The 43,378-nt window shown below is 25.5% G+C and carries 32 protein-coding genes and 1 pseudogene; 20 read left to right on the top strand and 13 right to left on the bottom strand.

What is annotated here, in order from left to right; all coding sequences use genetic code 11:
* The 10 genes and pseudogenes from MBCUR_RS08315 to MBCUR_RS08275 form a co-directional block, all read left to right on the top strand.
* Positions 1-2,599 (top strand): transglutaminase domain-containing protein (locus tag MBCUR_RS08315; protein WP_281190575.1); only part of this gene is annotated, 2,599 nt, incomplete at its 5' end.
* A gap of 16 nt (positions 2,600-2,615) precedes the next feature.
* Complete coding sequence (locus MBCUR_RS08310; RefSeq protein ID WP_067092452.1) at positions 2,616-3,065, top strand: hypothetical protein; 450 nt, start codon at positions 2,616-2,618, stop codon at positions 3,063-3,065.
* A gap of 637 nt (positions 3,066-3,702) precedes the next feature.
* The gene (locus tag MBCUR_RS08305) at positions 3,703-4,554 is read left to right on the top strand and encodes a transposase (RefSeq protein ID WP_067092451.1); all 852 of its coding nucleotides are present in this window, start codon (positions 3,703-3,705) and stop codon (positions 4,552-4,554) included.
* Positions 4,554-4,724 (top strand): annotated as a pseudogene (locus MBCUR_RS11085) (transposase); the annotation flags it as partial. The gene MBCUR_RS08305 and the pseudogene MBCUR_RS11085, both read left to right, overlap by 1 nt.
* A complete protein-coding gene (locus tag MBCUR_RS10825) occupies positions 4,725-5,024 on the top strand; it encodes a hypothetical protein (protein ID WP_245637302.1) in 300 nt (99 codons plus the stop codon).
* 140 nt (positions 5,025-5,164) lie between these two features.
* Positions 5,165-5,503, top strand: coding sequence for a heavy metal-binding domain-containing protein (locus MBCUR_RS08295; RefSeq protein WP_067092449.1), 339 nt, complete (start codon positions 5,165-5,167; stop codon positions 5,501-5,503).
* Between the two features lie 213 nt (positions 5,504-5,716).
* On the top strand, positions 5,717-7,108 hold the full coding sequence (locus MBCUR_RS08290) for a glutamate decarboxylase (protein ID WP_067092448.1): 1,392 nt from the start codon (positions 5,717-5,719) through the stop codon (positions 7,106-7,108).
* 446 nt (positions 7,109-7,554) lie between these two features.
* Complete coding sequence (locus MBCUR_RS08285) at positions 7,555-7,920, top strand: hypothetical protein (RefSeq protein WP_067092447.1); 366 nt, start codon at positions 7,555-7,557, stop codon at positions 7,918-7,920.
* A 63-nt stretch (positions 7,921-7,983) separates the two neighbouring features.
* On the top strand, positions 7,984-9,300 hold the full coding sequence (locus tag MBCUR_RS08280; protein ID WP_067092446.1) for a prephenate dehydrogenase: 1,317 nt from the start codon (positions 7,984-7,986) through the stop codon (positions 9,298-9,300).
* 649 nt (positions 9,301-9,949) lie between these two features.
* A complete protein-coding gene (locus MBCUR_RS08275; protein ID WP_067092445.1) occupies positions 9,950-12,178 on the top strand; it encodes a CDC48 family AAA ATPase in 2,229 nt (742 codons plus the stop codon).
* Positions 12,179-12,739: 561 nt separating this feature from the next.
* On the opposite strand, the gene MBCUR_RS08270 is transcribed toward MBCUR_RS08275, so the two are convergent.
* The gene (locus MBCUR_RS08270) at positions 12,740-14,302 is read right to left on the bottom strand and encodes an ATP-binding protein (RefSeq protein WP_067092444.1); all 1,563 of its coding nucleotides are present in this window, start codon (positions 14,300-14,302) and stop codon (positions 12,740-12,742) included.
* A 372-nt stretch (positions 14,303-14,674) separates the two neighbouring features.
* Between MBCUR_RS08270 and MBCUR_RS08260 the strand changes: the two genes are divergently transcribed.
* On the top strand, positions 14,675-15,505 hold the full coding sequence (locus tag MBCUR_RS08260; protein WP_067092442.1) for a methanogenesis marker 8 protein: 831 nt from the start codon (positions 14,675-14,677) through the stop codon (positions 15,503-15,505).
* Here MBCUR_RS08260 and MBCUR_RS10435 read toward each other — a convergent pair.
* The 5 genes from MBCUR_RS10435 to MBCUR_RS08240 form a co-directional block, all read right to left on the bottom strand.
* Positions 15,489-15,644, bottom strand: a complete 156-nt coding sequence (locus MBCUR_RS10435) for a hypothetical protein (protein WP_157077717.1) — start codon at positions 15,642-15,644, stop codon at positions 15,489-15,491. The two genes, MBCUR_RS08260 and MBCUR_RS10435, sit on opposite strands and share 17 nt — an antisense overlap.
* Positions 15,645-15,733: 89 nt before the next feature.
* Positions 15,734-16,645 carry a hypothetical protein gene (locus MBCUR_RS08255; protein WP_067092441.1) on the bottom strand — a complete coding sequence of 304 codons (912 nt, stop codon included), beginning with the start codon at positions 16,643-16,645 and terminating at the stop codon, positions 15,734-15,736.
* A 21-nt stretch (positions 16,646-16,666) separates the two neighbouring features.
* Entirely contained in the window at positions 16,667-17,419 is a 753-nt protein-coding gene (locus MBCUR_RS08250; protein ID WP_067092440.1) for a hypothetical protein, read from the bottom strand.
* A 29-nt stretch (positions 17,420-17,448) separates the two neighbouring features.
* Positions 17,449-22,677, bottom strand: a complete 5,229-nt coding sequence (locus MBCUR_RS08245; RefSeq protein ID WP_067092439.1) for a beta strand repeat-containing protein — start codon at positions 22,675-22,677, stop codon at positions 17,449-17,451.
* A gap of 259 nt (positions 22,678-22,936) precedes the next feature.
* Positions 22,937-24,718 carry a ribosome biogenesis/translation initiation ATPase RLI gene (locus tag MBCUR_RS08240; protein ID WP_067092438.1) on the bottom strand — a complete coding sequence of 594 codons (1,782 nt, stop codon included), beginning with the start codon at positions 24,716-24,718 and terminating at the stop codon, positions 22,937-22,939.
* A gap of 694 nt (positions 24,719-25,412) precedes the next feature.
* Here MBCUR_RS08240 and pth2 point away from each other — a divergent pair.
* The 5 genes from pth2 (at position 25,413) to MBCUR_RS08215 (ending at position 28,603) form a co-directional block, all read left to right on the top strand.
* Positions 25,413-25,754 (top strand): peptidyl-tRNA hydrolase Pth2, encoded by a 342-nt coding sequence (gene pth2, locus MBCUR_RS08235; RefSeq protein ID WP_067092437.1) that lies wholly within the window; start codon positions 25,413-25,415, stop codon positions 25,752-25,754.
* Positions 25,755-25,803: 49 nt separating this feature from the next.
* Complete coding sequence (locus MBCUR_RS08230; RefSeq protein ID WP_067092436.1) at positions 25,804-26,460, top strand: amino acid kinase family protein; 657 nt, start codon at positions 25,804-25,806, stop codon at positions 26,458-26,460.
* The gene (locus MBCUR_RS08225) at positions 26,461-26,622 is read left to right on the top strand and encodes a zinc finger domain-containing protein (RefSeq protein ID WP_067092435.1); all 162 of its coding nucleotides are present in this window, start codon (positions 26,461-26,463) and stop codon (positions 26,620-26,622) included.
* Between the two features lie 371 nt (positions 26,623-26,993).
* Complete coding sequence (locus MBCUR_RS08220; protein WP_067092434.1) at positions 26,994-27,254, top strand: elongation factor 1-beta; 261 nt, start codon at positions 26,994-26,996, stop codon at positions 27,252-27,254.
* A 134-nt stretch (positions 27,255-27,388) separates the two neighbouring features.
* Complete coding sequence (locus tag MBCUR_RS08215) at positions 27,389-28,603, top strand: tripartite tricarboxylate transporter permease (protein WP_245637304.1); 1,215 nt, start codon at positions 27,389-27,391, stop codon at positions 28,601-28,603.
* Between the two features lie 169 nt (positions 28,604-28,772).
* Here the strand turns inward: MBCUR_RS08215 and MBCUR_RS08210 are convergent, their stop codons facing one another.
* The gene (locus tag MBCUR_RS08210; RefSeq protein ID WP_157077716.1) at positions 28,773-29,786 is read right to left on the bottom strand and encodes a hypothetical protein; all 1,014 of its coding nucleotides are present in this window, start codon (positions 29,784-29,786) and stop codon (positions 28,773-28,775) included.
* Positions 29,787-30,080: 294 nt separating this feature from the next.
* Between MBCUR_RS08210 and MBCUR_RS08205 the strand changes: the two genes are divergently transcribed.
* Together MBCUR_RS08205 and MBCUR_RS10430 are read left to right on the top strand one after the other, a co-directional pair.
* Complete coding sequence (locus MBCUR_RS08205) at positions 30,081-31,631, top strand: CpaF family protein (protein ID WP_067092454.1); 1,551 nt, start codon at positions 30,081-30,083, stop codon at positions 31,629-31,631.
* An 81-nt stretch (positions 31,632-31,712) separates the two neighbouring features.
* Positions 31,713-32,858 (top strand): type II secretion system F family protein, encoded by a 1,146-nt coding sequence (locus MBCUR_RS10430; RefSeq protein WP_067092431.1) that lies wholly within the window; start codon positions 31,713-31,715, stop codon positions 32,856-32,858.
* 725 nt (positions 32,859-33,583) lie between these two features.
* On the opposite strand, the gene MBCUR_RS08195 is transcribed toward MBCUR_RS10430, so the two are convergent.
* The 4 genes from MBCUR_RS08195 to MBCUR_RS08180 all read right to left on the bottom strand — a co-directional run bounded on the left by MBCUR_RS08195 (position 33,584) and on the right by MBCUR_RS08180 (position 37,692).
* A complete protein-coding gene (locus MBCUR_RS08195; RefSeq protein ID WP_245637303.1) occupies positions 33,584-34,408 on the bottom strand; it encodes an ATP-binding cassette domain-containing protein in 825 nt (274 codons plus the stop codon).
* Between the two features lie 322 nt (positions 34,409-34,730).
* Positions 34,731-35,222: a methylated-DNA--[protein]-cysteine S-methyltransferase gene (locus MBCUR_RS10105; RefSeq protein WP_084269647.1), complete on the bottom strand. Its 492-nt coding sequence runs from the start codon at positions 35,220-35,222 to the stop codon at positions 34,731-34,733.
* A gap of 183 nt (positions 35,223-35,405) precedes the next feature.
* Positions 35,406-36,725: an oligosaccharide repeat unit polymerase family protein gene (locus tag MBCUR_RS08185; RefSeq protein ID WP_067092429.1), complete on the bottom strand. Its 1,320-nt coding sequence runs from the start codon at positions 36,723-36,725 to the stop codon at positions 35,406-35,408.
* Between the two features lie 175 nt (positions 36,726-36,900).
* Positions 36,901-37,692, bottom strand: a complete 792-nt coding sequence (locus MBCUR_RS08180; protein WP_067092428.1) for a hypothetical protein — start codon at positions 37,690-37,692, stop codon at positions 36,901-36,903.
* A 673-nt stretch (positions 37,693-38,365) separates the two neighbouring features.
* Here MBCUR_RS08180 and oadA point away from each other — a divergent pair.
* Positions 38,366-40,081, top strand: coding sequence for a sodium-extruding oxaloacetate decarboxylase subunit alpha (gene oadA, locus MBCUR_RS08175; RefSeq protein ID WP_067092427.1), 1,716 nt, complete (start codon positions 38,366-38,368; stop codon positions 40,079-40,081).
* 113 nt (positions 40,082-40,194) lie between these two features.
* Here the strand turns inward: oadA and queC are convergent, their stop codons facing one another.
* Together queC and larC are read right to left on the bottom strand one after the other, a co-directional pair.
* Positions 40,195-40,881, bottom strand: a complete 687-nt coding sequence (queC, locus tag MBCUR_RS08170) for a 7-cyano-7-deazaguanine synthase QueC (RefSeq protein WP_084269645.1) — start codon at positions 40,879-40,881, stop codon at positions 40,195-40,197.
* A gap of 198 nt (positions 40,882-41,079) precedes the next feature.
* Positions 41,080-42,330: a nickel pincer cofactor biosynthesis protein LarC gene (gene larC, locus MBCUR_RS08165; protein WP_067092425.1), complete on the bottom strand. Its 1,251-nt coding sequence runs from the start codon at positions 42,328-42,330 to the stop codon at positions 41,080-41,082.
* Between the two features lie 315 nt (positions 42,331-42,645).
* On the opposite strand from larC, the gene MBCUR_RS10425 reads away from it, so the two are divergent.
* Positions 42,646-43,378: hypothetical protein (locus MBCUR_RS10425; protein ID WP_067092424.1), on the top strand; the 733-nt coding region annotated here is incomplete at its 3' end.

The following is a 43,378-nucleotide window of genomic DNA, read 5'->3' as shown; positions in this document are numbered from 1 at the left end:
TGGAGGAATCTATTCTTTAAATGATTTACAAATTAATACAGCTAATTTTTCACAAAATACTGCTACTGCATCTGGCGGAGCAATTTATGCAAATGGTCAAATAAGCATTTCTTCTAAATCTAATTTTACCTCAAATAATGCAAACAACGGTGGAGCCATATATGCTCTTAAGGATTTAAATATTTCCAACTCCATATTTAGCAAAAATAATGCCATATCCAATGGTGGAGCATTATATATCAATGGAGGAACAACTAGAATATTAAGCAACTCAAATTTTTCATCCAATAATGGAATTAACGGTGGTGCGATTTACTCTAACACTGTATTAAGTATTATTTCAGCTAATTTTAATGATAATCATGCAACTGGCAATGGTGGAGCTATTTACTCTCTTAAAAACTTACAAATTTCTTCATCTAAGTTTAATGGAAACAATGCATCCACTAATGGCGGAGGACTATATTTAAATGGCGGAATTGCAACCATTACAAGCAAATCTACATTTAATAACAATAAAGCCATTAATGGTGGTGGAATTTACACTAATTCTAATTTAACCATTAATTCTGTTGAATTTTCAAGTAATATTGTTAGTTCTAGTGGTGCTGGGATATATATTAACAGTGGCACTGTAAGTATTTTAAATAATTCTAATTTTACCAATAATAAAGCGATTAATGGTAGTGGGGTCTACAGTAATGGTAAATTAGTTGTTAGTAATGTTTTATTTTTAAATAATAATGCATCTGCTAATGGTGGAGCTATTTACAGTTTAAATGATTTAAATATTATTGCTACTAGCTTTAATAAGAATAATGCTAATTTAAACGGTGGAGCATTATATTTAAATGGTGGAGTTACAACCATTACAAGTAAATCTAATTTTAATGACAATAAAGCCACTAATGGTGGTGGAATTTACACTAATTCTAATTTAACCATTAATTTTATTGAATTTTCAAGTAATATTGCTAATTCTAATGGTGGAGCAATAGCTACTGGTTCAAATTCAACTAATTTGAAAATAAGTGGATCAACATTCAAAAACAACAAAGCTACTCAAAATGGAGGAGCAGTAGATATTTCATCAAAATTGGCTAGTATTAGTGACAATACAGTTTTTGAATCTAATAAAGCTACAAATGGAGGATCAATTTATTCATCAAAACCTTTAACTCTTAGTTCCACTACATTTAAAAATAACACAGCAACAATCAATGGAGGAGCAATATACTCAACTAACACAATAACTATCAACATTAGTATTTTTACAAATAATTCTGCTAACAATGGCAGTGCAATATACAATACAGGTAAATTAACTATAACTACTGTTAATTTTAGTAACAATTGTGCTAAAACTTATAATATTAATCTTCCTTTAATTAAAGTCCAGTACACCGATTATATTAGCATTGATTCTTATTTAATTGTTGGTGATAATGTAATTAACTCAATTTACAATAAAGGTAATGTCACTATTAATGGTGTTAAGCCTTATCAGTCTGATCGTCCATATGGGCAAAATATATCTTTAAAACTCAATGGAATGACTTATAAAGCAACAACTAATAGCAGTGGAATAGCAACATTTAAAATACCCACAATAAATAATTTTTTATTGAAAAATTATGATTCTGTCATTAACTATGTTAACACAGGTCTTTTTTCAAGTATCAATAAATCTTCTTCTATAAATATTACTAAAAAAGAAACAATTTCTACATCATCTAATAATAAAATATTATCAAAAACATTGCAACACTATAAAAATTCTTGGATAAAAATTTCAAAAATAGGCTCAAAACCAGAAGGAAAGTATAGAACTGCTATAAAACATAAATTGACTAAAATTAAAACTAATACTACATTTATAGCAACTAATTCTAATGTTAAAAATTCAACTTCAACAAAAAATAAAAAAGAAAAAAATAAACTAACAATTACTAAAACTATTATTACTGCAAGTAAATTAGGAAATATCACTACTAAAAAAACAACAATTAAAACCACTATAATAGAGAACATAACTAAATATGAAAAAATAAATATATATTTGCATTTAACAAAAGATTGTAAATATAAAGACCCCAAAATAATAGCATTAGCTAAAAAACTTACAAAAAACAAAAAATCAAACCTGGAAAAAGCAAATGCTATTCTTTATTGGGTCAATACTAATATAATTTATAAAGGAAACCAACCAAAATCTGCTTCCAAAACTCTTGCTACTAAAAAAAGTAACTGTGTGGGTATTGCCCATATAACAGTAGCTTTATTCCGTGCATCAGGCTTATCTACAAGATATCAAGCTAAATTTTACTATGATCCAAAAATGTATAAAACCCATTCTACAAATGATGGTGCCCATGTAGGTCATGTATGGGCACAAGTATATCTTAATGGTAAATGGAGAAGTGCTGATCTCTGGCCAATTGAAACTAAATCTAATTGGGATTACATAAAATTGTCGAAAAATTATGCTATAGGTTATATTTCCGCTTGGGAAAGTAATACTTTCTGGGAATGGCGTTGTAATGGAAAAACAGGAAAAAATCATAAATTCAGCTATTTGCATTTGAAAACTAGAGGATGAATTGTAGGTGATTACAATGAATAATAAAAAAATTATACTATTTATAATATTCATATTATTATTAATTAGTGGAATTGCAGTATTCAATTTTATTGAAGATGGCAATAGTAATGGAACAGTCTCAAATGATAATACAAATACAAAAAATTCTTCAACAAATAATACAAACTTGACTGAAACTGCTAATAATACTAAAATTAGTTCTAGTATTAATAATACTAATGATTATGCCAAAAATAATAAAAAATATGACAATAAAAAATATACTCATTTAACACAAAAAGAAGCTATTGAAAAAGCTAAAAATGGAGTCGATCCTTTATCCCAATTAGGCAAAAAAGCATACTATAAAAAGGGGTTTTGGAAAATTCCAATTTATGATGAAAAAACTGGAGAAAAAATGGGTTATGTTACAGTTTCTGATAAAACAGGAGATGTTGTAGGATCAGTATCACATAGCTACTAACTAAATTCATTGTGATAATCCATTATTCTTATGTCCAGAATAATAATCTAAAAGGTCAGAGAGTTAAAAATTTTTTAAAAAAAAATAAAATTTTTAAATATAGTACATCTCTTAATTTTGAGACAAAGTATTCATGAATCAGATATATAACCAGTTTTTATATAAACTAGGATTTTTTACTTCTTTGTAAAATTTGGATATGTAAAGATTTACCATGTCTTTTCTATTTTTTATAAATTTATTAAAGACATGCCTCTTAATTAAATACATTCATTCTTTATCTTATAGTTTATTGGTATTTGGGAAAAATGTAACTGTATTTATAAATTTCTCTTTTATCACATTTCTGTCAAGTTAAGAAATATTTTCTATTTTTCCTTTATTTTTCTATTTTTGCTATAATATTCTTTTTTTTATTGTTTTTTAAATTAAAATAGTTTTATATTAGTTTTTATTACTTATTTATTCTTTTTTATTAATTTAAGTGAATTATAATAGTTAAATTTAAATATAATGTATTATATATTTATTAAATATGGTGTTAATACTATTTTAATCTATATTTATATTTTTTATGTAGTTTTATTTTGTTTTTTCCTAAACTATTCAAATTTAGTTGGATGTGTGAGGTTTAAAGATGTTAAAATCATATTTAACGATATTAAAAAATTTAATAAAAAATGAAAGAGAAACTTTTGTTTTAGAAAAAAATAAATTTACTCGTAATCACAAAATGTCTTTTGAAGATGTTGTTTATTATATTCTTGGAAATAAAGGCAAAACAATAGTTTTAGAGATTGAAGACTATTTTAATGAAAAATTTGGAGATGATGAAATACCTATAAGCAAACAAGCATTGTCTGAGCGAAGATCATTTTTAGATTGGAAAATTTTTAAAAGAACCGATACAGATGCTTTAACTGATTTTTATTCCACTAAATCTGATTATTTAGAAGATTTCAAGGAATATTATGTTTTAACTATTGATGGATCACCAGTAGATTTGCCTAATGCAAAAATAACAAGAGAAGAATTTGGTGTTCAATTGAGAGCCTTAAAAGAAGCAGAAAGTCCCAAAGCAAGAATATCTACTCTTTGTGATGTTAAAAACGACTTTATAATCGACTCAACAATTTCTCCAATGTCCATTGGAGAACACACACTAGCACAGGAAAACATTGAAAAATCCAGCAAAACAATAGACTTAAAAAAAGCAATAATAATTTTCGACAGACTCTACCCATCAACCGAACTATACTTAAAACTAATAGAAAAAGAAAGCAAATTTATATTCAGATTAAAAAAAACAGACTACATACACGAAAAAAAATACATGAAAACCGATGACGAATACACAGACATCAAATTAAATGCAACAAGAACACAATCAATAAAAAACAACCAATTAAAAGAAAAAACAAAAGAAATAAAATCACTAAACCTAAGAATCGTCAATGTTAAACAGAAACAGGAGAAACTGAAACACTAATAACAAATTTACCACAAAAAATAGCATCACCAGAGGAATTAAAAGAATTATACGGCGAAAGATGGGGAATAGAAAAAAACTACAACGTTTTAAAAAACAAAATACATATAGAAAACTTCTCAGGCAAAAGACGATTAATCATAGAACAAGACTTCTACTCCCAAGTAATAATGTACAACATGCTAATATCTTCTAAAATAGAACTAAACAAAAAAATACAAAATTTAGACAAATATAAAAACTGCGAACACGAATACAAAATCAACATAAACATACTAGCAGGAAAACTAAAAATAAACCTATTCAAAATAATTTTTGCCGAAAATGAAAACGAAAGAACGAAAATCATGAACAAAATAGAATACACCATCCAAAGATGTATGCAAAAAGTTAAAAAGAAACCAAAAACAGAACGAAAACCAAAAAAACCAAAAAAAAGATACCCATACAACAATAGAAAAAATTTTTAACTAAAAAAAACAAAAAAATAAGAAATTTAAAATCAAAAAATTCTTAACTTGACAGAATTGCTTTTATCAAAACTATAAATATATAAATCATGCATAATATAAGATAATATATAAAATAATAATTTTAAAGAGGTTAAAAAATGGTTTTAGTCAATGAATTTATTTTATCAACTGCAAATGATGTCCCTGGATTTAAAATACTGGAAACTAAAGGATTTGCTTACGGATTAACTGTTAGAAGTAGAGGTATAGGTGGAAACCTTAGTGCTGGATTAAAAAGTGTTGTTGGTGGAAAAATCGGTGCTTATGTTACAATGATGGAAGAAACACGTGATGAGGCTCTTGGAAACTTAATTGCTCATGCAAAAGAAATGGGTGCAAATGCAATTATCGCTGTCCGATTTGATTCAAATGACATAGCTCAAAGTATGCAAGAAGTTTTAGCATATGGAACTGCTGTTGTTGCTGAAAAAGAATAAATTAAAAGAAATAATTAACTCTAAATTTTATTTAAAAGATTTCTTTTTATTTTTTTAAAAAATACTTGATATATTAATTATTAATAAGTTAACTATTTATATTTTAAGAAAAATTTATAAAAGTTAAATTAAATAGAAAAATAAATAAAACAATATAATCTTAAAAAAATAAGAAAAAAATAAGAAAATAAATCAAACAACAGGAGAAATAAAATGTTATCACCAAATCATAAAAAATCAGACAAATCTGAAAATACCAATATTTATGGAACCAGATATTTTTCTCAACCCATTCCTAAGTTTGAAATTCCTAAAGAAGGAATGTCTCCAAAAACAGCTTACAGATTAATCCATGATGAGCTAAATTTAGATGGAAACACCAACTTAAACCTTGCAAGCTTTGTAACCACTTGGATGGAAGAAGAGGCAGACAAATTAATAGCTGAAAACAATGGCAAAAATTTTGTAGACAATGACGAATACCCTCAAACTGGTAAAATACATGACAGAGTAATTAACATGTTAGCAAAGCTATTTAATGCCAGTAAAGAAGATAATTTTGTAGGAACAAGTACAATCGGATCATCTGAAGCTATTATGCTAGGTTTACTTGCCCATAAATGGCATTGGAGAGAAAGTAGAGAAAAAAAAGGAATTAAAAACAATCAAAATCCCAATATAGTCATTGGAGCTGATGTTCATGTTGTTTGGAAGAAATTTGCAAAATACTTCGATGTTGAGCTAAGAATGGTTCCTATGGAAAAAGATAAATACATTTTAACTGCCAAAAGTGTAAAAGAATATGTAGATGAAAACACAATAGCTGTAGGTGTTGTTTTAGGAACAACTTTTACAGGTCAAATTGATGAAATATATGAAATAAATAGTTTACTAGAAGAGGTAAAAGAAAAAAAAGGTTGGGATATTTCAATTCATGTTGATGCTGCAAGTGGAGGTTTTGTTATTCCCTTTATCGATCCTGAATTTAAATGGGACTTTAGGCTTTCACATGTAAGGTCTATAAATGTTTCAGGTCATAAATACGGTCTTGTATATCCAGGTGTTGGATGGTTGATTTTTAAAGATAAAAAATATCTAAGTGAAGACTTAATTTTTAATGTAAATTATTTAGGTGGAGAATTACCAACATTCAACTTAAACTTTTCTAAGGGAAGTAGTATGGTTTTAGCACAATATTACAACTTATTGCGCCTTGGTATTAAAGGTTACACAGACATTATGGAAAATCTAATGTTAACAGCTAAATACCTTAAAAATATGTTAAAAGAACTAGATATTTTTGATTTTTTAGATGAAGAGTTAGAACTTCCAATTATAACCATGAAATTAAAGGAAAATTATGAAAAAACCGCCAATGTATTTGAAATTTCCAACAAGCTAAGAGAGCATGGCTGGATTATCCCAGCATACACCATGCCTCCAAATATAGAAGAAATAGCTGTTTTAAGAATAGTAATAAAGGAAAATTTCTCAAGGGACATGGCTGAAATGCTAGTTAAAGACTTAAAAGAAATAGAAAAATTGTATAAAGAACATGAAACTGGCAACAAAACTAAAAAGAAAAATTTAATCAATATTTACTAATTATTCTAATTCAATTAATTAAAAGAAAAAAACCTTTAAAAATAAATTTAAATAACATCTAAGCACATTTAAATTGTATTTAACTTAATATTTAACTAATTTATTATATTTAATTAAATGAAGGTGAAAAATATTATTTAAACTAATATTCAAAACAAATAATCTTAGAATTATAAAAATATAGTTTAAAAATTTTAAAGAAATAAAAAAAAAGAATAAAAAGATAATGAATAAAAAATAAAGGAATAAAAAAAAATACAAATAACTTTATAATAAAAAATATATAAAATTATAAAATAAAAATATAAAAATTATAAAATAAAAAAATGTTTTTTAAAAAAAAAAAGTAAAAAAGTAAAAAGCCAATATTGAAAAAAATTCATTAATAACTGGAAAAACAAAATAATTGTTTATAAAAGCATTAAATAAATAATAAAGGAAAAATCATGGCAGAGTATAGTGAAACAAGTGCAATTATAATCAGTTTGATTATAGGATTTATTTTATCATTTTTGTTTGATAATGTATTTGTATTAGCATTTATTGGTTTTTTATCAACTTATATGGTTTCTAAGGAAGAAAAGAGCTATTTAGTTGGAATAATGACAGCAATGATTTTTTCAACGTTAAATTTTGCCTACGGAATGGTCATCACTCCAGATATTCCTGAAAGAATGTTAGCACAAGTACGTATGGACCAAATCAATTTAATATTAGGATTTTTAGCCACTATGGTTATTAGTGGATTTTTAGGATTCATAGGTGGATTTTTAGCCGAAAAAGCTTACATTGTTATTAATAGAAATAAATAATTTAGTAAAAATAAATAATTTAATAGAAATAAATGGCTTAATAGAAATATAATAAATGATAATATGAAAATCGCAGTACTGGGAGGAACAGATGGTTTAGGAAAAACTATTGCTAAATTCTTAAAAAAAGAAGGATTTGAATTACTCATAACTGGACAAAATACTAGCAAAGGAGAAAAAGCAGCAAAAGAATTAGGTCTCCAATTCTCTAATGATAACAAACTAACAGCTTCAAAATCAGACATAATAATAATTGCTGTTCCTATAGATAAAATAGAAAATGTTATACAAGAAATAGCTAATTTTTTAAAGCCTAATTCATTAGTAATTGATGTAGGGTCAATTAAAGAAAAGCCAGCAAAGGCAATGGTTAAATACCTGCCAAAAAATCATGAATTCATTCCAATACACCCTATATTTGGTCCACGAACTACTAGTCTTAAAGGACAAGTTATGGTTTTAACTCCTCTTAAAAAGGGAAAATGGTATTTTAAAATAATAAATTATCTTAAAAATCATCAAGTTAAAGTTATTGAAACAAGTCCAGAAGAACATGACAAAATGATGGGAATTGTGCAGGTTTTAACTCATTTTTCATACATTTCAACAGCTTATGCTTTAAAAAAACTAAAAGTAGACATTAAAAAAACAAGAGAATTTGCAAGCCCAATTTACAATTTAATGGTGGATATTATTGGGCGTATTGTTTCACAAAACCCTGAATTAACCTATTCTATTCAAAAAGACAATTTAAAAGGAAAAATAATTAGAGAATGTTTTTTAAATGCTAGTAAAGAAATTAATGAATCTTTAAACTCAGACAACAAAGAAAAATTCAAAGAAATAGCTATTTCTGCTACAAAAAATATAAATGATATTGAATCAAGTCTTGGAAGAAGTGATAAAGCTATTGATTCAATTACCAATGAATTAATAAAGTTAACAGAATCCTTAAAAAAAGAAATAGCTGTTAAGCATATTTACTCTAAAGAAATCCATTATGGTTTTTTAGAAAAAATAGATTCTGATTTCATTTTTATAAAAAACCCAAATTCAAAAGCAAAAAAATGCCAAAGATTAAAAATTTCTAATATCGAGCTTTTATCTAGCGAAGACTTTTTAAAATGGAAAAAAAACAATATTCCAACAAAAAATTATCAAATAACTGTAGTTTTCAATAAGAATTCAGACCCAGAAGTAATTAAAAACACTTTAGAAATTGTGCCTAATGTAATAAATGTTAAAATAGTAGAAATTTATAAAGGAAATCAAATAAACGAAAATCAAATAAGTATCAATTTTTCCATAACAACATTTAAAAAAAAAGATTTATACAAAGTAACAAAAATATTAAAAGGATTTGGAGGAATTATAAGATAAAAAACACAAAATTAAGTGTTAAAGTTATATTCAAAAATAAAAAAATGTAAAATTTTTTAAAAATATAAGAATAGTAAATGAATAAATGAGTAAATGAATAAAAAAGCTAAAAAAAAACTAAAAACCTAAACATTTATATAGTATAAACAACAAAATATAGTTATACTTACAAAAGTTAACTAAAAGAATTTGGAGTAAAAAAATTTAAATAAATGGATTATTTATATTTATTATCCAAAATACAAAATTAAAATGTATTTTTTTTATATAATATTATTTTTAATTAAATATTTTCAAATTTTAAAATGTTTAAAATAAACTTTGCTGAATAATTTTTCAACTTTTTATATAAAAATGTAAGTATGAATCTATATAAATTTAATTTATTATAAATTTAGTTATATAATTCTTAATAATTTTAATTAAATGTCCTGATTAAACAAATTATAATATTATTTACAATTCAATTTTCAAAATGGTATTGAAAATGATATTTTATATTAAAATTTTAACTTTATTTTTATCTAATTTATATAATTTTTATCTAATTTGTAAAAACTAAAATAATTTATAAAAACTAAAATAAAAATTAAAACTAAACTATATATAAAAATTAAATATAAAAACTAAAATTATCGGAGGATTTCTTATGGAAAAGAAAGAAAATATTGAAAAACCAACACAACTAAAAGTTGCAGAAGCCATTTCCCAAAGAGATGTAGGACGAGGAATAGCTAAAGTTGATCCTGCTGTCATGGAAAAACTTAATTTAATTGATGGAGATATTTTAGAAATTAAAGGAAATAAAACTAGTGCTATTAGAGCTTATAGATCTCAATCAGATGTAGGACTTGGAATCATACGAATTGATGGAACAAGCCGTAAAAATGCTGGAACATCAATTGGAGAAGAAATACAAGTGCATAAAGCAGAAGTTAAAGAAGCTAAAAAAGTTGTTTTTGCTCCAGTAGAACACCATATAAATATGCAAGGAGATATACGTTCTCCCTTTTTAAATAAAGTAATGGTTCAAGGAGATATTGTTGTATCTGGAATTAAAGCACCTATTATGCCACAAGGAGGTAAATTACCTCGTGGAGGATTATTTGATGATATATTCAAAGACATGATGGATTTATCTCCTATGGGAGAGTTAAAATTTGCAGCTGTTTCTACATATCCATCTGGACCTGTTGTTGTTACTCAAAATACTCAAGTTGAAGTCCAAAGTACTCCTGTTGATGTTTCTAAAATAGAAGGAATTACAAACCTTGTTGATGTAAGCTACGAAGACATTGGTGGATTAAAAGAAGAAGTTAAAAAAGTCCGTGAAATGATTGAAATTCCTCTTAAAAGACCAGAATTATTTGAAAGATTAGGAATTGCTCCTCCAAAAGGTGTTTTAATGCATGGTCCACCTGGTACAGGTAAAACATTATTGGCTAAAGCTGTTGCAAGTGAAAGTGATGCCCATTTTATTTTAATCAATGGTCCTGAAATCATGAGCAAGTATGTAGGTGGCTCTGAAGAAAACTTAAGAGAATTCTTTGAAGAAGCAGAAGAAAATGCTCCTTCCATTATTTTCATTGATGAATTAGATGCAATAGCTCCTAAAAGAGAAGATACTCCAGGAGAAGTTGAAAGAAGAACCGTTGCCCAACTTTTAACTTTAATGGATGGACTAAAATCAAGAGGACAAGTAGTTGTAATCGGTGCAACTAACAGACCAGACTCACTTGATGGTGCTTTAAGGAGACCTGGAAGATTTGACAGAGAAATTGAAATAGGTGTTCCAGATAAGGAAGAACGAAAAGAAGTTATGGAAATCCATACAAGAGGAATGCCAATAGATAAAGATGTTGATTTAGAGGAAATTTCTGAAATTACACATGGTTTTGTTGGAGCAGACCTTGAAGCCCTTTGTAAAGAAGCAGCTATGAGAGTTGTTAGAAGAGTTCTTCCAGAGATTAAAACTGATGAAGAAATTCCAAAAGAAACTCTTAAAAAATTAATTGTAAGAAAAGAAGACTTTAAAGAAGCTTTAAAAGAAATTCAACCTTCTGCACTTAGAGAAATTCTTGTTCAAATTCCAGACATTGGTTGGAATGATATTGGCGGTCTTGATGATGCTAAACAAGAGTTAAAAGAAGCTATTGAATGGCCTCTTAAACATCCTGAAACTTTTGAGAAATTTGGAGTTAAACCACCTAAAGGAACTCTACTTTTTGGTTCTCCAGGAACAGGTAAAACCTTACTTGCAAAAGCAGTAGCAAATGAAAGTGAAGCAAACTTTATCACAGTTAAAGGTCCAGAATTATTATCTAAATGGGTAGGAGAATCTGAAAAAGGTGTAAGAGAAATATTTAGAAAAGCAAGACAAACTGCACCAACAGTTATTTTCTTTGATGAAATTGATTCTATTGCAAATGCTCGTGGTGATGGTGGAGGAGACTCTGGTGTAACACAAAGAGTTGTTAACCAACTATTAACTGAAATTGATGGTATGGAAGAACTTAGAGATGTTGCAATAATCGCTGCTACAAATAGACCAGACATTATCGATCCAGGACTTATGAGACCAGGAAGATTTGACAGACACATTAAGGTAGAAAATCCTAATGAAAAAGGTCGTCTTGCAATCTTTAAAGTCCATTCAAAAGACATGCCACTTGCAAAAGATGTCAAACTTGAAAAATTAGCTAAAAACACAGATGGTTATGTTGGTGCAGATATAGAAGCTGTTTGCAGAGAAGCTGCAATGCTAACTTTAAGAGACAACCTTGAAGCAGAAGAAGTCACTATGAAATACTTCAACAAAGCTATGGAAAAGGTCAAACCTGCTTACAACAGTGAAGAAACCCTAACCCACTATAGTTAATTCTTAAAAAAATTATACAAAAAACTATTATTTAAAAACAATTCAAAGAGGATGAAATATTTCCTCTTATTTTTTTAAAAATTAGGTAATACTTTTTTAAATAATTATATTAAAAAATAGTTTGAATACTATATACATGTAAAAAGTAAAAAAATATAACTGTTAATTATCTAATAAGAAAAAACATACAGCAATTATCAGAAGAATTTCATATACAATTTATTAAACATATTAAAATGCATATACACTGTTAATACATATTTTTATAAAAAATAAATATTTAAAAATAATTATAATTAGCAAATAACTCATATTAATCAGTTAAATTTGAATTAAAATATTTTAAAAAATAATAAAATTAAATGTTTAAAAATAATTATTTTTAGTAAATAGCTGTTAATATTAATTAAAATAGAATTTTATTAAATGTTTATTTTTATAATAAACGTCATTATAACTTTATAAATCTAATTTCAACTTAATTAATTAAATTTAGAAACTTAAATTTTCGAATTGTTGCACAGCCCTTTTACAATAAAAATTTATTATTTAAATGTTTTTTCAAGGAATATCTTCTTTGATTAATTTACATCCTATTTCGCTGTCTTTAAATACAATAGCTCCTTTTATGATTTTTTTATTTTTGTATTGTCTTCCATATTCTTGTTTTTCAATTTGTTCTAATGCTTCATTTATCATGTATTCTATTGATTTTTCATTGCTTTGTTTAAACTCAATTATTATTACATAATCATTTTCTTCAATTATAATATCTGCATTTCCTTTATAACTATGTACTTCGCTGTGTACATGTATTTTTGCATTATATAACAACATAAATACTAACACATGATAATATCGTTCATTATTTCCTCTTAATTCATTTGGAATAGGTGAGAGATAGTCTCCTAATGTTTCTTTTATTTTTTCACAATTCCCATCGATTGTATATTTTAAGAGTTTATTTGCATATTCCAAGACATCAGAGATAGGTATTTTTGAGTGTTGAATTACAAGATTTTTAAATAATGCAGTTTTTACTTCATAATTTGGGATTCTTAAGTGGTATAAATTTCCAACCTCATTTGTTTCAATTTTATCTACTGTTAAGTATCCTGTTTGGAAAAGTAATACTTCGTCTTTTATATAATTTGTAGTTATATTTTCAATTTCATCATCAGAAATTATACTTGGTTCTACAATAGCTTTAATATTGTATTTATTCATAGGATAATTGACTAATACTCTTGGTGTTCCTGTATTAAACCAACTTTTAGAAAATTTACTATGCTTAAATGATAATAGTGTAGAATAAGGATTATACACACTTTCTTTACCATTCCAACTATAACCATTATAATATATTTTAATTCTCTCTAAAGTTTCCAAGTAAGTCATTTGGAATTTATCTGCTAATTTTTGAATACATGGCTGGAAATTGTCCTCTAATTCCTCTTGTGTGTAACCACAAATAGAATTAAACTCATCAACAAGGGTTAAATCATCCATAATATTTAATTTTGAAAATATGGACACATGTGCAAATTGAGATACTCCGGTTATAAAGACAAATTTAGTATAGCAATCATTTGTTTTTAAAACTTCATAGAAGCTTCCTAATTTAGATTGAATTTCTTCTAGGTTTTTATTTTGGAGATTTGAAATAATTGGCTTGTCATATTCATCAATTAGAACAACTACTTTTTTCTTAAATTTGTTATATACTTCAGTTATTAAATCTGTGAATTTTTCGCTTAATGTTTTACTATGTATTTCTATTTGAAAACTTCTAGCTATTCTATAAATTTTATCATTTACATTATCTTCTAATTCATTCACAGTATCATAAGTTCCTCCAGCTAAATCTAGATGTATTACTGGGTATTTGTCTTCCCAATCCCATTTATCGTAAATATATAGTCCTTCAAATAATTTCTTATTTCCTTCAAATAGCTCTTTTAAAGTACTGATAAGTAAAGATTTTCCAAACCTTCTTGGTCTTGATAAAAAGTAAGGTTTTCCTTTTGTAGCTATTTTATGGAGATATTTAGTCTTGTCTATGTATTTATATCCATCTTCTCTTATTTCACTAAATGTTTGTATTCCAACTGGTAATTTTTCCATGTTTTCCACCAATTCTATTTATATAACTATTTTGTTTTTGATTATTTATATATTTAATGGGTTTTCCAATAAAATAGGTGAGCATTTCTCACTCATCAACTTAAGAAAAGACACTAAATTTTATATTGAAAATTTTAATCGAAGTATAAAATATAAAAAAATATTTCTAAGTTTAATAGCAATTATATTAAAAAATTGTTTAGACAAAGTTGCTTTAAAATAGAAATTTATAAATTTAATATTTAACAAACTTAGTAATGGTATTAATATAATTAAAAAAGTAAAATTAAAAAATAAATTTAAAATAAAAGTAATAAAAATTAAAAAAAATGAAGATAAATAAAAAAACTACAAAATAAAAGAGGCAAAATAATGGATGAACACATAATTGAAGCAATGGGTAAAGCCAAAGTGATAATAAGAGATGGAAAAGTAGTTGAAGTAGGAGAGCCTCAAATAGAATACTGTCCCTTATTTCACAAGTACAGAGGAATTGAAGAAATCACAAAAGAAACCATTAAAGAAAATATGGAATTTAGAATAAATAGTTTTGGAATGTGTACTCCAAGTAGAGAAGTAGAAATAGCTGATTTATTATCTTTTGGTGTTTCTGAAACACTTTCAACACTTTTAAAAGAAGAAATTATTGACTGTGTAGTTATGGTTTGTGATGGCTGTGGAACTGTCCTTGTAAAAGAGCCAGAAAAAGCTCAAGGAATTGGTGGTAGAGTTTCAGGTTATGTAAAAACAAGCCCAATTCCAGAGATCATTGAAAATGTTGGAAAAGAAAATGTATTAAATCCTAAAACCGCTGAAATAAACCAAATAGCTGGATTAAGCTTAGCCATTAAAAAAGGATATAAAAGTATAGCTGTTACAATAGCTTCAGCTGAAGATGGGAAAAAGCTTAGAGAAATTGAAAAAGAAAATAAGGATATTGAAGTATACATTTTCTCAGTTCACTCATCTGGAATCAACAACACAGAAGCAGAAGATCTTTCAAAATACTGTGATGTATCTACAGGTTGTGCATCAAAGTGTATGAGAGATAAAGGAGAAAATAATGCTATTTTTAAAGTTGGAGAATCCATTCCTATTTTTGCATTTACAGAAAATGGAAAATTCTTCCTTGAAAAAAGATTAGAAAAAATAGGAAAAAAAGAAAAGAAAAAAGACCCTAAAATACCTAAGCCATTAATTTAAGGATTTTTTTATGTTCTTTATTCATCCGAAGACCTTTCAAAAGAGTTAAAAGCTCATCAGTTCTTTCAACATCTTTAAATTCGTCAAATATTCTCAAATCTAATTCTATAATTGTATCCCAATCATCAAACAATCCCATAATAAACACCTACATATTATTTATATTAATAATAATTGAAAATATTAAGAAGGAATTAATTTATCCTCGAATTAATCTAATTACTAATCTTAACTATTAATTTTAATGCTATTTTTAACTAGATTAAATGGTTCATTTATTTCATCTAAATTCAAGCAATTAAAGGCAAAAATATAAGATTTATCATTGGATTGAAAGATTAAAGTTCTTGAATAATGTTTTTTATCCTGGTTGAGCTTAAAAGTAATATCATAAGCTTTAATACCATCAACAATGGTTTCATTCTTAGATACTAATGTAACATTGTCCTTTTTAGAATCTAACATATATTCGCCTATTATATAATCAAGTGAATATCCTTCACTGTTGAAAGTATTCATATTCAGTGCAATTCCATCTCCTTCAAGAACTAAGTAGATTTCAGAGTCATTTGCACGAACCCAATTACCAGGATATTTAAAAGAAATATTAGAATCATTAAAAACATTAGGGTTATCCACATCACTATCAGCAAACATTCCCACAACAACCAAACCAGCGAAAACCACAATAACAAGGATAACAACACCAATAGCTAATTTAACCCCAGTGCCTATACCAGATTTTCCTTTAACATCATTATCTAAAGTATTTTCGTATTTTTCTCCTTTTTCAACAATATCATTATAGTTATAATCAGAATTAAGATTTTCCTCATTATCAAAAGGATATTTTGGTTTTTCAACAGTTTTCTCAATCATATCATAATGAACATCATTTGCATCCTCGGAAACAATATCATGCCCACTAGAATCAGCATCATTCTTTTCTTTATTAAAATTAGCTATTGTTCTATAAGTAAATCCAGATATACCAAAAATTAACACCATCACAATAATCCGAACAATAAAATTATCTCCAATGTCCTCAAGATTAAAAGTAACTAAAACAAAACCCAAAACCATAATCAAAAATATAAAGACAAATACAGCACAAATAAACCCAATAATTTCCTTAATCACTTAAAACCACTCCATATAAAATTATTTATCATCATTTACCAAAATCAAAGATCTAAGATCAGTCATAAAAATTTTAAAAGTAGTTAAATAAGCAACAACAACATCATCACAAGTAATGACCTCACGACCATTCTTTAAGGCATTACAACCCATTATATAAATGCTTCCATGAAGCATTGTTCTACTAAAAATAGAAGGAAGTGAAAATTCCGCGGAAATTGAAGTATCTATGTTATATATGTCATCCATAAGTTTAGTTGTTCTTTTATTTTCAAATTTAATTTTTTTTAGTTTTTTGAAAAATTCTATATTATATTCAGGGACTTTTTCATCTTTTTCAAAATCTTCTACAAAAAAAGTTACTCTTTCACCTATATCTCCAAATATGATAGCTTTATTTTCATCAACTGTTAAACGATGCCCAGAGCTATAAACATAGCTAGTACTAATATTAGCATACATACCCATTAATTCTGAGAAATTAATGGTCCTTGTCAAAGGTGGAAGATAAAAAGGAAGGTAATCTCTCCCCAAACCTTTTTTAACTATTTTAAATTTGGGAGTTTTATTAAAATCTATTGCTAAATTGTTATCAGAAGCAAGCAAACTTTTCTTACCTAAATGATCAATATTAGCTAAGTCTTTATAAAATTTATTTTTCCTAAATCCTTTCATTAAAGTTATTATCTGCTCTATTCTATTTACATCATGATATTTATCTAAATTAGAAATATCTTCATCAAAAATATCATCCCAAGTATCAAATAAACCCATATAAATCACCTATTAAATTAAATCATATACTATTTTTTAAGTATTGCATTTTTTATCCAATTACCTGTATTTTTCATCCAGTTAACTGTATTTTTTCCAGCTCCTTTTAAATATCCTAAAGGATTATTAATTAATTTTTTAATTTCTTTTTTACCTGCATTATACAAACTTACAACATTCTTTTTTGCATTATTATAATTTTCATTTAAGGAACTAATGGTTGTCATTTCGAGGAATTTATCATATGAATTAGATAAAGTTTTTTTAGTTGAAACTAAAAATTTGCCTATAGGAGTTTTTAGAATTCGTTGCACAGCAGCTAAATTTTTAAATTTTTCAACAACACCAGATTTACCAAAAATATACTTACCAGCTACAGCAAATAATTTGTTTGGGTTAGCTATTAACTCAAACCCATCTAAAATAGCATCTTTATATTTTTTAATAGAATCAATCGCATCAGTCATAGCTTTTACAATTTTAGAATTTTTTAGAGATTTAAATAACTTAGATACCTTAGGTATTAATTTTGCTAGTTTTGGGCTTAATTTTAATAATCCTTTACCTGCACGGGTTGCTAGTGCTCCACCAGGTATGAAACTGACTACTGCAAAAACTATGGTTAGTGGAGTAATATTTCCACCGTCTGTTCCTAAGAAAAAATCTAATCCTGATTGTAAATATTTCCCTCCAGGTAACTTGCCAATTTCTTTAAAATAAGGTATTTTCGCACCTTTGATAGGAGTATTCATCCATTTCCAAACATCAAAACCACTTTTACTGCCTTTTTTACTATTTAATTGATTAGCAGATTCTGCTAATATGACTTCTGATTCTTTTACAATGGCAGTTCCCATGTATTTTGAAAATTTCTTATTATCAGAGCTATAGCCCTTTTTATCATAAAGCATGAAATAATTTTTAAATAATAGTTGAGAATCAATTTGAGATTTTAATGAATAAATACCTAATTTACTAATATTAAAATTGGTAATTTCACCTTTATTTTTTGAAACATTAAGGTTTTTAGTAAATATTTTATTATCCCCGTTATAAAATGAGGATTTTAAATTTAAAGAGAGAATACTTAATTTTAATTTTTTGTTCTTATTATCTTTAAAAATAACATAGAATGATTGTTTCTTTTTTAAGCTTATGGTTTCAGGAGCAATTAATTTAGCAATAACATATTTATTAATCTTAGCATTTTTTACTTTGTATATTTCGTTTTTTCCCCACCAGTTAAATTCTGCTTTGACTGATCCTTTTTTTAGATATAAATTGTATTTTTTATTAACAATATTATTATAACCATATAAATTATTTTTCCCTATTTTATTATATATTCCAATATTATTGGATCTTATAGTGTTTTGTATGAATTTGTTGTTAGAGCCATTAATTAAGATGCCTGTGTTGTTGTTTGAGTTAATGGTTGTTTTGTTAATTTGGTTGTTATTTCCTTTGATTACAAGTCCGTGGATTTTGTTTTTGTAAGTTTTGCTTTTAAATAGTTTATTGTTATTTCCAATTATGGTTAGTCCTGATTTAGGGCTATTGTAAGTAGTTAAATTGTAAATTAAATTATTATTTCCTTGAATAACTACTTGAGTGTTTTTATTATCTTTTAGAATCATGTAAGCTATTTTATTGCCTTTACCTATTGTATATAGTCCATGATGTCCGTTGTTGTGGATTTTGTTGTGTGTGTAGTTGTTATGGTTTCCTTTGAAGTGAATTGCAGAGTTTTTTGTTTTTTTAGAGTTGTTGGTAATGGAGTTATTTTTAAATAGGTTATTGTTTCCTTCTCCTTTGATTCCGTTTTTAAGGTTGTTGTTTATGTTATTGTTTAAGATTTTTGATTTGTTAGCTTTTATGTAAAGTCCTTGGGCTTTGTTGTTTTTAATTGTGTTGTTGGAGATTTTATTATAATTTCCTTTTATAGCAATTCCTGTTTTGTTGTTGTGATGAACATAGTTATATGAAACATTCCCATTGTTTCCATTTAGATAAATGCCATTGTTTTTACTGTTAGAAATATTATTGTATTTTATTATTGCTTTATTTCCATCTACAATTAGCTGGTTATTATTATTAGATAAAATATTATAGGTTATTTGGGAATTGTCACCAGATAAATGTATCCCTTGTAGATTATTATTTTTAATTGTGTTGTATCTTAATTTAGCATAGTTGCCTTTAATGAGAATTACATAATCATTAGATTTAATAGCAAGGTTATTATAAATTAAATTTCTTTCAATTGTAGCATAATTACCTATAATTTTTAATGTATTGCCTTTATTACCTGAAATATTATTGTTAAGGATGTTTACACGGTTTCCAGTTAAAATAGCTCCTTCAAAATTGTTATTTCTTAGGTTATTGTTTTTAAATTCAGTGTCATCGCCAACAATCTCAGTTCCCTTTTTATTATTGGTGAAGTTATTGTTGGAGATTTTATTATTGTTCCCTTTAGCATAAAATCCAATTTCACTATTATTTTGGAAAACATTATTATTTATAATTCCATCTTTAAGATTAGGACTATAAGCACCATTTCCACTATTGCTAACAAATTTATTTCCAGAAACAATAGTTCCATTACCTGTTAATTCTAATCCTCCTCCAATATTGCTATTAAAATTGTTATTTTGAATTAAAATTACATTTTTTAAATGTACAATAGAATTTCCACTGTTAACTTTGTTATTTAGAAAATTAGAGGAAGTTATATATGATTTTGATTCAAGATAAAGAGCACCGCCATTAGTTGCACTATTACCATTGAAATAAGAATTAGATATGTTGATTGAATCCTGGTTATTAGAATAAATCGCTCCACCATTATCTGATGCATTATTATTTAAAAATAAAACATTATGAACAGCTAATTTACCATTACTGTAGACACCACTACCATTAATTGCTTTATTGTTGGTGAAATTAGAATTATTTAAAATGTTTACAGTACCACTACTAATATATAACCCAGCACCATTAGAACTAACAACATTACTTGAAAATCCAATAGAACTAACGGTTAAATTAGAATTAGTGTAAATCCCACCACCATTAACGGCTTTATTCTTATTAAAAACAGATTTACCAGCAATGGTTGTAATTCCACCATTTAAATATAATGCTCCACCACTAACTGATGCATTGTTTCCATTAAACTCAGATGAAGAAATTTGTAAATTTTTAAGAGAATAAATAGCTCCACCGCTACCAGTTGCAAGATTATCATTAAAATTAGCTGAAACAATACTTAATACAGCATTAGAATAAACCGCACCACCGTTAACACCACTGTTAGATGAAAAATTTGAATTACTTAATATTCTAGTTGTTCCTCCATTGGCGCACAATGTTCCACCATTGGATACGGCATTATTTTTACTAAATAGGGAATTAGAAATATTTAAATCATTTAAGCTGAAGATAGCTCCACCATTAGCAGATGCATTATTATTTAAAAATAAAACATTATTAACAACTAATTTACCATTACTGTAGACACCACTACCATTAACAGCTTTATTATTAGTGAAATTAGAATTATTTAAAATATTTACAGTACCACCATTAATATATAGCCCAGCACCATTAGAACTAACAACATTACTTGAAAATCCAATAGAACTAACGGTTAAATTAGAATTAGTGTAAATCCCACCACCATTAATAGCTTTATTGTTATTAAAATTAGATTTACTGGTAATGGTTGTAGTTCCGCCATTTAAATATAATGCTCCACCACTAACTGATGCATTGTTTCCATTAAACTTAGATGAAGAAATTTGTAAGTTTTTAAGAGAATAAATAGCTCCACCACTGCCAGTTGCAAGATTGTCATTAAAATTAGCTGAAACAATACTTAATACACCATTAGAATAAATCGCACCACCATTAACTCCACTATTGGATGAAAAGTTTGAGTTGCTTAATATTCTAGTTGTTCCTCCATTGACATACAATGCTCCACCATTGGATATGGCATTGTTTTTGCTAAATATGGAGTTTGAAATGTTTAAATTCTTAAGAGTGTATATGGCTCCACCATTTTTTGCATTATTTAAGGTGAAATTAGATTTAGAAGAAATACTTATTTGACCATTTGTGTAAATTGCTCCACCAGAGGTGGTAGCAGTGTTTTGTGAGAAATTAACTGCATTAATTTGTAAATTACTTAAAGAGTATATTCCCCCTCCATCCATAGCAGAATTATTTTTAAATATGGAATCATTTAGGTATTTGATTGGAATTCGGGTATAAATTGCTCCACCCATGTCTGTGGCTTTATTTGAGTCAAAGGTTAAGTTTTTTAAGATGATTATTTTGTTGTCATTGGTGGTTCGGTTGTATATTCCTATTGCTCCACCGTTGTTTGCTTTGTTAGAGGTGAAGTTAGAGTTTAATATTGTGGCTGATCCGTTTAATATGAATATTGTTCCTACATTGCTTGCATTGTTTTGATTAAATATGGAGTTGCTAATAGTTGCTTCAGAGTCAGAGATTCTGATTGCTCCACCCATATTTGCACTGTTATTGATAAATTTGCAGTTGATAATTTTATTTCCTATTCCATTGACTATAGAAATAGCTCCTCCGTCATTTATGGCGAAATTGTTAGTAAATGCTGAGTCTGTGATTGTTAAGTTTGTTGTAGCAGATCTTATTACTCCCCCTTGAATAAAATTGTCTGTGCCTGCTTGTATTCCTTTATTATTGTTGAAAATGGAATTTTTTATCATGGAGTTATATCCTAGAGGACCTATTAAAATAGCTGCTCCACTTTCTCCAATGTTGTTTGAAAAAGTGCAGTTGTCAACAGTTATTTTAGAATAAGTTAGAATGGCTGTTCCAGTAGAACCGTGTCCATTGCCATTAATAAAGTTAATATATTTAAATGTGATGTTTGTTGCATTAATCAAGAAAATTCTGCTGATATTTTCTCCAGATACTGTTGCAGGATTATTAGGAGAAGCACCAATAAAAGTTAAATTTTCCGTAGTTACTCTAATTCCCGAACCATTACTTTTAAAAGTATTTGAACCTAATTGAATAACATCTCCAGAACTAGCAACACTAATAGCATTATTTATATCATCAAAAGAATCTCCACCAACAGGAATATTACTTGCTGAAGCTACAGAAAAAGAAAGGAAAAGCAGGAACAGTAAAATTAAAAGAAAAACTCCAGCTTTCATCCATTCATATATAAGTTTTCTTGTATTAAACTTAATTAAAGCCATTTAAACCACATATATAGCATTTAAAAAAAAAATAGCTGAGAAAAAAATAAAAAAATATAATCAATTAAAGCAAAAGGAATGAAACTAAAAAAGTCATTCGTAGCTGTTAAAATAGTTTCTTCATTGTGATATAAATAGGTTCTTAATAAAAATCAAATAGAAAAATATATACAAATAAAAAAACAGATTTCTTTAATGCTAAATAATTAAAACTCTTGTAAAATTTTAAATAAATCTACAAAAGTTAAAATAAAGCAATTCAATTGTCTTTCAAGTAATAATATTGATTACTTGCTTTCTGTTCACGATCTAAATAGCTATCAAATTTATTAACCCTTGGACGTTTAGTTTCTTTGTCTCTTCTAAAGGTAATCTTTAAATCTTTTAAGAATTTATTCATAGCTGTTTCTAAGTCTGTTGGTTTTGTAGCATGCCCTTCTAAACCAGGTTCACCATAAAAAACCATTGCTCTATCTGAAATATAATCAATAAATACTATATCGTGATCAATAATTAAAGCTGCTGCATTTCTGCTTTCAACTATCTTTCTAATTGTTCTACCTGCAATCAACCTTTGTTCAACATCTAAAAATGCAGTTGGTTCATCAAAAACATATAAATCAGCATCACTAGATAAAGTAACAGCTACAAACAATCTTTGAAGTTCTCCACCACTTAAATCTTTAAGATCTTTATCCAATAACTCTTCAAGAGAGAATGGCTTTAAAATCTCACTTTTAAATATATTAGACCCATAACTTGGAGCATAAGTATATAAAAAGTCCTGAACACTTCCTTCAAAATCATTATCAAGATATTGTCCTTTGTAAGCTATTTCAACCTTTTCATCAACTTTTCCAATGTCTGCCTTTTCTTTTTCAGCCAATATTTTAGCAAAAGTTGTTTTTCCAATACCATTTGAACCAAATGCAGTTACAATTTCATCATGATAGATTTTTCCACCTTCACATTTAAGTGAAAACCCTTTAAAATCCTTTTCAATATCTGTGTATGAAGATAAAGTTTCTCCTTCAGCTTCGGCAGTTGGAGGGCGAATAGAAAATTCAATTGGATTTTTACGAATTCTAACATTTTCTTCCTTTAAAAATCCATTTATGTAAGCATTGATTCCAACTCTAACTCCTTTCATTCCAGATACAACTCCATATCCTCCTGCTTCACCATATAAAACATGGACATAATCAGACATTGCATCTAATGACGCTAAATCGTGCTCAATAACCACTACAGACTTTCCAGATTCTGCTAAGTCTCTTATGACTTTAACTGCATTAAGTCTTTGAGAAACATCTAACCAAGAAGTAGGTTCATCAAAGTAATAAAAATCGGCATCACGTAAACATGCAGCTGCAATAGCTACTCTTTGAAGTTCTCCACCACTTAAATTTTTTATTTCTCTCTCTAAGACATTTTTTAGGCTTAAATCATTGATAATTTCATCAAAATTACCTATCTCATCAAGACCACTTAACAAGTTGTTTACATTGCCTTTTACAAACTTAGGAAGCTGATCCACCATTTGTGATTTATGTACTGTTTTTATATCATTGTTAGATAAGTTTTTAAAATATTGTTGAAGTTCAGAACCTTTAAAATGTTTAATAATTTCATCCCAATTCTTAGTTTCTTCATCAAAATTGCCTAAATTAGGAATAAGCTCTCCAGATAAGATACGAAGAATTGTTGATTTACCAATTCCATTGGGTCCAAGGATTCCAGTAACAGCCCCTTCACGAATAGTTGGAAGTGAAAATAATTCAAAGCTATTTTGACCATAACGATGAACAGGATTATCCAATGCCTCAGGCAAATTTATAACACTAATAGCTCCAAAAGGACATCTGTTTGTACAAATTCCACATCCAGAGCATAAATCTTCAGATATTAAAGGTTTTTTATTTTTTTCATCAATGATAATAGTATCCTCTTCCATTCGAACTCCAGGACAATATTCAATACAAGTATAATTGCATTTCTTTGGTTGACACCTATCTTGATTTAATATAGAAATTCTACTCAATTTTTCACCTAAAAATAAAAAGAATAAGATTAAAAAATAAAAATTAAGATAAAAATAAAAAAAAATATTAAAATAAAAAAATATCAAATAAATTTAATTTTAATAGAAATATTTAAAAAATTATTATTTAAATAATTATAGTCCAGAAAATAAAGTTTATAAGTAATAATTTTTTTTAAAAATTCCTATATTCATCTATTAATTAAATTAAATATATTCATTTATTAATTAAATTAAATAATTATAATAAATATTTTTTTATATAACAAAATTATAAATGATTATTTTAAAAATTAGATCTAATATAAATTTATTTTTTAAAATAAATAAATATTTCAACAAACCATTAATTCGAAATTTTCTTTCAGGATCATAATATTTGAAAAATTATTATTTAAATAATTAATATTTGAAAAAATAATTTTAAAAAATTATTTAATATTATCATATAATTTAGATATTTAAATATAATCTAGAATAATACAAAAATATCATAATATAAAATATAATCATAACATAGAATATAACCATAATATAGAATATAAATAATATCTTCTTCATAAGATATAAATATTTAGAAAAACATATTGTATAATTAATTATTTTCATAAAAATTAATATTGAACAAATGATAATAGTGTAATATTAAAAATAAAAAATAATAATTAATATACGAAAAGAAAAAAGGGAAAAAATGAAGCAAGTTATAGTTGTTAGAAGAGAATTAAAAATGTCTAAAGGGAAAACAGCAGCCCAGTGTTGTCATGCATGCTTAGGAGCATATGAAAAAACTAATCCAGAAAAAATTAAGGAATGGAAAAATGGAGGTCAAGCAAAAGTAATCACAAGAGTAGATACCCTAGAAGAATTGTTAAAAGTCCAAGAACAAGCTAAAATAAATAAATTACCTAACTATCTTGTAGTAGATCAAGGAAAAACAGAACTACCCCCATCAACAGTCACATGTTTAGGTATAGGTCCGGATAAAGATGAAAAAATCGATAAATTAACAAAAAGCTTAAAATTACTAAGTTAATTAAAAAGTGAGATAAAAATAAAAAAACATTCCCCAAGGTGAAAAGATTATAGAATGGGTAGTTAAAGTTGGAGGCAGCTTATTTCCAAAAAAAGCTATTGAATTGGTTAAAAGTTTAAAAAGCACTAAAATATTAGTTATAATCGGTGGAGGAGAATTTGCAGATCTTATAAGAAAATATGATGATGAAATTGAATTTTCAAATGATATAAACCATGAAACAGCTATTGATTCAATGGATATAATGGCTAAATTGTTAAATGATAAAATAGATTTTACAAAAATTGTTTATACAATAGAAGAAGCAAAAAAAACCTCTAATGATGGATTTATTCCAATTTTAATTATTTCTAAATTATTAAAAGAAAACGATCCATTAAAACATTCTTGGGAAGTTACTTCAGATTCAATTGCAGCATACATTGCAAATCTTTTAAAAACAAAACTTTTAATAAGTACAAATGTTAAAGGTATATATACCCGAAATCCATCACATCAAGATGCAATTTTTATTGATGAAATAAATGCTAAAAACCTACTAACTTTTGATGAATCATCAATCGACTTGATGTTACCAAAGCTATTACTTAGATTCGGGATAGATTGTTTTGTGGTTAATGGAAATTATCCCATGAGAGTTTTATCTATAATTAATTCTGATAGGAATCACAATTTTCAATATACTCTTATTAAAGGAGGTGATTAAATGGAAAAAATTCAATGCTCATCTTGTAAGCAAGAAATACCTTTAATTGATACTTATATTAAATTTACTTGCCCAGAATGTGATAATATGTTATACAGATGTGAAAAGTGCAGAACTTTTGGACATGCATACAAATGTGAATGTGGTTTTGAAGGACCATAGTAACATTCAAATTTTTAAAATTAAAACTATTTTAAGGATAAGATAAAAAAATAAAAAAATATCGTTAAAATAAAAATATTAATAAAAAATACAAAATTTAAATAAATTAAAATTATTTTTAGTAAAAAATAAGCATTTATATACTATAAAAAAATATTTTAAAATGGTATTTCTTAAAAGTGAGCAAAAATATTAAAAAAAGATATTAAAAAATATTAAAAAAAAATTAATAGTTAATAAATATAATTGATTATTAAAAAATATAATTAATATTTTATAATATAAACAAGCTTTTAAAAAACATGGAATAATTAAATGCACTAAAAATAAAAAAATATTAAAAAAATAGATAATTAAGTGGAGGAAATAAAATGGGAGAAGTTGCAGCAACAGCAAAGTTAATGCCTGATGATGTTGAAGTCGATTTAGAAAAAGTTAAATCTGAAATCAAAGAAAATATACCTGAACTTCACAGCATTGAAGAAGAACCAATAGCTTTTGGTTTAGTTGCACTTATCGTTGTCTTTGTTGTTGAAGATGGTGAAGGTGGAACTGAAGAAGTTGAAAAGAAATTAGCTGATATCAATGGTATTAGTAATGTTACTATCACAAATACCACAAGATTGATGTAAATATCTTTAAACTTAACTTTAATTTAAATTCATTAGTAAAATTCATATTTATTTTAATAAAATACTTTTTTTCAATAATTTAAAGAAGTGAGAGTGATAAGATTTTTGATCTTATAGCTGCTTGCTTTTTAGGAATACTTTGTGGTGCATTTACAGGTTTTATTCCAGGAATACATGTTAACACAGCTGGAGCTATAGTTTTTGCATCCTCTACTTTTCTTTTAGGATTTACTAGTCCAGAATTCCTGTGTATTTTTTTAGTAACAATGTCTATAGCTCATGCGATGATCGAATTTGTTCCATCAATGTTACTTGGAGTACCAGATGAAGCTACAGCACTATCTGTCCTTCCAGGACATAAAATGGTTTTAGAGGGAAGGTCAAAAGAGGCAATACGAATAGTTTCTATTGGTGGTTTTTCAGCTATTATAGTTACCATTGTCCTCCTTCCTCTTTTTGCAATTTTACTTCCACCAATACATGAAATTATAAAACCATATACATGGATAATTCTTCTTGTTGTTTCTTTATATATGGTTTATAGACTTTCCAGTGGAAAATTAAATATGATATGGTCCTTATTTTTATTTATCTTATCTGGAGTTTTAGGTTGGACAGTTTTTCAAACCCCAATATCTTCTGGATTGAGTTTAATGTGTGTATTTACAGGTTTATTTGGAATAAGTACTATTTTATTTAGTTTAAATGAAAATTCAATTATTCCACATCAAAATAAATACTATGAACTTGAATTGAATAAAGATATGTTAAAAGGAATAATAGCTGGAGGTACAACTGGAGCCATTTTAGGATTTCTACCTGGTTTTGGTCCTGCTCAAGGAAGTGTTTTAGCTCAAGAGTTAAGTGGAGGAAGTGAAAAAGATAATGTTAAAAGCTTTTTAACGGCTATAAGTGGTTTAAATACTTCAGACACCTTATTTTCACTTTATTGCATATATTTAATCGGAAATCCAAGAAGTGGAATAGCTGTTTACATTTCTTATTTGATTTCTAGTTTTTCTATAGGTCATCTGCTAATTTTTACATTTGCATCTCTTCTCGCTGTGTCCATATCATTGATAATTTGTTTAAAATTAGGTGATATATTTGCAAGAATAATGGAAAAGTTAGATTACAAAAAAATGAGTATTTCAGTGATAATTTTAATGATAGTTATTTTATACATCTTTGGATTTATTTATTCTAGTCCAATAAGCTATTTAACATTAACCTTAATCACTTCAACAGCTTTAGGTCTTCTCCCTCATTATATCGGTGTGAGCAAATCCCAACTAATGGGTGTCTTAATTTTACCTGCTATGATAATATATTTCAACATGTTTATGTAAAAACAAAAAATATTAGAAATAATAGAAATTAATTGAAAAATAAGTAAAAATAAGTAAAAATAAGTAAAAATAAGTAAAAATAAGTGAAAATAAGTGAAAATAAAATAAAATAAAGTAAAATAACATAAAAGCAAAAAAAATAATGAAATTAATGAAATTAAATAAAAAATTAAATAAAAATAGTATTCTTAGCTATTTTATCTGCTATTTTATGGAAAATTTTATTGTCTGTTTGAGGAAAAGTATCTACAATACAAAAATCAAATAAAAAAGAAAAATGTTTATCCCATTTTTCAAATGGTAAATTATAAATCTGAAATTTATCTCCATAAGCAACCAACCCAGGGTTAAATGTATTTTTATCTTCATCATCAACTAATGTGGTTTTAAAACCATTAGCTTCAAGATTTAAACAAGCCATTTTTAAAGCTTCAAGATTTAAGTCATTGAAAACAACTTTATTAAAGCCATAAAGTAAAGAAAATATTCCTAAGGAACCAATACCTGATGTACCATCTAAAATAGACATTTTAGAAATTTCTTCTTCACTTAAGTGTTTAGATTTAAAATAGTTGTTTAGTTTAAGGATTTTATTTTCAACAACAGGTGAACGTTCAATATGAACTTTACTTTGTTGTTTATTTAAGACAATTTTGTCTAAAGGAGTCTCAACAATTTCACAGCGATAATCACAACCCTTCAGTAACTTGTGTGATTTTAATGAATCATTAACATTTATTAATCCAATTAAATCACTTGAATCTCCTTTTAAAATAGCTTTAATTTCAGATACTTCATTTATTAATCTGTTAGCTATCTCATCATCAAAATTTGGATGGATAAGAACCAGAGAATTTTCTTTTAAATAAATATCTGGATTTGAACTTAAAGGGTTTGGAAGTGGAGCTGGACCATCTTTAAGCTTTAATGATTTAACATCCATTTTTTCTTCGACCATTAATTTTAACACATGTGCCATGACAATATCTAAAGGTCTTTTACCACAAATACATCTACCAAAATCATTATCTAATGTAGAAAGGCAAATTTGTTCATCAATTGGTTTAAATTTCTTTAAATTAATTTTTACACATTTAAAACATGGTTTAATTGAATCAATAGCTTTTTCTATACTTTTAGATTGAACAATACAGTTGTTATCACACAAACAATTCAATTCCATAATACTAGTTATATTTAAAAAGATTTAAAATTTTCTATTAAATTATCAACTTATTAATTTTTTTCTAAAAATAATTTAATTATTTAACTAATTATTTTACACTTAAAAAGCTATTTTAATTTTAAAAGAATTATTTTACACTTAAAAAGCTATTTTAATTTTAAAAGAGTTATTTTATTAAGCATATTAAATTATATTTAAATTACTGTTTAAAATCAGTAATAAAAAAAATACTAAGTAATCAAATAAAAAAAAATGAATTATAAACATTTAAAAACAGATAAAGATGAAACTATGCAAAATAATGAAACTATTCCTATATATAAGTTAAATAAAATAAAATTAACAAAAAATGAAGAATATGTCTTAAATGAAATTAGAAATGGCTTAGTCGATTTAGCTATTTCTTCAGGAGGAGATTTAAGGCTAAATAAAGATGAATTGTTAAAAGATATTAAAAATTTTATCAAATTAAATTTATCTAAAGAAAAACAATCCTCAGAAAATATAAATAAAAAAAATGGAAAAAATGAAAGAGTTAAAGAAAATAAAAAAATTAAAGAGAATAAAAGAATTAGAGAAAATAAAGAAAATGAAGAAAATTACATGAATAGCAATCATGATAAATATGAAACATACATTGATAAATTAAGCCAAATTTGTTATCAAGAGTTTTTAGGATATGGAGATATTGATCCATTGTTAAACGATGATGATTTAGAGGAAATAATGATTATAGGAACAAAAAAACCTGTTTTTGTATATCATAGAAAACATGGAATGATGAAAACAGATTTAATATTTGATAATGAGGAAAAAATAATTTCAATAATAGATTTAATAGCTAGAGACATTAACAGACGAATTGATAAACAAACCCCTATTTTAGATGGAAGATTAAAAGATGGTTCAAGAATTAATGCTACATTAGAACCAGTATCTTCAGATGGCCCAACACTAACCATAAGAAAGTTTAAAAAAGACCCTTTAACAATTATAGATTTAATTTCACTTAAAACTATTAACTCTTCTTTGGCTGCTTACTTTTGGTTGGTTGTTGATGGATTAGGAGTTAAACCTGCTAACATTATTATTTCTGGAGGGACAAGTTCAGGAAAAACAACAACATTAAATAGTTTAGGAAATTTAATAAATCCTAGAGAAAGGATTATAACAATTGAAGATACATTAGAACTTCAAATACCTCATGAGCATGTCTTAAGAATGGAGACAAGAAGTAAAAACATAGAACAAATAGGAGAAATAGATATGGATGACTTAGTAAAAAATTCTCTAAGACAAAGACCAGACAGAATAATTGTAGGAGAGGTAAGAGGAAAAGAAGCTATTACATTATTTACTGCTTTAAATACAGGACATTCAGGTTTTGGAACATTACACGCCAATAATTCAAGAGAAACAATTAATCGTTTAATTCATCCCCCAATGGCTGTTCCTAAAATTATGATTTCGGCTATTGATTTAATTGTTATGCAAAATAGAATTTATCAAAGTAATGGTGTCTCTATTAGACGAGTAACAGAAGTTTGTGAAGTTGTTGGAATGGAAGAAGATACAGTCCAGTTAAACAAAATTTTTATTTACAATCCAGAAATAGATGATATAGAAAATATTTCCATTTCAAGTGAAATTTTAAGAAAAATAGCTGACATCAAGGGAATTTCATTAAAAGACATTGATATAGAATTAAAAAAAAGAAAAACAATTTTAGAATTTATGGAAAAAAACAAAATCAGATCAAATGAAGAAGTTTCAAACTTTTTAAATGAATATTATAGAAATTCCGACGAATTATTAGGTCTTATTTCATTAAATTCTAAATAAAAAAATAAAAAAAGAAATATTAAAAAATAAAATATTAAAAAAAATAATATTAAAAAATAAAACATTAAAAAAAGGTGTAATATGGAATTTTTTAAAATATTTAAAATAATTTTAATCATTATTGGAAAAATATCCTTAAAACTTATTAATTTTATAAAAACAATTATCTTCAAAGAACAAAATCAAAATAATCATATTACTAAAGAAAAAAATTATGCATATGAAGAAGATAATGATAAAAATTACAAAACAAGCATAAAAACAAAAACAAGCCAAATTTTACAGCTATTAAATGAAAAATTTTTTTTAAAAGATGAAAATACACATTTAAAATTTAATAAAATACAAAATAATCAAGTCAATGAAAACAATGCCCTAGATGAAAACCAATTAAATAAATTAAATAGTCTAAATAAAGAGAATAAGCAAAATAAACTAAATATTAAAAGTATTAATGATTTAAATAAATTAATAAATCAAATAAAAATTGAAATAGCTTCTAAAGATTTTTTAAAAAAGATTAATTTTAAATTTGTTCTACCTACAGGGTTAATAACAACAACAAGCATTTTTTTAATTTTATCAATAGTCTTTTCACTAGAAGTAGGATTAATTTTCTTGTCAATAATATTCACAATAATTGTTTTAGTTGTTTTCTATCCAAAAATTGAAAACAGTAAAGTTAAAAAGAATATATCAAAAGAGATTCCTTATGGTCTTAGACAAATGGTGACTGAATTAAAATCAGGAAAAGGGTTATTTGATACAATGAATTCAATAGCAAACTCTAATTATAATGATTTATCAAATGAATTTTCAATTGCTATTGAAGAAATTCGTTATGGTGAAACTTTAGAAAACTCACTTTTAAATATGTCTAAGAGAGTTAAAAGTGAAAACTTAAATCGTGTTATTTATCAAATTATAAACACAAGTAAAACTGGTGGAAATTTAGCTAACACTTTGAATTTAATAGCTGAAGATGTCTCTTATGAAATACATAATGAATTAAAAGAATATTCTCAAAAATTAAATGGATTTATTATGATTTATACATTTTTAGCTATTTTAGCACCAGTAATATTATTAATAATGCTAATAGCTGCTTCAACTGTAATGGGAGAAATTGTCCCTCCAAATCTATTATTAGTAATTTACATAGTTTTTTTCCCATTAGTTGTTGTATTCATGGGAATTTTAATAAAACAAATGGAACCAAGCATCTAAAAAATTATCCATAACCATAAAGAGCAAACAAACAATAAAAAGATCATTTGCAAAAAAAAATATTATAAAAATATTATAAAAAGATTACAAAAGTATTATAAAAAGATTATAAAAGTATTATAAAAAAATTATAAAGAAATTATAAAAATATAAAAAATATAAAAAGATTATTAAAAAAAGATTAAAAAATATGTAAAAATCATTATAATAAGCTGTGTTTAATGGGAAAATGAGCGAAGGTTGAATATAAGTTAAATAATAAATTTTTTAATAGAAAATAAAATAATGAAAACTTATTATAATGATACTAATTAGTTAAATAGTAATACATATATAAAATTTTCTTTAAAATCTGATAGTAAAAGCCAGATGAAATAGATAATTTTTCTAAAAAAAGGTAAATTATTCATTTTCAAAGAAAAAAAAGCAGAATTCAGTAAAATTTTGCTAAATAAAACATAACAAGTTGAAATAAAATTGAAAGTAATAATAAACAAATATAAAATTTTATAAAAAATCAACGAAGATTTTATAAAAAAAATAAAAAAAGAATAAATAGTCTGAAAAATCTAAAAAAAAGAATATAAATAAATTTTTTATCAATTAAATAAAATAATAGTTATAAATTTAAAATTAAAGAAAAATTAGAAAAAAATAAAAAAGTAATACTTATATTAAAATTATTAATAAAAATATTGAAGAATATTAAAAAAATTAAAAATAATTTACTCTTCTGCAAAGTAACGACGAGCTTCACCAATAGTTAAAGGATAAGCATCACTAGATTTAAAGCTGTCTTTTTTTTCTAAAATTTCAATTAAGTGAGCAATTCTTGGAAGACGAAGATTAGCATCCCTTATAACAGAAATATCATCAAAAACTTCATGAGAACTTCCTTTTTTAATTATTTTGCCATTTTTAATAACAAAAATAAAATCAGCATAAATTGGAACAGCATCAACATCATGGGTAGAAATGATAATTGTCATTCCCTCATTATTTAACTCTTTGAGTAATTTCAAGATTTTTGAAGCACCTTTAGGATCTAAACCAGAAGTAGGTTCATCTAAAATCATTATTTCAGGCTTCATTGCCAAAATACCTGCAATAGCTATTCTTTTCTTTTGTCCACCACTTAAATGATGAGGAGGTTTTTTTTCAAATCCTTCCATTCCCACACGTTTTAAAGCATCAACAACACGATTTTTAGTTTCTTCTTGGGATAATCCAAGGTTTAATGGTCCAAATGCAACATCTTCTTCAACAGTTGGAGCAAACAGCTGATCATCAGGGTTTTGAAAAACAATTCCCACTTTTTGACGAACTTCTAAAAGTGATTTTTTATTGTATAAAATTTCTTTTCCATCTACAAAAACTTTACCTTCGGTTGGTTCTAAAATTCCGTTAAAATTCAAAAATAGAGTAGATTTCCCAGCTCCATTAGGACCTAAGAGAGCAACAATGTTTCCTTTATTCACTACAAAATCAACGTTATTTAATGCTTTAGTTCCATCAGGATACTTGTAACTAATGTTTTTTGCTTCAATAATTGTCATGATATGCCTTTAATTCATAATAATATTATAAAATAATGTGAGAAATGTGAAAATAGTATTTTAAAATAAAATGGATAACAATAAAATTATTAGTAAAATTGAATAAAAAAAAAAAAAAAATAAATTGATAAAAATAAATTAGTAAAATTAAATAAAAAAAAATTAATAAAAATAAAAATTATTAAAAAATTATATAATTTTTAATATAAATAAATTTTGTATAATAAATTGAGTATGTGAATTTTAAATTAATGAACTATGAAAAAACCTTAAAATAATAAATCAAATTTAAATTCAATAAAAGCTAAAAAAAGATTTATTCAATGATAATCCTATTATTTTCAATTTTAAAGCCCTCTTTTAGGAGCATTTCTTTTTTAAGTTCTAATCCTGATCTAAATCCTGTTAATTTCATGTTGGTTCCTACAACTCTATGGCATGGAATTATATAAAATAAAGGATTTTTGTTTAAAGCATTTCCAATAGCTCTATATGCCTTAGAACCAATAGCTTCACCAACTTCTTTATATGTTCTGATTTCTCCATTAGGAATTTTAAAAGTCTCCTTTAAAACTTTTTTTTGAAAATTTGTTAGATTTAAATCATCAAAATCAAAATAATATGAAAAATCAACTTCTTTTCCATTAACTGAATCATCTATTATTTTTTTTAAATTTTTATTATCCTTAAACTCATTTAAACATTCACTGAGACCTTCAATTTCAATAATTTCTTGAAAGTACTCCTCTTCTTCAACAGGAAATACTCTTCTTAGTTTTCCATTTTTACAATATATTTTTAAATCCATTTAATCAAACACTAAAAAATTTTTTATAAAAAACATTATCATCATAATTACTTGCTAAGAAATATTATCTTAATCATCTAAGAAATATTATCTTAATAATCTAATAAATATTATCTTAATAATCTAATAAATATTATCTTAAAAGAAATATTATCCTAATAATTATTAAATCAAAAAGGCATCTCAAGATCTATTTACTCTAAAAACATTTGCTCCATAAATTAAAATACCAACAAGGAAGTATAATAAAATATTTATGTCTAAAATCCCTGTCTCAACACCTAAAATTGTATAAGCCAATAAAATTCCATAAATAGCTATATAAAAATTATCTTTGGTTAATTTAATTAATTTATGCCCTATGCCTAAAATAAGTCCAAAAATACACATTCCTATGGCTAAACCAACACGACCAAAATCTACAAGGAGAGGACCGATTAAAGTAGGAGTAATAGTAACCGAAGTCCTCCAAGCAATTAATTGACCAATAATCATTCGTGGACCAAAATCACTAGTTGGAATAGCACTAGGAAGTAATGATCCATGTAAAATTCCAAAATTTCCAGATATCAAATTTAACAAATTTAAAACATGTAATGTAAAGTCTGCACGTTTTTGAAGTGAATAAAATGGACTTGTATTAACTGTAATAGCATATTCACTTAAAGATCTAAAGTATCCAATACCTACAATCAATAAAAAGCTAAAAAGTATTCCTAAAATAATCTCCCAAATAGCTAAAACTTTTCCATAGTAAGCCATTATAATCATTACAAGTAAACCTGCTAAAACAGGTGTCCTATAGCCTAAAAGTAAAAGAAATCCAGAACTAATGATTATTAAAACTAAAAACCTAAATCTAACTTGTTTTCTTGACAGTTCACCACCATCATATCTTGAAAGATATGTGGAAAATATTAGAGCTATTGCTGGAACAATACAAAATATTGGTAAGGTTAAAAGAGGTTTCAGAGAATATCGTAGAGAAGGTTTTAATAATGGTATTCCTCCAACTGAAGCAATTGAAAGAACAAAAAAAACAATGGATATTAAAAACAATGAAAAACCAATTGAATAAATGTCTTTTTGATTAAATTTTAAAAAATTATTAGAATTTACATTAATACTAGAACTTGGCTTATCAGGATTTTTTTTTCTAAAAAGTAATTCAGGAATAAATAAAGAACCAATAAGAAAGAAAACAAATGCTATTATTAAATTTATAACTAATGATTCATGAACTGGACTTAGACTAAGAAGTAAAAACAATGTAAATACAAGAATCACTATAAGTGGAGAAAATAAATAATTTGAAATAATTTTACTTCTTTTAAAAAAAGATAAAAAATCAGCAGAAGGATATAGGCCTACAAAAAAGCTATTTATCCACTGATTTTCAAAGAAATACATTATTTTAAATATAATTGAAAATAAAAAAGACTTTCTAAAATTTTCTTCAATAGTATTAAAAAGTCTAATTGCTAAGGAATAAAGTTCGCTCATTTAGCTCTCCACCAAATTAAATAAAATCATTTTAAATTACAATAAAACTAATACATATAACTTATATGGATATAACTATATGGTATAATATATGACATAATATATGGTATAATTATGGCATAAGTATATGGATATTAATGGATATTACATTATTTAAAATACAAAACAATTTTATTTAAGTAATTTTTCTAATATTTTTAACAACAAATGTTTCCTTAATAATGTTTAAGTCCTCATCACTACAGTTATAAATTCTAATTTTAATGGAATCAGTTTGACCATATAATGATCCAAAAATATTATTTGCCATTAAAATCTCATTTTTATCTGCTTTAATAAAAAATAAAGTGTTAGCTGTATCTTTTGAAGTAATTGAAGGCTTATTAAACTTTAAATACATTTCATTGTTTAATCTTTGTGAAAGAATTGATTTATATGTATCAGTTGATATTGTTGCAGTCAAAGTGGCATTTAAGTTGTCTGAGAAGTTATAAACTAAATCAGATAAAGAATTAATTTCTACAGGTTCAACAACAACATCAGTTAAATTTTGGTATTTATAACCATCACTCTCTAAACTTATCTGTTCAATATAAATATCAGCTTCTTTAAGATCGGTAGCCAATCCAGCTAAAATAGAAGAGCCATTTACATCTAGCAAAACCTTTACATTGGCTTTGTTATCATCGACCCAAATAACTGTTCCTTCAACTTCTATTTTTTCCATATTGGAAGAATTGTACCCAATAATTTTTGATTTAGTTATATATCCATTATTATAAAAAGAAAGATATTTTTCAACAAATTTACCTAAAGAAGAAGAATCAAAAGAAACCGATTGAACTTGATTATCATCTTCACCATATATTTGAGTAAAAGCAACAACAACAGCCAGCATTACACAAATTATAATTATAATGTCAATTAAAGTAAATTTTTTAAAAAAATCCTTAAAATCAATTTTCATACTAATCCTTCTAAATTTTATTTAAATTAAAAAAATAAATATTAAAACATTTAAAATAATATTTTTATATTAAAGTGTTGTTGAATAAAAAATTTATTGTCAATTTTCATAATAATTAACTTAATTATGATATTTTTATTATACTTTTATTAAATTATAATTATTTTTATTAAATCTTTTAATTAAATTGTAAAAATTTTTATTATAATTTTATTAAATCATAATTACTTTTGTTAAGTCTTTTAATTAAATTATATCTATTTTTATTAATATTTAAGTTTACTGATAATAAAGTCAAATCTATTTTAAAAAAAATAGAAAATTTTATTAATATATTAAAAACATATATTTATAAGTTATGAAAATTTTCTAATGAAAGCATAATTTTAAAATTAAAATTATATTTATTAGGTTAAAAATAAATTTATTAAAGATATATTTTGTTAATGAACTTGAATTTTAAGAAAATGGCTGATTTTTATAAAATTGTAAATTATTAATAAAATTATAGATGATTTATAAATAAATTAGATAATTTGTAAATAAATTATAGATTTATAAGTAAAATTATATTATTGAAAAAATCTTTAAAATATCTTAAAAAAATATTTAAGAAAGTTTTTTTAAAAAAAAGTTTACATTTTATTAAAAAAAAACAAATATTGAGGATAAAATGACAAAAATAAGAATTACCGAAACAGCATTAAGAGATGCCCATCAATCACTCTTAGCAACTAGAATGAGAACAAGAGACATGCTTCCTATTGTTGAAGAACTTGACAAAGTAGGATATTTTTCAATAGAAGCATGGGGAGGAGCTACATTTGATACATGTATTAGATATCTTAATGAAGACCCTTGGGAGAGATTAGTAAGCATTAAAGATTTATTAAGCAAAACTCCTCTTCAAATGCTTATTAGAGGTCAAAATCTTGTTGGATACAAACATTATCCTGATGATGTTGTTGAAAAATTTGTAGAAAAATCTTATGAAAATGGAGTAGACATATTTAGGGTTTTTGATGCATTAAACGATGTTAGAAACATGAAAAAAACAATAGAAGTTGCTAAAGCACAAGGAGCTCATGTTCAAGGGACAATAAGTTATACTATCAGCCCAGTACACAGTTTAGATGATTTCTTAAAATTAGCAAAGGAGCTTGAAGCTTTAGAGTGTGATTCAATAGCTATTAAAGATATGGCTGGATTATTATACCCTAAAGACATTTCAGAACTTGTTACACAGTTAAAAGATGAAACTGACTTAATAATAAATTTACACTCTCATTGTACTAGTGGAATGACACCAATAAGCTATTATGCTGCATGTGAAGCTGGAGTTGACATTTTAGATTGTGCAATTTCACCATTATCTTGGGGAACCTCACAACCTCCAACTGAAAGTATTGTAGCTGCTCTTGAAGGGACTAAATATGATACAAAGTTAAGTTTAAAATTACTAAATCATATTAAAAAATATTTTGAAAAAATTAGAGAGAAATACAGTGGTCTTATTGATCCTATTTCTGAAAAAATTGATACAGATGTTTTAATCTATCAAATTCCTGGTGGAATGCTTTCTAATCTTATTTCACAACTTAAAGCACAAAATGCACTAGATAGATATGAAGATGTTTTAAAAGAGATGCCAAAAGTAAGAGAAGATATGGGTTATCCTCCTTTAGTGACTCCATCAAGCCAAATAGTTGGTACTCAAGCAGTAATGAATGTTTTAAATGGAAAACGATACCAAACAATATCAAATGAAATGACAGAGTATGTAAAAGGATTCTATGGTCAACCTCCAATTCCAATAAAAAAAGAAATTGTTGAAAAAATTATTGGTGATGAAAAACAAATTACTGTTAGACCTGCAGATTTAATAAAACCAGAATATGAAGAATTTAAAAAATTAGGTGAAAAAGAAGCAATTATAAGAAAAGAGGAAGACATTTTAACCTTAGCTCTTTATCCTGCAGTTGCTAAAAAGTTTTTAAAAGGAGATGTAGAAGAAGAAGAAATACCTGATCCTAATAAAATAGCTGTTGAGGCAGAAGACTCTAAAATACCTAATGAGTTTAGTGTTGAAGTGGATGGAGAAGCTTTTGATGTTAAAATTACTCCTACAGGTCTAATGGATATATCTCAAATCCAAGATAAGATTCCAGCAGTTGTTGAAGGTGGAGTTATTTCTAATATTCAAGGAATGGTTTCTAAGATTTTAGTTTCTTCTGGAGATAAAGTAGAAGTAGGAGACACATTAATCATTATTGAAGCCATGAAAATGGAAAACAACATTAATGCTCAAGTTGCTGGAAAGGTAGAAACTATGTTTATTGACGAAGGTGACACTGTTAATGCTGGAGACACCTTAATGATTGTAAAATAAAATATTTAACTTAACCAATATTTATTTTAATTTATTTTTTTATTAAAAATTCTATTTTTTAATTTATTTTTTTAATTTTTTATTAAACAATCCTATTTTTTTCATTTATCCAATTATTCAAGATATTTAGTTTTATCTAAAATATCTGCCTGTTTAAATGCTCTTTTTCTTCTTAAACAAGATTCACATATTCCACAATGGCTTTTTTCTCCACTGTAGCAAGAATAGCTTAATTCCATAGGGGCATTTATTTTTTCTCCTAATTCTACAATCTCTTTTTTTGTTAAATCAATAGCTGGTGCTTTTATTTCAATATCTTCAATTGAACCAATATTTATTAATTCATTAAAAGATTTAAGAAATTCTTTTGAATTATCAGGAAATGTTGCAGCTTCTTCCTTATCCCATCCAACTATAATTATCTCTGCACCTTCACTTTCTGCAAATGAAAGAGCTATTGATGTAAAAACAACATTTCGACCAGGAACCCAAACATTTAATGCAGATTCATTTGTTAATTTAGTATCATCAAGTTGATTTTCTTTTAAAATAGGCAAATCTTTATCAGTAGTAAGGGCAGATGAACCTAAATCTTTTAGCCATTTTAAATTAATTACTGTATGTTTAAAATCTAATTTATCACAAATAGCTCTTGCAGAATTAATTTCTTCATTTGCAGCTCTTTGTCCGTAGTTAAATGTAACTGCATGAATATCATAATCTTCCTTAAAAACAGATACTGCAACTGTAGAATCTAATCCTCCAGATAAAACAGCTATTCCTTTTTTTTTCTTTCCCATTATAGCACCTCGATTAAAAACATGACATATAAAAATTATAATAAAAAATAATAAAAAGCTATAATAAAAGCTATAAAAATAATAAAAAATAATAAAAAGCTATAATAAAAGCTATAAAAATAATAAAAAATAATAAAAAGCTATAATAAAAGCTATGAAACTAATAAAAAATTAATAAAAAATATAAAAATAATAAGATTACAATTCATTTGATAAAAATTCTTCTAAATATTTTAAAAGCTTTTTTTCTACTATAAGGTAAGGAATATGAAATTCATTAGCTATTGAACTAATATCATCATATTCAGGACGTTGAGAAATAACTTTATTGTCAATATACCCTATTTTATATTTTACATTTCTAATACTATTCTTATTTGTTGAGATTTCAAAAAAATCTTTTAAATCTATTTTTAAATCAAGAATTTTACGCTCAACAATGGCTCTGTGAGTATAAGGAGAGATTCTAATACCTAATGTTCCAATTTCATTGAAAATTATGGATAAAAGATTATCTAAATCTTTAGATAAAGCAATAACACTTAAAATACTTCCTGGACGGTTTTTTTTCATGATTATGGGTGTAATAAAAACATCTCTGGCACCATTATCCAACAGCTTGTTAAAAAGATATCCCATTGCCTCTCCATTTACGTGGTCTATATTTGTTTCAATTAATTCTAATTTCTCAATATCTACAGATGATGATGCTTGTACTATCCTTAAAACATTAGGAAAATCTAAATTCATTGTTCCTGCACCATAAGCCGTTTTTAATGGCTTCATCAAGGGATAAAAATCTTTAAATTCATCACAGAGTTCCACATATAATGCAGAACCTGTTGGTGTGGCTAATTCCTTATTAATTGATCCTCCAAAGCATTTTACACCATTTAATATTTCAAGTGTTGCTGGTGAGGGAATAGGAATTTGGCCATGAAGAGATTCTTTAAATCCTCCACCTAAGGAAATTGGTAAGCCAATTATCTTCTCTTTATTTAGCTTTAATTCATAAAAACCATAAATTACTCCAAAAACATCTGCCACAGCATCGGCTGTTCCAACCTCATGAAAATGAACTTCATTAAGTTCTTTGCCATGCACTATAGACTCTGCCAAAGCTATTTTTTCAAAAACATTTTTTGCTCTTTCAAATATTTCAATATTATCCAAGCCATCAAACTCTTCTTCAATTAAGTGGATTTTTTCCATAAAATTTAAATAACTGATTCCATTAACAGCTTCATCTTTAGGGATGATGTTAACATATGTTGATTCTATTCCTTTTTTATTAATTTTATTTATTTCTATATTTACTCCACCAAAAAAAGAGCAAACATATTCTATAAATGATTTTAAATCTTTTTCATCTAATCCCAAATCGATTAGACATCCAAGAAACATATTACCTGAAATTCCAGCACTTTGAGGGTCTATTACAACTACCATAACTTCACCATATAATGAAATCCTTCATTAAAAAAATAATGAAAATTGAATGATTAATTAAAAATAAACTTACAATTAAAATAATAAATTATAAACTAATAAATTATAAACTAATAAAAAACAAATATTGTGATCTAAAAAAAATAAAATTTATAATATACAACTATATTTAACCTACTAAATATAAATTTTTATAATATAAAGAATAAAATAATATGAAGAATAAATAAATTTTATGAATATTAAAATAAATCCATGAGTATTAAATTATTCAAAAAACATTAAAAAAATTATAAAATTTTTTGGAAAGAGAAAATGAAAAAAAACACTTTAAATAATATAAAACTAATAGAAAAGGATAAAAATATTAAATTGATTTCTTCAACTGATTTAAAAGTATTTGATGATTATGATGACAATCAATTAATTTTAGAAATTAAAAATACTGATTTTTTAAATACTATAAAAGAAATAAATATCTTAAAAAACAACACATCAGAACAAACACCAAATGACCTATCACCTAATAATAACCCATCATCTAATAATAACCTATCACCCAATAATTCATTAAATTATAAGTATGAATATGATGGATATTTTATTGAAAAAATAGAAGAAAATGAAAATATATTTATTTTAAATTTATACAATTCTAGTCTAAAAAAAATTAAAGTATTTCAAAATCAATACCATAATTTAGAAAAAGTCTTGTATAAAACACAAGAAAATAAAAAATTAAATTTATCTCAAATAATTTTAATAGACACCAAATTAAAACCAAAAGAAATAATAAAATTATATAAATTAGCAATTAAAACAAAAAATAATTACTTTAATAAAATTCAAATTCCAAAAAAATTTAAAAATAATCTAAATAATAATGAATTTACTTCAATAATTCTTAACCATGAAAATAATAATAATAATAATAATAATAATAATAATAATAATAATAATAATAATAATAATAATAATAATAGTAATAATAATAATAATAATAATAATAATAATAATAATAATAATAATAATAATAATAGTAATAAAA

This window comes from Methanobrevibacter curvatus (genome assembly GCF_001639295.1).
GTDB classification, from domain to species: Archaea; Methanobacteriota; Methanobacteria; order Methanobacteriales; family Methanobacteriaceae; genus Methanoflexus; species Methanoflexus curvatus.
The sequence above is the reverse complement of the archived record's forward strand: the minus strand, read 5'-3'. Positions and strand labels throughout refer to the sequence as shown.

What these genes read in the sequence shown, in the direction of transcription:
- MBCUR_RS08205 (WP_067092454.1), top strand. Translation starts at nt 30,081, where the DNA reads ATGCAAAATAATGAAACTATTCCTATATATAAGTTAAATAAAATAAAA.
- queC (WP_084269645.1), bottom strand. Translation starts at nt 40,881, where the DNA reads ATGGGAAAGAAAAAAAAAGGAATAGCTGTTTTATCTGGAGGATTAGAT.
- MBCUR_RS08290 (WP_067092448.1), top strand. Translation starts at nt 5,717, where the DNA reads ATGTTATCACCAAATCATAAAAAATCAGACAAATCTGAAAATACCAAT.
- MBCUR_RS08185 (WP_067092429.1), bottom strand. Translation starts at nt 36,725, where the DNA reads ATGAGCGAACTTTATTCCTTAGCAATTAGACTTTTTAATACTATTGAA.
- MBCUR_RS08280 (WP_067092446.1), top strand. Translation starts at nt 7,984, where the DNA reads ATGAAAATCGCAGTACTGGGAGGAACAGATGGTTTAGGAAAAACTATT.
- MBCUR_RS08180 (WP_067092428.1), bottom strand. Translation starts at nt 37,692, where the DNA reads ATGAAAATTGATTTTAAGGATTTTTTTAAAAAATTTACTTTAATTGAC.
- MBCUR_RS08295 (WP_067092449.1), top strand. Translation starts at nt 5,165, where the DNA reads ATGGTTTTAGTCAATGAATTTATTTTATCAACTGCAAATGATGTCCCT.
- larC (WP_067092425.1), bottom strand. Translation starts at nt 42,330, where the DNA reads ATGGTAGTTGTAATAGACCCTCAAAGTGCTGGAATTTCAGGTAATATG.
- MBCUR_RS08260 (WP_067092442.1), top strand. Translation starts at nt 14,675, where the DNA reads ATGGATGAACACATAATTGAAGCAATGGGTAAAGCCAAAGTGATAATA.
- MBCUR_RS08275 (WP_067092445.1), top strand. Translation starts at nt 9,950, where the DNA reads ATGGAAAAGAAAGAAAATATTGAAAAACCAACACAACTAAAAGTTGCA.
- MBCUR_RS10430 (WP_067092431.1), top strand. Translation starts at nt 31,713, where the DNA reads ATGGAATTTTTTAAAATATTTAAAATAATTTTAATCATTATTGGAAAA.
- oadA (WP_067092427.1), top strand. Translation starts at nt 38,366, where the DNA reads ATGACAAAAATAAGAATTACCGAAACAGCATTAAGAGATGCCCATCAA.
- MBCUR_RS08220 (WP_067092434.1), top strand. Translation starts at nt 26,994, where the DNA reads ATGGGAGAAGTTGCAGCAACAGCAAAGTTAATGCCTGATGATGTTGAA.
- MBCUR_RS08270 (WP_067092444.1), bottom strand. Translation starts at nt 14,302, where the DNA reads ATGGAAAAATTACCAGTTGGAATACAAACATTTAGTGAAATAAGAGAA.
- MBCUR_RS08310 (WP_067092452.1), top strand. Translation starts at nt 2,616, where the DNA reads ATGAATAATAAAAAAATTATACTATTTATAATATTCATATTATTATTA.
- MBCUR_RS10825 (WP_245637302.1), top strand. Translation starts at nt 4,725, where the DNA reads ATGTACAACATGCTAATATCTTCTAAAATAGAACTAAACAAAAAAATA.
- MBCUR_RS08225 (WP_067092435.1), top strand. Translation starts at nt 26,461, where the DNA reads ATGGAAAAAATTCAATGCTCATCTTGTAAGCAAGAAATACCTTTAATT.
- MBCUR_RS08245 (WP_067092439.1), bottom strand. Translation starts at nt 22,677, where the DNA reads ATGGCTTTAATTAAGTTTAATACAAGAAAACTTATATATGAATGGATG.
- MBCUR_RS08305 (WP_067092451.1), top strand. Translation starts at nt 3,703, where the DNA reads ATGTTAAAATCATATTTAACGATATTAAAAAATTTAATAAAAAATGAA.
- MBCUR_RS10435 (WP_157077717.1), bottom strand. Translation starts at nt 15,644, where the DNA reads ATGGGATTGTTTGATGATTGGGATACAATTATAGAATTAGATTTGAGA.
- MBCUR_RS10105 (WP_084269647.1), bottom strand. Translation starts at nt 35,222, where the DNA reads ATGGATTTAAAAATATATTGTAAAAATGGAAAACTAAGAAGAGTATTT.
- pth2 (WP_067092437.1), top strand. Translation starts at nt 25,413, where the DNA reads ATGAAGCAAGTTATAGTTGTTAGAAGAGAATTAAAAATGTCTAAAGGG.
- MBCUR_RS08285 (WP_067092447.1), top strand. Translation starts at nt 7,555, where the DNA reads ATGGCAGAGTATAGTGAAACAAGTGCAATTATAATCAGTTTGATTATA.
- MBCUR_RS08210 (WP_157077716.1), bottom strand. Translation starts at nt 29,786, where the DNA reads ATGGAATTGAATTGTTTGTGTGATAACAACTGTATTGTTCAATCTAAA.
- MBCUR_RS08250 (WP_067092440.1), bottom strand. Translation starts at nt 17,419, where the DNA reads ATGGGTTTATTTGATACTTGGGATGATATTTTTGATGAAGATATTTCT.